We start from the raw sequence: 57,671 nt of genomic DNA, 5'->3' as shown, positions 1-57,671 counted from the left end.
CAATCGTTTTGCAGTCCCCGCCACCATTAGCATCTACGACTAGAGTCTGTTGGCTATATGTTCTGGGAACATCACTCCACTGAGCCATCACGGGCAATTCTAAAGTCTCATTCGCCGCTACCAATTTAATTGAACTCCAGAGGAGTCCACTTTTCAGAGGGCTGATTTCTAACCTGACTTTGGTGTTGCCACCGCTAAACTGCCTTGGGTCTACCCTAACCCGATCGCTCTCGACTACAATTTCACCAGGCCCGCCCTGCACCTCGAATTCAGCCTTAACAGGTTCGCCTGAACTTAGGGTGCCAAAGTCCAACCGAGACTTACTAGCGCTCAAGGGCCCTGGTTTGGACGCTCCTGTTGACACCATAGAGACTGCCAGCATTGCGTGAGCTTCGGGAATCCCAAACTTCATCAAAGCGTCTTGCCCAAGCTGTAGCTTGCTAGAGTCTTCGTGTACTGCTTTTAATATTTTTGCCCACCGTTTGAGTTGCTCTTCGCCCCATTCCGGGTCAACGCCACTCGCCGAGAGCAGCATTGGAATATCATTTCGGTTGAAGGCCCCACGCTGTTTAACCATTTTAGCTATGTATTCCAGTGCTTCGAGCAGTGGTTCGACTTGCTCGCGCTTAGAGGGCTGAGTTGTCATATTTCCAGAGCAGGGCAATTGCTAGTCGGTTTTGCTTGGATAAGGGGGTTCATCCTTAACCGTATTTATTGTAGAGCTTTTTTGGCGCGATGTGTGAGGTAATTAACAAAACCGCCACAAGGAACCCAGGACTCTTGCAGTCGCGGGTGTCTGACAATATGCTATGTAAGGCATAATCGATCCAAATTTCCCATGGCAGAATTATTAAAGTTGTTTGCGGCGTGCAAAATTTTGGATTAGCTGAGAGTATTTAGGCAAGTAGCTTGGGTTAGGTTGGCATCTACGGTGGCGAGGGTTAGTCCATAATGAACGGCGGTGGCGGCAATGAATCGATCTGCGGGGTCTTGGTGTATTAGCTCTAGTTGACGGCTCAGAATGGCAATTTCATTGGTGAGAATTGCTTCTTTTGTGTCCAGTTCTTGTAGGCTTTTTTGAATCCATTTTTCTGGTGTAGGTTCTAGGGTTAATCTTGCTTTTTCAGCGAGTAGTAGGGTTTCCCAAATGCTAATGGGACTTAACCAAAGTTCATTTTCTTCGTTAGCGATCGCCATTTGTAAAGTAGTTGATAGGCGAGGATTCCCAAGACGATACCACAGCCAAATGTGGGTATCTAGCAAGAGTTTCATGACAAGACATCCCAAGTTACGAGGTTCGAGGTTGGCTCGATGATATCTCCGATAATTTTGCCGCTATCTTTGGCAGATCCGAAAGCCGATCTTTTACTTTTTTTGATGGGGGAGATAATGGCAACAGGTCGATCGTTTTGGGCGATGGTGAGGGGTTGGCCTGTTTGTATGGCTTGGGTGAGTAGGGCTTGGATGGTTTCGGGAAGGTCGGAAAGGGCGATCTGTGTCATGGTGTTAGTAGGGTGAGGGTATAGGGACTTACCTTACATCTATTTTAAGCTGTTGTGCATATTGTTACTCGATCGACTATTGCCTATAATATGCTATGTAAGGCATAATCTACCCAAATGACATGGAACATTGAGTTTCACTCTGATTTTCACTCTGAGTTTACCGAATTCCCCACTGATGTCAGATTAGAGCTTTTAGCAAAACTGACACTGTTACAAGAATTTGGTCCCAACCTCAAGCGTCCTCACGTCGATACCCTCAATGGTTCTACCTACACGAATAGGTCAGAACTTAGGTTTCAGGCGGCTGATGGAGTTTGGCGAGTCGCTTTTGCATTTGACCCCCACCGATTTGCGATTTTGTTGGTAGCTGGGGACAAATCTGGTGGAAGTGAAAAGCGATTTTACAAGCAACTAATTAAAATAGCAGATAGTAGATTTGCCGACCATTTGACTAAGTTAATGGAGCAAGAAAGAGATGACAATTAGCCTGAAGACTGTTATGGATAATTTACCTCCCGACCAACGAGCAATAGTCGAAAAGCGATCGGTTGAATTAATGGCTGAAGAAATGACCTTGCAAGACTTACGAAAAGCCAGGAAATTCACTCAGATTCGCATGGCAGAATTATTAAATATGCGTCAAGAAAATGTCTCGCGACTCGAACGCCGTGCGGATTTGTTGGTATCTACTTTACAAAGTTATATCGCGGCAATGGGTGGGGAATTGTCATTTGTCGTAGAATTCAAAGATCGACCACCTGTAAAAATTACTGGATTAACATCAATGTTTGAAGAAAGCAGCTACACTAATGGAGAGGAAGAGTTTTAATTGACGAAACTAAAACCTAATTTTGCCAGATGTTTATTATTTCAATCTAAAATCTAAAATCGAATGACCGCACAAACTTCCGTACAATTCCAAGACAGTTTCGACATCATCGTAGTTGGTGCCGGACACTCGGGCTGCGAAGCCGCCCTCGCCACTTCTCGCCTCGGCTGTCGCACTCTTCTCCTCACTCTCAATCTCGATAAAATTGCGTGGCAACCTTGCAATCCGGCTGTGGGTGGCCCGGCTAAAACTCAACTGACTAACGAAGTGGATGCCTTGGGTGGGGAAATTGGCAAAATGGCCGATCGCACTTATTTGCAAAAGCGCGTCCTCAACGCTTCCAGAGGCCCCGCAGTTTGGGCGCTGCGAGCACAAACCGACAAGCGCGAATACGCCGCCGTGATGAACAATATTGTCGAAAATCAACTCAATTTGACCGTCCGCGAAGCGATGGTTACAGACTTAGTTTTGGGCAAAAATGAAGAAGTAATCGGAGTCGAAACTTACTTCGGTGTTGCCTTTGAATGCAAAGCCGTAATTCTCACCACAGGCACTTTTTTAGGTGGCACAATTTGGGTGGGAAATAAGTCGATGCCAGCCGGACGCGCTGGAGAATTTGCGGCAGTCGGTTTAACAGAAACTCTCAACCGTTTGGGCTTTGAAACTGGCAGGTTGAAAACTGGAACTCCGGCAAGAGTTGACAAGCGGACTCTCGATTATACCAACATGGAACCGCAGCCGGGAGATGCAGAAGTTCGTTGGTTTAGTTTCGATCCTGAAGTTTGGGTGGAACGGGAACAAATGCCTTGTTACCTAACTCGAACTACGCCGGAAACTCATCAGTTAATTAGAGATAATTTGCACCTTTCTCCAGTCTACGGCGGCTGGGTTGATGCGAAGGGGCCGCGCTATTGTCCGAGTATTGAAGATAAGATTGTCCGGTTTGCGGATAAGGAAAGTCACCAGATTTTTATTGAACCGGAAGGTAGGGATATTCCTGAACTTTATATCCAAGGTTTTTCGACTGGTTTACCGGAAAGTTTGCAGTTGCAAATGCTGCGGACTTTGCCTGGTTTGGAAAAGTGCGAGATGATGCGCCCTGCTTATGCTGTGGAGTACGATTATTTGCCGGCAACTCAGTGTTTTCCGACGCTGATGACTAAGAAGATTGAAGGGCTGTTTTGCGCGGGTCAGGTGAATGGTACGACTGGCTATGAGGAGGCGGCGGCACAGGGGATTGTGGCGGGGGTTAATGCGGCTAGATTCGCGAAAAATCAGGAGATGGTGGTGTTTCCCCGCGAGCAAAGTTATATCGGGACTTTGATTGATGATTTGTGTACGAAGGATTTGCGGGAACCTTACCGGATGTTGACTTCGCGATCGGAATACCGGCTGTTGTTGCGATCGGACAATGCTGACCAACGCTTGACTCCGCTCGGACGAGAAATCGGTTTAATTTGCGATCGGCGTTGGGAGTTATTTGAGCGCAAACAAGCTAATATTGTGGCGGAAAAAGCCCGTTTGTACTCGACTCGGGTGAAAGAACACGAACAGCTTGGGAAGGAAATTTTTGCCGACACCCAACAAGCGATTAAAGGTTCGATAACTCTGGCCGATTTGCTGCGCCGTCCTGGTTTTCATTATGTTGATTTGGAACGGTACAATTTAGGTAATTCCAGTCTTGAGTTGGCGGAAAAAGATGCTGCTGAAATTGACCTCAAATATTCCGGTTATTTGCAAAGACAGCAAAATCAAATTGATGATATTGCCAAACACGAACGCCGCCAATTGCCTGCAGATTTGGATTATATGGCAATTGGAACTCTCTCGAAGGAGTCGCGGGAAAAGTTGACAAAAATCAGGCCGTTGACTATTGGACAAGCATCGAGGATTGGTGGGGTGAATCCGGCGGATGTTAATGCTTTGTTGATTTTTTTGGAAGTTCGCAACCGCCAGCAGCCTGTTGGTTTGGGAAAGTAGGGAGAATAATTAATAAGCTGTTGCCGCATTTACATTGAATGCTTAGAAAAAATCCCCTTGTTGTGGGGAGTAGGGGTTGGGCTTATAGCCCGCCATGAACATACAATGTTTATTTGTCGGACAGCCGATCGCAATACCGTTGGGTTATGGCTAAAACTCAACAAATCTATGTAGGTTGGCTTCTGGGAATGAACATACAATCATGCTTAGCAATCGCGTATTGATATATTGCTTTTGGAGCGAAAAGTGAGGTACAATCATAGCAGTGAGTTAACCAATTTTAAAGATTTTATGATGTAAGTCGATCGCTTTTCCTAATTCTCGATCGCCAGTAGCGGTTGAAACCACCTACCTACTTAAAATGGTGGCAAACCCGCCCTATGTATGATAAACATTGATCGGATGCACCTAAAAGTTTGGGTTTCCTCAAAATAGGAAAATTCGCGGGAGTGGCCAATGAATCTTTATTTGGGAATAGATTTCGGCACCACGGGCGCGCGATCGACAATCATCGACTCCCAGGGTACAATCCATTGCGAGACTGAATATACTTTTGCTAACAACGGCCAACAACAGTCGGAATTGCCCTCGGTGTGGGAAAATGCACTCTCGGCTGTAATTGACCAAATCCCCCCAAAAATCCGCAATCAGGTAAGGGCGATCGCCCTTGACGGCACATCTTCCACTGTCATGCTGTGCGATACTGACGGTATACCCGTATGCGAACCCATTTTATACAACGATGCGCGCGGTGCAGCCGTTACAGAGACGTTGCGGGCGATCGCCCCAGCCAACCACACAGTATTAAGCGCTACATCCAGTCTGGCAAAACTCCTGTGGTGGTTGGAGGGCGGGCACGCACCATCCACCGCCCCTACGGTTTTCCTGCATCAAGCTGACTGGCTGGCTTTTTTATTGCACGGAAAATTAGGAATTAGCGACTATCACAATGCTTTGAAACTCGGTTTCGATGTTGATACTTTGGGCTATCCGAATTGGCTGATTCAGGGAATTGCGGGCGCCGCAACGCCTAAATTGCCGCAAGTTGTCGCACCGGGCACGCCTGTAGGGGAAGTTACAGATCAAGTGAGGAGTCGCTTCGGATTTCCCGGCGATTGTACAGTTTGTGCCGGCACAACCGATAGCATTGCAGCATTTTTAGCAAGCGGTGTCAATTCTCCGGGGGAAGCAGTAACTTCTCTCGGTTCCACTTTAGCCGTCAAACTGTTAAGTCATACCCGCGTAGATGATTCTAGATACGGAATTTACAGTCACAAATTAGGCGATTTGTGGTTGGTTGGAGGCGCGTCTAATACGGGAGGTGCGGTGCTACGACACTTTTTTACAGATGCGGAGTTAACAACTTATAGCACACAAATCGATCCAGAGCAAGAGAGTTTACTGGATTATTACCCACTGTTGAAAAATGGCGATCGTTTTCCGATTAATGACCCGAATTTGCCGCCAAAACTCGAACCGCGTCCGACTGATTCAGTGGAATTTCTGCACGGTTTGCTAGAAAGTATCGCGCGGATTGAAGCGCGCGGATATCAATTATTGCAGGAGTTGGGTGCAACGCCTTTGACAAAGGTTTATACTGCTGGCGGCGGTGCTAAAAATGCGGTTTGGAGTGCGATTAGAAAGCGTTATTTAAAAGTGCCTGTTGAAACGCCGGTTCAGACTGCTGCTGCTTATGGAGTTGCGCTTTTGGCGATGCGAAGTGCGCTCGATTTGAGATTTTAGGATTGAAGAAAGCGACCTCACGGATCGATATGGATGCTGGTAATCTGGATGCTTTTAGTTAGGCTTAAATGTGGTAAATTAGGATTGCGATCGCTCTTGATTAAAACTCAAATGAGAGGAAGCAAACATTCTGATATATTGTGTTAAGTTGTGATCCCTAAAAATTAAGGACAATGGCAAAGCTACCTGATGACATCCTGAACACAATTTTCAGATTGCAGCGACGGCTAGTGGAAATCCTCAACGAAACAACCGCCACAGAATATATTTTAATGCAGCAGTTTGGCGAGACAGAAGCAACACTCCCCGAACTAGAATCCCAGGATAATGTTAAGGAAAGGTTGAGAAACCCTTACAATCGTTTGTACAGGCTTTTGCAGCAGGTGGCAGAATCTCAACTCGCTGCCACTGCGGATACGTTAAAGTTTCTGTATAGAACGATAGAACAAACAGAGGCGGCTGTCGATGCCTCAGAAGCAACTATCCGAGAAATCAAAATGGATTGGAATTTGCCATGAATCAACAACCTAGAATCCCCGACGCTGAAACCAGAAAGCGACACGTTGAAAAGGTGCGTGAAGTCTGCCGACAGTTGGACGCTTTCAATTTGAAGTTAGATGAAGCGATTGCCATATTTGAAGCTGACAACCGCCGCCAGCGTCGAGAACGTTTGGCGGGTAAATACAGGCGTGTGGAATCTCAGGTAATCGAATAATAGCTTCAGAACGGGCTTTTTCTGTGCTGGTAGGGTTTGCAAAACTGTCGCGGGTGCGATCGGCTCAATTTCCGGCAGAAATCTGATTCCTTCCACTGCTGTGAATTGAAGGCTTCTTTAACTTTGCCGATCGTTGTAAATTGACTGTAAGGCATAAAAGCTGATGTTTTGATTTCTGCTTTTCTATGAGATGCAGATGGCGGTTGAAACCGCGTCTACACAAACGATGTCCGCCTCCGCGGTGTAAAGAAAACAATGTAATTTTTACCGCCAATTTAACCGCCCATTCTTCAACCGGCAAAGGTTTGTAGTGAGGACTTTAGTCCTTTGATAGATGAGGACTAAAGTCCTTACTACAAACCAAGCTATTAAACTCAAAGGTTTGTAGTGAAGACTTTAGTCCTTTGATAGATGAGGACTAAAGTCCTTACTACAAACCAAGCTATTAAACTCGCTGCAACTTCGCCGTTCTCGGATCGATGATTTTGCGGCCCAAACCTGTAAACTTAATTGCCAGATTAGTTTTATCGCCTTCTCCCAAAACGTGGGTAATTTCTCCGACTCCAAAAGCATGATGAAAAACTCGTTCCCCAGCTTTCCACTCTGATGGAGAACTCCCAGAATGGGCTGCTGAATTATTAGTCTTTCCCTGAGATGCAGCCGTTTTAGCTGTCTTACTTTTCTTCGCACTTCCCGCCAGCAAATGTGTGGGCAATTCTCCCAAGAATAGCGAAGGGGTGCAGTGTTCCCGGAAGCCTCCCCAGAGGCGGCGTTCGCGAGTGTGGGTGAGAAATAGCAATTCCTGGGCGCGAGTGATGCCGACGTAGCACAAACGGCGTTCTTCTTCAATTGCTTTCGGGTCGTCCAAACTGCGGAAATTGGGAAATAAACCCTGTTCCATTCCGACTAGAAACACTACGGGAAATTCTAACCCTTTTGCTGAGTGCAGCGTCATCAGCGAGACGCGGGAATCGTCTTCTTTTAAGTCATCTAAATCGGAGGCTAAGGATGCTTTTGCTAAAAATGATGTTAGGGTCGGTTCTTCGTTTTGTTCTTCAAATTGTAACACCGCGTTGTACAATTCTCGAACGTTTTCGATCCGGTTTTCTGCTTCTTCGGTTCCTTGGTTTTTTAAATCGTCAATGTAACCAGAATCTTCGATAATTCCTTGGACAATTTGCGACGCTGGCGTGGTTTCAAGTTTTTGTTGCCAATGACCGATCATGGCGGCAAACTTAATTATAGCTTTTGCCGATCGCCCTGCTAGAGTATTGACAGAAGATTCATCGCTAAGAATTTCCCACAGCGGAATACCTAATTGAGTTGCAGCGTCTTCGATTTTACCAAATGTGGTGTCGCCAATGCCGCGGCGGGGAGTATTGATGATGCGTTTGAGGCTGACGCTATCGTCGAGATTTGCGATCGTCCGCAGGTATGCTAGGATATCTTTGATTTCTTTGCGATCGTAAAACTTCAGACCGCCGACAATATTGTAGGGAATGTCCAAGTGCATTAACGCTTCTTCAAAGGAGCGAGATTGAGCGTTGGTGCGGTAGAGAATCGCAAAGTTACTCCCGTGTTCGTATTCCGAGTTTTGGCGCTTCAACGAATGAATTTGGCCCGCTACAAATTGCCCTTCTTCTAGTTCATTGTCGGCGCGCCACACCACAATCGGAGCTCCCGGTTCGCGAGTAGGGCGCAGAATTTTATCGATGCGTTCGGTATTGTGTTCGATCAAGTGGTTGGCGACTTGCAGGATGTTTTCGCGCGATCGATAATTTTCCTCTAATTTTACCATTGTCTGAGTCTTCTCGTCCGACAAACCATCGCCAAAATCCTCTTGAAATTCCAGCAAGATGGTATAATCTGCCATCCGAAAACTGTAAATAGATTGATCGACATCGCCCACTACAAAAATCGATCGATTTTGCCATTTGTCGAAGTTTTTGGGGTCAACGTTATTCGTGACTAACATCCGAATCAAATCGTATTGAGTGCGGTTAGTATCTTGGTACTCATCAACTAAAATATGGCAAAACTTTTGATGCCAATAATTTAAGACTTGCTCGTTTTGGCGCAAAAGTTTAACAGGAACGAGAATTAAATCGTCAAAATCCAAGCCGTTGTTAGCTGCTAAAGCATCTTGGTAGCGGCTGTAAACATCGGCGATCACGCGCCCTCTGTAATCCGGTTCGGCGGCGAGGAATTCTTGAGGCGACAAGCCTTGATTTTTAGCGTTGCTGATGACGTAGCGGACTTTGCGCGGGTCAAATTTCTTATCGTCGAGGTTGAGGACTTTGGTAACGATTTGTTTGACGATACTTTGAGCATCTGACTCGTCAAAAATCGAAAAATTTTTCTTCCATTGGCGACCTTTTTCGTCTTGATATTTCTCAATGTCGTAGCGGAGAATGCGGCCGCACAAAGAGTGGAAAGTCCCCATCCAAATATGTTTGGTAATTCTGTGGTAAATTTGCGATCGCAATCTGGTTTGCACCTCCGGCGCTAACTCCGTCAAAGGTTTCCCATATTCAGCTTCGGCTTGCTGAGTCGCCAGCAATTTCTCAATTCTTTCTTTCATTTCCCTAGCGGCTTTATTCGTAAAAGTCACCGCCAGAATATTTTCTGGATCGACTCGGTGGGTGCGAACTAAGTTAGCTACGCGGTAAGTTAGAGCTCGGGTTTTCCCGGAACCAGCGCCTGCTACTACTAACAGCGGCCCGTTGTAATGGACGACTGCTTGGCGCTGGGATGGGTTGAGGTGGCTGAGGTGATCGGTAGTTTGAGTCATAGCTAGATAGTTAGTTGTTGGATTTTTTTAAGGGATAAATAATACTTAGTGTTTGATACAGGGAGTTTTTTTAAGGTTGGGTGCGATCGCCATCCAATATAATATCATGAATATCGGACGGCGGTTGAAACCGCGTCTACACAAACGATGTCCGCCTCCGCGGACGAACATAGAATAACGTAAAACATAATTTTACCGCTTATTATTCAACCCGCTCCCGTCGCGTGAGTGTCTGTATAGCCGCGGTTGCAACCGCCGGGTATTCTAACGTTTCAATATTTGTTTCATCAAAATTGCAGCTAATATTCCCAAGCCGATCCAGATGGCAATAATTACAGCAGCGGCTGTCCGATTTATCGGTTTTCCTCGCTCTATTTCTGCCGCTGCTTTTTCCCGACACTCGGCTAAAACTTGTGGCGGAATCATCTTGATTACCAGCCAAATTCCTAATGGTACAATTATTAAATCGTCCAAGTAACCGAGAATTGGGATGAAGTCTGGAATTAAGTCGATCGGGCTAAAGGCGTAGGCAACTGTCACACCTGCTAAAACTCTCGCAGACCAAGGTACTCTCTCGTCTGTACTGGCTAAATAAACAGCGTAAGTTTCTTTTTTGAGTTGGCGGGCAGCTTGTTTTAAGGATTGCATATAAAAACTAATGACTAATGATTAATGACTAATGACTAATGACGCTTGAGGGCGGGGACTCTTGGCACCGCCCCTACTGACTAATGACCAATGACTAAAATTTTTAGTTGCTAAAAATGTAACGGGCTGGAGATTTAGCAATTCCTAGGCGAAGGTCAAGTATATCATCTGTTGTATGTGAGGAGAATGAAGTTTATGAATTCAAATTTGCAACGCAATACTAGAATCAATTTCCGCAACCTGATAACAGCTTTATGTTTAACCTTAACTCTCGTGAGTTTCGCAGGATTAGATCCGGTACAGGCTCAAGAACAGCGGATCAGAACGCTAACAGTTACTGGGCGAGGTGTGGAAGCGATTCAGACAACTCAAACTGAAGTGCGGCTGGGGGTTGAGGTGCAGGGGAAAACGGCGACCGAGGTGCAGCAGGAAGCGGCGAGACGATCGTCCGCTGTGGTAGAGTTGCTGCGATCGCGCCAAGTAGAAAAACTCGAAACTGCCGGCATTACCCTCAGCCCGAATTACAGCTACGAAAACAACCAGCAGCGGCTGACAGGCTATACTGCTACGAATACCGTCAGTTTTCGCATCAATACTCAATCTGCCGGCACTTTGCTCGACGATGCGGTGAGCGCCGGAGCAACCCGCATTCAAGGTGTGAGTTTTGTCGCCGCCGAAAGTGCGATCGAACAAGCTCAAAAACAAGCACTCAAAAAAGCCACTCAAGACGCTCAAGCGCAAGCGGATGCAGTCTTGAGCGCGCTCAACCTCAAGCGCGGAGAAATTCAGGGAATTCAAGTCAACGGTGCGATCGCGCCAAATCCTGTGTACCGCCAATTTGCTGCTAGGGCTGTTGCTGCTGAGGCTGCAACGCCTGTGGTGGGAGGGGAACAGCAGATTGAAGCTTCTGTGACTTTGCAAATTAGCTATTAATTTACGGTTCGATCGTTCGGAATGCGAGTCCGCATCCATCCGAGGACTCGCATTCCGAACGATCGAACCAAGGGTAATTGACGGCAAATAATATTAAAATTAAATAGGAAGTTCGATCGCAAATTCAGTACCTTTCCCGGCTATCGACTTGCAGAACAATTGACCGCCGTGCTTATCCGTCACAATCTGCTTAGCAATCGACAATCCCAGCCCGGTGCCCTTACCCACCGCTTTTGTCGTAAACAGAGGTTCAAACAAATGTTGTTGAATCTCATCCGCCATTCCCAACCCGTTATCAGCAATTCGGACGATCGCACTTTCGCGCAAAACTTCCGTGCTAATCGTAATATTCAGAGGACGCTGGTCTTTTTCCCAAGCCTCTTCCACAGCATCGATCGCATTTGCTAGCAAATTCATAAACACTTGGTTCATCGGGCCGGGATAGCATTTAATTAAGGGCAATTCACCGTAGTTTTGGATAACTTCAATGGCCGGGCGACATCCTTGATCCTTGAGTCGGTGTTTTAACAGCAACAGCGTACTATCTACAGTTTGGTGCAGCTCAATCGCACTAGCAATATCTCCATCCGAACGAGCAAAATTACGCAGCGACAGCGAAATATCTTTAATCCGTTCAGTGCCTACTTCCATAGAATCCAACAAGTGAGAAAAATCCTCAATCACAAACTCCAAATCAATATCTTCAATCTTGCTAACGATATCTGATGCAGGCTCAGGGTAGTGTTTTTGATATAAGCTAAGAACTTCTGTAATCTCAGCCAGATATTCCTTTGCAGGCGCAATGTTGCTGACCATAAAACTCAGCGGGTTGTTAATTTCATGGGCGACTCCCGCCACGAGTTGACCCAGGGCGGACAGTTTTTCTTGCTGCACTACCTTGACTTGAGCTTGTTGCAAAGCGGAGGTGCGTTGCGTAACTTGCTCTTCCAGATTGTCGGTTAACTGTTTGAGCCGCCAGTGAATGTTAACTCTGGCAATTACTTCGTCTTGTTCAAAGGGTTTGGTGATATAATCCACTGCACCTAATGACAATCCTTTTATCTTGCTTTCGGCATCTGCTAAAGCCGTCATAAAAATGACTGGAATTGTCTTTGTTTCCTGGTCATCTTTAATTCTGCGACAAGTTTCAAAGCCGTCGATTCCAGGCATTTGCACGTCCAGCAATATTAGTTCGGGGAAAGGGTTTTTTGTGGAATCTATTGCACATTTTCGCAGCATCGCCAGCGCCGATTCTCCGTCCACGGCTACCCGCACTTTGTAACCTGCTGTTTTTAAGGCTTGCGACAGAACTGCTAAATTTGTGGCACTGTCATCTACTATCAAAATAAATTTTTTTTCTGACTCAAACATGATATTTTCCTTATGCTTGTGATAAATATTCCTGAATCAATGCCAGCAGCTCTTTGACTTGGAATTTTTCGGCTAAAACGAGTATTTTTTGGGCAAAAATCGCGTGTTCTGGATTCGCTGTTTGAATTTGCTCGGCAATCTCGATTACTGTGTCCAAATCGCCTGCTTCAGCTTGTTCGTTTAACAACTGCAAAATCTCGATCGCCGGAATCTGCATTTCATTTGGCATCGGATTTTGCGCTTTTTTACCCAGAGTTATTGTGTCGTCATATACCCACTCCAGTTGCAAATATTTTTGAAGTAAGCCGAGCAATACATCTGCTTGCACTGGTTTTGGCAAAAAATCATTTCCGCCTGCATCCAAGCTCTTTTGGCGATCGATCTCAAACACGCTTGCAGACGACACTAACACGATCGCATCTCGCAGTTGAGGATGAGCGCGGATTTGGTGTAAAAACTCGAATCCGTCCATCACCGGCATGGCTAAATCCGTGAGAATTAAATCCGGTGCGGTGGTTAAAGCGATCTCGAGTCCTTCCTTACCATCAGCCGCTTCAATCATCTTAAAGCCGATCGGTTCTAGCAAGTTCACCAACACCCCCCGATTTTCCCACCTGTCATCCACCACCAAAATTTTGCGTTTTTCACCTTCGTAACCCAAAACAGCCCCCTGTTCGACGATTCTCGAACTCTCGGCCCAATTTTGCGCCTCCGGGAGCGACACTTCAAAGGAAAAAATACTGCCCACTCCTGCACGGCTGTCGATCGCAATTTCACTCTGCATCAAACCCACAATCTTTTGACTGATCGCGAGTCCCAATCCGGTGCCTTCCGATTGTTTTTTCAGCTCACCTACTTGCTCAAAAGGTAGAAATATTTTATCAACTTGTACTGGTGTCATTCCCGGGCCTGTATCTTCAACTCTGAACCTAATTTTGTATATTTTTTCAATTCCATCTAACGGAGAACTTGAATCTGGAAACTCAGCATCTTTAATTACATTAACCTGAAATATCACTCCGCCTGTTTCCGTGAACTTAACCGCATTTCCCAGCAAATTCAACAGCACTTGCCGCAAACGTTTCTCGTCAGCGCAAACCCCCGTCGGGAGTTGCGAATCAATCTGCAAATCAAAGCTAATTTCCTTTTCCTGGGCGCGAATCATGCAGATTTCGGCAACACCTTGGATGAATGAAGGTAGGTGAAAGGCAGTGGAATGCAATTCGAGTTTCCGGGCTTCAATTTTCGACAAATCCAACACATCATTAATCAGCGTTAGCAGGTGCGAACCGCACTGATAAATAATATCAACGCCGCCGCGTCCTTTTTGCGTCATCGGTTCGCTGCGCTGGAGAATTTGCGCGTAGCCTAAAATGCCGTTGAGGGGAGTTCGCAATTCGTGGCTCATGTTAGCCAAAAATTCGCTTTTGGCGCGGTTAGCACCGTCTGCCATTTCTTTGGCAATTTTGAGTTCGACGGTGCGTTCTTCGACGCGCTGTTCGAGCTCCGCGTTGGTGTTTTCGAGGGTTGTAAAAGAGTCGCGCAGTTGCTGCGCCATATCGTTGAAAGATTCCGAAAGCACACCCAGTTCATTCTTACCGGAGAATTCCACAGTGCGATCCTCTTCGAGGGCTTCGCTAACGAACTTTCCGGAGGCGAGATCCTGTGATGCTTTGCTCAATTTTGCGATCGGCTCAGCAATCACGCGGGAAGTATAAAAACCCACAATCGTCGCCACAATTAAAGCGCCGATACAGAATAGAATCGTGGTGCGAGTATTAGCATTAATTTGCCCCATAAAATCGGATTCAGGAACCGCCACAACTACCAACCAATCCAATCCCCACTCGTCTTTCCAGGGTGAAATTTGGACAAACTGACGCTGACCTTTCCACATAAATTCAATCTGCTGACCTTGTTTGATTTGAGAAAAATTCTCAAAGCGATTCTTCAGGTACTGAGCAGTATTAGCAATTAACAAATCGCTGCTGTTAATTGCCGCTAGTCGCTGCGCTTTTTCGCTGACAATTGTGAAAGGTTTCTCTAAACTGGAGGAGGCAACAATCAGCCCGCTCCGTTCGATAATGAAGATTCTACCGGAACGACTAACATTTAAATTACGCAAAAAATCGCTAATTTGTGTAAGGCGTTGGTCAACTCCAATTACGCCAATTAATTGCCTATTTTTATTGTATACCGGTCGGTTTGCCGCAACAGAAAGCGTGTAAGGTGGAGACTGCCACTGATAAAGGCTCCATGTGGGTTTTCCTGCTAGAGCTGTCTGCACGTACCACCCTTCTTGTTTGGCAATATATACTCCATTATTAATAGCAAGATTTGTACGATTTCCGTTTGTGTCGGTGTTGAAAATATACCAATTACGGTTGGCATTGCGTGACAGAGAAACTTCATCAACAGTGACGCGATTGTCTTCAAAAAAACGCCCAGCGCCTGCAAAATCACCAGAGGTAAAAGCAAAGCCAATATAGCCGAAATTGTAATTTTGCAACTGCTGCCAGAAAAACTGTCCTAGCTGTTTTGAATTCTGGTAGTCTAGCAATCCGAGATCGACAGCATCGCCGTTGATTTCTGCAAGATGACGCGCTGTATTGAGTTGGCTGTCTAGATGCTGGTTAATGCGGCTGCTGACTTCTGTCCGCAGTTGAGATGCCAAATCGTTGACTGCTTTCTGTCCGTTGCGAAAAGACAAGTAACCAACAATGCCGACCGCCCCGATGATTTGTAGTACGAAAGGGACAATTAACACGGTTCGCAGCGGTACATTACTAATCAGTTTATTGAGGATTGAAGGCTGGGGTGATGACATAGGGCAACTCGTTATCGCAGTGAGGCGGATATTATTTTTGTTCGACTACACTTAGGCGAGCTGTTTTTTTATAGACATCGATCGGGCGATCGCTCTTATTTTAGTATCACCTAATTTGTGGTTATGGATCGATATTAACCCAAAAATGGTTTAAGCCAATATTTTTTGCAATTAATTTAATACCTCGCCCGCACAGCAGGACTTCTCTAAGCTTCTCTAAGTTCATCGGAGAAACGAGGTTGATGAGGTAAGCGCGTCCTCTAAGTCTTGTTCGCGATTTCCTGCTAAATAAATATCAGGAGATTCTCGTAGGATTTTTGCCCAATTGATACTTGAGTGTTAGTGACGAATACTTAAGTACATAGACTCAGATAAGTGCGATCGAGAGTTGTTTGGGGCGATCGCATATTTAAAGTAAAATAAAAGAGAGAGTGCGTGCAAAGTGCCTCTTCTTGTTGATCGCCACACCTAGGGATTAGGACATCTGAGTTTCAAAAAGTCTGCTTTGATCCAACCTTTGTACTCACTTGCTCTCAATCTTGTCGTCAAATACCAGACATTTCCTTCACTATCTTTGCGACTGAGTGGAGATACGACAGCACTTTTATTTTGGTCGTCATTGGCGACAATGACTAGATTTCCTACCGAGACAGTGCCTACAACGCTAAAAATGCTTCCCGCACCCGATCTGATATTAACTTGTGAGCCAATATCTTCACCTACAATATCGGCGACGCAGCTTTTGTCTGTGATGGATTGAGCGCTTGCACTCTTGGGAGTGAAGATAGCAAGAGTGGCGATTTCTATAAGCATGAGAACGCAAATTTGTACGGGTTTCATCTTTGATACCAAAACTGATTTGTGAGATTAATACGAGCGAATTAGGTTAGATGGTGAGATGGAATTGCACAATGTTTGCGATCGCAAACTCTGTATATTGCCGTAAATGCGGTGGATGAAACGCCAAAACAATCTCTTCCCGCGAAACCCCAGCCTGCAACAAATCTGTCACCACCCCATCTTCTGTCCAATCCTCCTCAATCCAAATTTTGCCATCCCGCAATCGCACGTGAATAGTATTGACCTTAATCCGTTCTTGTCCCTCCCAACCCATTACCATCAATAAATAATGGTCGTGCCTTTCGTCAAAAATCAGCGCACTTTCTAGCGTTAAATCGGTAGATTTTGCGTCCAACTCATAATAATCAGTTAAAACTTTCCGAATCAAATGACGATAATAATCTAATTTTTCCATCGCTCAACTACCTCCCCTTCCGGGTCAAAAACTAGCAATTTTACTCGATTAGTTTCAACAATTAATTTGGCAATTTTCTTCTGAAAGCCACCGTTATAAACTGTGTTGGCTATGGCCAAATACAACTCATACTCGGATTGCTAGGCTTGTAAGATATTGCGGTAAATGATATACTGCCCTACAGCGCCTTCTAGATCGTTCATGAAAGATCGCCCTAAAAAACTCTTCACCTCAACAATAATTTTTCGTCCCTGCAATTCTGCTGCGATCGACTTTTCGGCCGCAATATCTGGATAGAGTTTATCCCCGCCATATTCCAGCACATAGTTTTCAGTAACTATCAGCCAGCCATCTTTAATCAGTGCTTGCTTGACTGCATCATGGTAGATATCTTTAGCTGGCATCGCGAGACGAGGTAATTTGATATTCTACATTTTAACTCAAGGGATCTCGCCCGGGAGGTGCATCCCAAAGTGCGATCGCACACCCCATCCCCACAGCCCGCCACAGACGCAAGAATCGCCGCCAGCCAAGCCTGCAAATCCAATTACTGCCGGATCGGATCTCGAAGTACCCGAGATCGACTAAAGTAAACACAAAATATTATTGGCGGTGATTTGAGTGATTGAGACTTTAGCAACAGGAATCGCAGCAGCCGGTTCGCTGCTAGCATTGGGCGGATTGGGCCTAGAGTTGAACTATCGCCGGACTGGGAGTCCAAATAAACTAGAACTTACAGCCGGAGAATGGCACTTAGCCATAAACGAACCCAACCGATATCTTTTGGTGGGAGAAATGGAGTTCCGCAACCTGACACAGCGGTTTGAGGTGATGTTGCCAGATGTGCGCGCACAGGTGAAACTGCTGTCAGATGCAAGTTTGGATGGCGTCACTTCCCAGACAAAAGTGATTCCTTGTCACGAAGACGCAAAAGCAAGAGCAGACGATTACTGGTTCGGCTATATTGTTAAAGCCAAAAAAACCACGAAAATTAAAGTTTCTGTAGAAATTCAAGGGCAAGATTTAAGCAAATTGCAGTCAGCTTGGGTGCAAATACATTTCATCACCTACGGCCCGGGCGGGCGCATCCCCAAAGTCCGCAACGTAGTAGTCCCGCTGCAATTTCCCAACTCCGACACCGTACCCACCGCCCGCAATGTCGGAGTTGCCGAAGTCTTGCCAATTCGCACCCACATACTGGCCGAACTAGACGATCCGGTCGAAATTGTCAAGCGTTACGTGGTGCCGCGCGCCCAGAAAGGCGATATTGTTGCTCTGGCAGAAACTCCCCTAGCTTTGATGCAGGGGCGCTACCGCCATCCCAGCGAAGTCAAACCCGGATGGGCAGCCAAGCGAGTTTGCTTGTTTTTCTTGCCCACGTCGAGTTTGGCCACAGCTTGCGGAATGCAGACATTGGTTGATGTAGTCGGCCCAGGGCGCGTAGTCGCGGCATTTGCGATCGGCGCTGTGGCTAAAATATTGGGTAAACCGGGAGTCTTTTACCAACTAGCAGGAGAACAAGCCAGGCTGATTGACGACGTTACGGGAACTTTGCCTCCCTTCGACCAATTTATTGTCCTAGGCCCGGACAATCCCCAGCAAGTTGTAGAAGAAATCCAACGAGAAACCGGACTTGCCGCAGCGATCGTAGACGCTAACGACTTGAAAGCAGTTAAGATATTAGCAGCGACCTCCGATTTATCGGTAACATTTTTAGAGCAAGCCTTGCACAGCAACCCAGCCGGGAATGCTGACGAGCGAACACCGGTCGTATTGATTCGACCTCTGCCGAGCGAAATCTTGAGTTGAAAACTGAAAATTAAAAATTCAAACAAATGATTTGAAATTTTTAATTTTAGATCGACCGAGAAAGGGTGAAGAATTAAAAGTTCTAAGTTTTGAACTCAAAAATCAAAACTTCCCTAACTCTTCCCCTTTCTTAAATATCTTTGATTTTTTAATTTTTGTTGTCCTGTTTCGTGCTATTACGGTTCTCAACTTTCGTGAGGGACTCGCCAACCAATAACCAATAACCAATAACCAATAACCAATAACCAATAACCAATAACCAATAACCAATAACCAATTTATACCTTACTTGAGAATTTCTATATGACTTCATTTAGCTCTCAAAACCAAAACCAGGTTGTGATTCGCCAGTTTCAGTACCGCGACATCGAGGCGATGGAACAACTGTGCACGGAAACAGCCGAAAATCCAGAAAACCGCAAGGGCGCAAGCTGTGACTTGGTACTGGGTAGAAAATTGCAGCAGATTCGTCGGTGGTACGGACTGCTGAAAATTTTTAGCTTGTTTCCAAACACTGGCCAGTCGGTATTTCGCGCCCACGTTGCTGAAGAAGAGGGTAAAGTTAAAGGCATAATTCAGATTTCTCCTTTCAACCGCACCCGCAGCACTTGGCGGATCGATCGCATCGGAGTAGACCCAGAAGCCCGGAGCAAAGGCATTGGTTCAATGCTGCTGCGGTACTGCTTTGAGGCAGTCTGGGAAGCACGGACTTGGCTGCTGGAGGTGAATGTCGGCGACAAAACCTCCCTGGCTTTGTATCGGCAGAACGGGTTTCAGCCGTTGGCCCAGATGACTTACTGGACGATCGCCCCGGAACGCCTGCAATTGATGGCAAACTCAACGCCAGATTTGCCCAACCTGCTGCCGGTGAGCAACGCCGACGCTCAATTGCTGTACCAACTCGATACCGCGTCAATGCCGCCCTTGGTGCGCCAAGTATTCGATCGGCACATTCAAGACTTCAAAACCAGTTTTTTCGGCGCTTTAGTCGAAGGTGTCAAACAGTGGCTGGGAAAAACAGAGGTAGTCAGTGGCTACGTATTTGAACCGCAGCGCAAAGCAGCGATCGGCTATTTTCAGGTGCAGCTATCCCGCAACGGCCACCAACCGCACGTCGCCCAGTTGACCGTACACCCGGCATACACTTGGCTGTACCCAGAACTGCTATCCCAGATGGCGCGCCTGGTTCAAGACTTCCCAGTTCAAAGCCTGCAAGTAGCTTCGGCTGACTATCAACCCGAACGCGAAGCTTATTTAGAGCAATTTGGAGCCGTGCGCGTGGAACACAGTTTGCTGATGTCTCGATCGGTGTGGCACAAATTGCGCGAGTCCAAATTAGTCTCTCTCGAAGGACTCCAACTCTCAGAAGTGTTGCAGAGCTTCCAGCCAACTCGCAAACCAGTACCGGGCAGAATGTCCTGGCTCGGCCCGATCGCCCCTGAAGCAACAGCAAGACCCGTTTCGTCTGAAATCAAACCATTTTTGGCGGAGTCTGGAAACGGTAAAGCCGATCGAATTAACCCCTTGAACGACCAAAATTCCGAATCAGCAGCAACAGAGGCCAACAGCATTTTGCCTCTGAAGTTGCCGGAATTGCCTCAAGACGGCGCGCCAGAATAGAAATTAATTCCCGATCGAATGTCCGCTAGATGAATCGCATCAAAACGGTTTGTAGTGAGGACGACCGTCCGCAAAAAACAGAGGACTAAAGTCCTTACTACAAACTGAAAAAACTCAACTTTTGTGCTTCTTCCTTCGCGCTTTTGACGATGCTTAATTTTTTGTTTGTAAGTAAATCTAAAATCTAAAATCTAAAATCTAAAATCTAAAATTGATTGATGTCCAACCAAAAATTATGGATTTCAGCCCTCGGATTAGATATCGGCAGCAAACGAGTCGGCATCGCCGGGTGTGACGGAACAGGTTTAATCGCTACGGGGATTACTACTCTAGTGCGATCGTCCTTCGATCGCGATGTAGCTTGTCTGCGAGAGCTCGTCCGAGCGCGCGGAGTGAAAATTTTGGTTGCAGGCTTGCCCTACTCCATGAACGGAGAATTGGGCAATCAAGCGCGACAAGTGCAGAAATATGCTGGCCGCATCGCCGAGGCCTTAGAACTCCCCCTAGAATACGTAGATGAGCGCCTGACTTCGGTTGAGGCAGAGGAATTGATCAAAGCACAAGGGATTCCGCTGTCACAAAATAAGGGATCGATCGACCGCAAAGCAGCGGCCCTGATTTTGCAGCGGTGGTTGGACAGCAGAAGACAAAATATCGCCTCCGTTCCCAATCTTGATACTCCCCAGGGCTGAAGCCACGGGGATTCTTGAATGAATCCGAAAACTCTCAAAGGCGTTATCAAAGCACATCTATACGCTCAAAACAACTACCAGTATAAAGGGTATTGCAATTGCGCTTACTTTTAAATTGTGTTTGCTTTCATAATCCATCACAATGCCAGATAGGTACGCTTCACACTCTGCCATTACTTGTCAGTTATACAGGCTTACTACTCCTCAAGGAGTGTGGTGGCTCACTGTGCCGGGATTTCTCCGATACTAGAGTGTTTCAACACATAGATGGTTGTTTTACTTGCAATCTAATTCTAATCCAACCTTTCAATCAGTTGTGTAAAGAAATATTGAAGGCGGTTGAAACCGCAGCCGACTTCCTCCCCGTGTCTAAAGCCAGGGGCACGCCGGGCTCGTTTTTCGGTGATAGCTTTTAACGAAGGCGTGATATCCTAAGTTGTGCAAGTTTGCTACGCACACCTGTAACCGTTGACATACTTGAGAAAATTTCGCTGTACCCTCGGTACTGAAGCAGCACAAAATTGTGATTTGTCTTCAGTATCGCTCTGGACTCGACTGAAATTTAAACGCTGCACTCTCCGCGTGGAAAATGCCGCGAGTCTCGCGGTTTAAGCTTGTGGACTGGCGATCGCCCGCGCCACCAGAAGATCGAAGATGAAAACTCCCAATTGTCAAGCAAACATTACTGAAATATTGACGGAAAATTAAGATAGACGCGATGTCCTCATCCCCAAACCGCAAAGAGAATGGCAGTTCCAACGAAGAGTCCGTCACCCTGACGGATGAATTAGGGCGCTCGCTCACTTGCAACATAGAGCATTCGATGAACCTAGAAGGTCAAGAATACGCTTTGCTGATTCCGATCGACTCTCCGGTAGAAATTTTTACTTGGCACGGAGACGAAACTGACGAATCAGCAATTCCTGTAGAAGACGAGACCGAAATTGACAAAATTTTTGATATTGCTAAAGTTGTTCTGCAAGAGCAGAACTTGACACTCCGGCGCACGGCGGTGACACTGACTGTGGTTGGCGAATTGCCGGAATTTCCCGAGGAGGATTTGGCGCCGGAGGCCGATGCTGATGAGGAGTCGGACTTTGAGGAACTGATGTGGCTGACCAGCTTCTATCACGAAGAACAGGAATATGCCATTTATACGCCTCTGGACCCGTTCTTTATCTTGGCTCGAATCAATGATGACGGCAAGCCAGAATTGCTCTCGGAAGAAGAATTCCAAAGGCTGGAACCGATGTTGCCCATGCTAGAAGACCAGTTTTTTGACGAGCTTGATTAGCTCTAAATAGCAGGCTGAAGACCAGAGGGCAAAAAGCAGCATTTTTTACGATTTTATTAAAAGTAAACTGCTCGCCCGAGCGAACTTTTTCTCTTATGGCCGCTTCTGCCTTCGCGATCGGGCTTTTGAATTGGGCCACATGAATAGAGTCTTTTAAAGGGCTTGTATTCGTAACTTTTCGGTCATCAATCGCAGGTCATCAGTCATTAGTCGCTAGTTAACCCTCGATTATCCAGGACAACGGACTATGAGCAAACAACAACTGACAAAAAGCAGCCCGCGAGAGAGCCGAAAAGCTACTCCGCAATTTTCTAAATGGTTGTTTTATCTGGCCTTGCTGCCAGTAATTTGGGGAATTTGCGCTTGGCAGGGCTGGGCTTGGTGGAGCTGGGCTTCTGCCCCTCCTAAAATCGCTGAAACGTCAACTACACCAGGAGATGAGGCTGCTGTGACAGTCCAAATCCCCCCCGGTACTTCCAGTCAAAAAATCGGGCAGGATTTGGAAGCTGCGGGCTTAATTCGATCGGCAGGAGCATGGAATATGTGGGCCCGCTGGCTGACGATGCAAAACCGCGACGGAGATTTTAAAGCCGGAACTTACCAACTGTCGCCGACTCAACCTCTGAGTGCGGTAGCTGAGAAAATTTGGAAAGGTGAAGTCGCACAGCAGAGTTTCACGATTCCAGAAGGGTGGTCAATGCAACAAATGAGCGCTTATTTTGAAGCCCAAGGTTTTTTCCCGGCTCGGGATTTTTTGGCGGCGGCGAGTCAAGTTCCCTACGCTAAGTACCCTTGGCTACCGAGCGGCTTGCCTCATTTGGAAGGGTTTTTGTACCCGGATACTTATCAGCTAGACGGCGATGCCGTTAGCCCGGAAGCTGCGATCGAACAAATGCTCGATCGTTTCGAGCGCTTGGCTTTACCGGTATATCAAAAAAATCAGAACAATACTAAGCTTTCTTTAAAAGAGTGGGTAACGCTGGCTAGTATTGTGGAAAAAGAAGCTGTGGTGGCGAGCGAGCGCAATCTCATTTCAGGGGTGTTCAACAACCGTCTGAAAAATAATATGCCCTTGGGATCCGATCCTACAGTTGAATATGCCCTCGGCATCAGGCAAACTAAGGAGAAGCCTTTGACTTTTAAGCAGGTGGAAACGCCTTCTCCTTACAATACTTATCTCAACGTAGGGCTGCCACCAACTCCGATCGCGTCTCCGGGAATCGCCAGTTTGTCAGCGACTCTGGTTCCTGAAAATACGGAATATCTGTATTTTATGGCTCGGTACGATGGCACTCACATTTTCAGCCGCACTCTGGCGGAACACAATGCTGCTGTGGCTCAAGTTGACCAAAAAGTGCGATCGGGTCAATAGATTGGCAATCACTAACACATAAGTAAAAAGTAACAAAGCAAAAGCAATAACGCTCGCTTTTGATTTTTTACTTTTTAAATCTTTAACTTCCAATTTCTTATTTCTCGATTCTTTAATCTAAAATCTAAAATCATTATGACTTGGGGTAAACTATTACAGCCTGACTTAGTTTTAGGCAATTCGATTGTGAATTTAACGGCAGATATTCTGCAGGAATATCAGATTAAAGGATTAGTTTTGGATGTAGACGAAACTCTCGTTCCGATTACATCAATGAATGCTTCTCCCGAACTCAGCCTGTGGGTGGAAGAAATTAAACCGATAGTATCGCTGTGGTTGGCGAGCAATAATTTAAGTGAAACTCGGATCGGTAGAATTGCTGAGTCTTTGAATCTACCTTACATCACGGGTGCTGCTAAACCGTCGCGCCGCAAGTTGCGAAAAGCTGTGACGGCGATGAATTTGCAGGTGGAACAGGTGGCGATGGTGGGCGATCGGCTGTTTACTGATGTTTTGGCCGGCAATCGTTTGGGTATGTTTACTATTTTAGTCGAGCCAATGGTTGATGCTGGCTATGCGCTTCGCAAGTATCCGGTGCGCTCTTTTGAAGTATGGGTTTCTCAAGCTTTGGGGGCATCTCTGAAAATTAAAGATTAGTCATTAGTCAGTAGTCAGTAGTCAGTAGTCAGTAGTCAGTAGTTAGTTGTCATTAGTCATTGGTAACTGGTTAGTAGTTAGCAGTCATACCAAATTCGGGTTTTGGATACCCTTTATGAACCAGTCGGCGCAGGCCGACATCGTTTGTGTAGACGCGGTTTCAACCGCCGAATCATATATTACCCGGATTTGGTATCATCAGTGATTAGACATATCATAAAAAGCCTGTTTGGAACAGGCAGGATGCCTGTTCCACAATAGTTATTGGAGAGGTATATTAGTAATTAATTTGAAATATTGTTTATGAATAGGCCGTTTGGAACTCGATCGCAATTAAATAAAAAAGCTCTGATTGTCATAACAAATAACAAATAACAAATAACAAACAACAAATAACAAATAACAAATGACTAAAACTATTGTTGTTAAAATAGGAACTTCGACCCTGACTCGATCGACTACCGGAAACTTAGCTCTCTCAACTATTGCTGCATTAGTCGAAATTTTAGCAGGTCTGCGGCAGATCGGCCATCGAGTAGTTTTGGTTTCTTCTGGTGCGGTTGGAGTGGGCTGCGCGCGCTTGGGTTTGACGGAACGCCCGCGAAATATTGCTCTGAAACAAGCTGTGGCTGCCGTGGGCCAAGGGCGGCTGATGCGCGTGTACGATGACTTGTTTACTACTCTACAACAGCCGATCGCCCAAGTATTGCTCACCAGAGGCGATTTAGTGCAGCGCAACGGTTATGTTAATGCTTGCAATACGTTTGGGCAACTGCTACGGTTGGGCGTGATTCCGATCGTCAACGAGAACGATACTGTAGCGGTAGACGAACTCAAATTTGGCGATAACGACACGCTTTCGGCGCTAGTAGCGAGTTTGGTAGAAGCAGATTGGCTGTTCGTGCTCACAGATGTCGATCGGCTGTATTCGGCAGATCCGCGCAGCAATCCCGACGCGCAGCCGATCGCCCTAGTCCAAAATATGGCACAGCTCACAGAATTTCAGGTAAAAACAGGAGATTCCCGCAGCGGTTGGGGAACCGGCGGAATGGTGACCAAAATTGAAGCCGCCAGAATAGCCACAGCATCGGGAGTGCGGACTGTCATCACAAACGGCTGCTTTCCTGGTAATATCGAGAAAATACTTAACGGAGAGTCGATCGGCACTCAATTCGAGCCGCAACCTCGCCCTGTAAACGCTCGCAAACACTGGATAGCCAACGTGCTAATTCCAGCAGGAAAACTGTATTTAGATGCCGGTGCTGTCAAGGCAATTTCCCACAGCGGAAAATCCCTGTTAGCGGCCGGTATTGCGCGAGTAGAAGGAGAATTTCAAGCTGATGATTCCGTGCAGTTGTGCGACACAGAAGGCAAGGAAATTGCCAGAGGACTTGTGAATTATAGCAGTTTAGAATTAACACAAATCCAGGGCTGCAAGTCAGATAAAATTGCTAAAATTTTAGGCTATGCAGGCGTAGAAACAGCGGTACACCGAGATAATTTAGTAATTGTTTGAGCGTTATGGCATTTCGATATCTCATTTGAGGTGGTGTCGGGCATCGGGAATCGGGAATCGGGAATCGGGCATACCTCACGACGCGATCGAACCGCTATAGACATCTCCAATAATGATTGTAGAACAGGTCGGACAGCCTGTTTTGAACAGGTTTATGTGCAGATGACTATTGACAAACATCCAAACAGTCGAAAGCGCGATCGATCGCAGAAATTGACGACACTTGCAGCACAGTATTACAAGAATTTGTTTTGCTGTGTCCGAACAGCTCTTTCATCGCTTCTGTAAATAATTCAAATACATTTTCTACTAATTCTAAAGCTGCTTGCTGTTCCGACTCAGTAAGTTCTATCTCCGCCAAAACCTGCAACATTTCAGGTGTATTTAAAATGCGCTCATTTTCCAAACCCACATAACCTCCTCCAAAATAAACATATTCTTTATTGGTAACTTGTTGTAATTCCATTACCACTGCTAGCGCCGCCTCAAAAAAAACTGTGGCGGTTCCTTGCAAAACTTCGACTAACACCAGTTTCTGAACCGGAGAGGCTTTCCAAGCGTAGCGTTCGAGCACCGAACACAGCGATCGAGTTTTTTGAGTTTCTTCACCCCAAAGCAATCTGAAGTCCCCGCAACTCATTAATTGGTTAAATCCCAATGTCTCTAAATGTTGCAGATACCCGTGCCAATAGTAGTTTTCTTTATAAGTATACTTGTTAATCAATTCCTGAACCTTGTTGTTGCTAGAAGATTCTCGGAGGACGTACTTATTCAAGTCGCTCAACCCCACAGCAAAAGGAGCGAGTAAAGGTGCAAAAATTAGTCGTTGATTCGGGTGAATGTGTTTATTAGCTAAAAATTCAAATAAAGGCAATTTTGTGAATAGTTGCTTTTTTTTGTCGATGAATGCTACAATCTCTTTCATAGTTTCGTGCCACAGTAAGAGTTTTCAATACAATGTTAGTACCTCCCTTAATTATCTATCTGGTCAATCCCAAATATTTGTGTTTTAGATCGTAGATATTTGTAATTAAAATCGCACCTAAGCGTGTTTTTAGTCACCAAATATTGTGATTTGGATCCTAGCAAGTTTCAAAATAGGAGTAAGTTGCAGCTATCATCACCCAACAGATAAAGGTTCTGCGTAAATTTTAAAATAACTATTTTATATTTTCAGAATTGCCTTTAGGTGCATTCTGAGCTACTCTGTCTTTTGGATCGGTTAAGAAAATAATAGGAGTTAATCTTGGAACGGACTTTTTTAGCGATTAAGCCCGACGGCGTACAGCGCGGACTCGTCGGCGAAATTATCGGTCGTTTTGAAGCCAAAGGCTTCACGCTAGTTGGGATGAAGCTAATCACGGCGAGTCGCGAACTAGCCGAACAGCATTACGCCGTACACAAAGAAAGACCATTTTTTGCGGGACTGGTAGACTTCATCACTTCCGGGCCGATGGTGGCGATGGTGTGGGAAGGATCCGGCGTTGTGGCCTCGGCGAGAAAAATGATTGGCGCTACAAATCCTCTGAATTCTGAACCGGGAACAATTCGTGGCGATTTGGCTGTGAATGTCGGCCGCAATATCATTCACGGTTCTGATGCTGTGGAAACTGCGAACCAGGAAATTAGCCTGTGGTTCAAAGCTGAAGAATTGAGTAGTTGGACTCCTTGTTTAACTCCTTGGATTGTGGAGTAGTTTTGATATTCTCCAAAAAATCGCACCTCAATCCCAGAAACCGGGTTTCTTTCTAGATTTGTGGTACTAAACCGAGATTTGTCGCAGAAACCCGGTTTCTGGCCGCCTCCCAGAAACCGGGTTTCTTTCTAGATTTGTGGTACTAAACCGAGATTTGTTGCAAAAACCCGGTTTCTCGGCGGCGAGAAATCAACCCGCCCCGGATATTAACAAAGTTAATTCTTCAATAACTTCATCCCCATTTTCACCTTGTCGAAAATCGTCTTTTGCGAGACGCAAGTAATCAGACAAAGCTTGCCGCAATTCAAAGTATCGCGGCGGACTTCCTGGGCTTTTTCGCCATACCAAATCGCACGGGCGCTTTCCTCTTTCACGTTTCCAATCACCGGAAACTCATCGCACAATTTCACGTCGCCGCGCGTATCAATCCAGTAATTACGCAGTCCAACGCGACAAGGACGAGTTGAATCGGGAGCTTTTTCTTCTGCAAAGTGAGGCACCATCAAACGCAATACTTCATCGCTGTTCATAATTGGCGCGCCATTTTTCTTCATCTCAATTAAGCGCTCAATGACTTGTGAAAATTCCTCCACGTCTTCTTTTTCAATCCACAATTCCGAGTAGGTTTCTGGTGTCCAGCGGTTGACTGGTTGGAAGTTCACCGTCGTCGCTCCAATTCCCTGAGCCCAGGTTACAATTTCCTCTAGGTGGCGGAAGTTGAGCCGATTGATAGTGGGTTTGACGTTGATGGGAAACAGGACGTTTTGTTTTTCTTGTTCAGCTCGCAGATAACCGATTCCTTTGGAAAGCCGATCGAACAATCCGGGTTGACCGCGCAAATAATCGTGCAATTCTGCATTCGGCCCGTCAACGGACATATTCACATTAAAAGGACGCGCCGCCACAGTTTTAGCAGCATTTTCCTTGGTCATGCAATAACCGTTGGTGGTTACGCCGGCGTGAATGCCATTTTTGTTGGCAAAAGCTAGCAAGTCTAGAAAACCTTTTTTAATATAAGGTTCGCCCCCGCTAAAGTTGATGGAAAATTCGCCGACAAATTCTTTGACGCTCAATAAGGCTTTTTCCCAATCTTCGATCGTCATTTCGTCTTTATATTCTTTGAGCCGCCAATACTCGCACTGGCGGCATTTAACATTGCAGTGTTCGTTAACAATTCCGTAAAAAGTGACTGGGGTTGTCACGTCGAATCCTGTATTAATCCTGAGCGATTAGGCTACTGCACTCTTGGTGTGCTTGACGCCCAGTCTGGATAATGTTAAAGCATCCATGTCTTGTTTTCCTTACGTGTTCTTACTTAAGTTGATTTATTGAAGTGATTTCTCAGTGATTTTTATACGTATGATTACGTATTGCTCGTTACGTATTCCTTGCGAGTACGTATGCACCATCCTAAGTGTTGGTTCTGGGTATGGCTAGATGGTTTTCAAAATTTTATAATATGAAGAGTTGTAACATATCAGTATTTCTAATCTGTTTAGCCATACTTGTTGTTAAAACATCAAATATGCTTAATACTTGCCGAAATATATGAGTTTGAAATGCACTTAAATAGATAAGTGTAGTTTTTGTGTAACTTTGTTGTAAACAAACTTAATACTGCGTGTCAGTAAAAATACTTAACTAAGCGACATCAATAATTTATTGTTATAGTGAAACGATCGACCGCACAGCACTTGGCTTTATACAAGCTTTACAATCAGAGAAAATTTAAGTATTTCAACCGCAAAAAATGGCGACAAACATGGGACGATATTTGCAGGTACTGAAATTGTTTTGGGGTGCGGCGATCTCTGCGGAGCTCGAATACCGGATCAACTTTGTCCTCGCAGCCCTCAGCAGCCTCGGAAACCTGGCTGGTAGTTGGTTCGGACTGTTTTTGTTTTACCGTACAGGCTACAGGTTTTCGGGCTATTCATGGGAAGAAGCTTTAGTTGTACTCGGGATTTTTACGATTTTGCAGGGGTTTTCCTCAACTTTTTTGGCACCGAACCTCAGCCGTATTGTCGATCGAGTGCAGCAAGGTACTCTGGATTTCGTACTTCTCAAACCCATCAATTCCCAATTCTGGCTGTCTGCAAACACAGTTTCTCCTTGGGGAATCCCAGATTTAATCTTCGGCGCGGCACTGCTGCTGTATGCTGCTAATAAGTTGGAAGTCGGAATTGGCAACTATTTTTTAACAGCAATACCGCTGTTATTCGGAACTGTTACTCTTTACAGTATCTGGTTTATGTTAGGTGCAACCAGCATTTGGTTTGTCAAGATTTACAACGTTACTGAAGTGCTCAGAGGATTGTTGGAAGCGGGTAGATTTCCAATGGCAGCTTATCCCGCAGCTTATCGATTTTTCTTCACTTTTGTAGTTCCCGTTGCTTTCTTGACTACTGTGCCGGCAGAAGCCATGCTGGGCAGAGGTGAAATTGTTTGGATCGCAGGGGCGGGTGTTTTGGCGATCGGGCTGTTATTTTTCTCCCGCTACTTCTGGCAATTTGCACTCCGCTTTTACACCAGCGCTTCGAGTTGAGTAAGCAGCTAAGGTTGGCAGCGCAGCAAGAGATTGTCTGTGATGTTTGAGGGGGAGAGGGGGAGAAGGTTTGAGGAGTGGGGAATAGTCGATCTGTAAATTCAAATACGGTACAGCTTACATAAAAAATATAGAAAAAAATCTGCCTCTACTTATATTCGGAAAAAAAAATGTAAAATTTCAAGATATCCTTGAAATCTAAACTCTCAAGAAACTACGGAAACGAGGGCTAACGAATGAAAACAAAAAAACTGGGAAACACTAATTTTAACATCGGCGCGATCGGTCTGGGAGGTATGCCGATGTCGTTAAGCGGCCGGCCGCCTGAATCGCAAGCAATTGCGGTAATTCATCGCGCCCTGGATTTGGGTGTCACGCTGATTGATACGGCAGATTCTTACTGCGAAGATGAATCCGACAAACACCACAACGAGCACCTGATTGCTAAAGCTTTGCAAGAGTACACCGGAGATATTCGGGCTGTTACTGTCGCCACTAAAGGCGGCTTAATGCGGCCTCAAGGTGCTTGGACGCGCAACGGCAATCCCCACCATTTGCGCCAGACAATTCGGGAAAGTTTTGAAGCGCTTGGCGGCGAGAAGCCGATCGACCTTTGGCAGTATCACTCGCCCGATCCGGGCTATACAATCGAAGCAGCCCTAGCACCGGCAAAAGAAGCAGTAGAAGCAGGAATGATTCGATTTGTTGGAGTTTCCAATTTTTCTGTAGAGCAGATCAAACGCGCCCGCGATACAGTAGAAATTGTCTCGGTGCAGAATCAGTACAATCCGTGGCACAGACAGCCGGAATCCGACGGCGTACTGGAATATTGCGAAGCAGAAAAACTGACATTTTTTCCCTGGAGTCCTTTGGGGGGAAGCCGCCGCGTCACCAGCTTGCAAGATATACCTGCGATCGCCAAATTAGCGGCAGAAAAAGAGGTTTCAGTTTACTGTATAGTATTAGCTTGGTTGATGGCAAAATCTCCTTGCGTCGTGCCGATTCCGGCTGCGACAAAAATATCGAGTATCGAAGACTCCGTGCGGGCGATCGAAGTTAAATTAACTGACGCGGAAATCCAACAAATAGCCGTAAGTTAAGTAGATAAGGGCAAAAAAACAAGAGAACAGGCTTTCGGGCCTGTTCCACAAAGAGAATTTTATAGTGGGGAGTAGGGCTCGGCCCCCGCTCCCGCCCCTGAAAGCGGGATTTAATTCGTAAACTTACAGTTTTTGAGGAAGTTGGTTTTATGGAAGTCAATCCAGTAAATGTCAGTCAAGATGTACCAATCGAACATCAAAACGTACCTGTAGCCCATGAAGGACTGCACAATTTTTTATACAGTTCCGACTCAGAACACAGCGCAGTCGCGGCAATTCCGGCATTAGAAAATGACGGAACGCAAATAATGGCGATCGATACGTGGCGAGATTTGGCAACTAACGCCAAAGTCGCCGGTGTTTATGCCGTAATCGACAATTCCCATCAAACTCAGTATATAGGTTATTCGCGAAATATCCTGCTTTCTCTCAACGGTCACATCGCCCAAAATGGCAGCGAAAATTGTGCATTTCTGCGCGTGCAAACTTTCAAATTTCCCAAGCGGGAAGAAATGGAAAACTTGCGCGATTCTTGGATAGCAGAACTCGGCAGCATTCCCCCTGGAAACGGCGCAGACAGCGAAATGTGGGCGAGTACGGTAGGTGCAGCAGCCCGCGCTGCTATGTCTGCTGACGAACAAAAAGCTTATGAAGAAAAGAAGCTAAAATTGCGTAAAGCAATGGCTGATTCCACTCTTACCAAAGAGTTAGAAACAGCAACAAAAAGTGATGCAGAACGCGGTAAGGATTTAGAATCTGCGGTTGACAATGATGATTGGAGTGCTGTGATTCAGTCGCAAACCCAAGAAACAAAATCTGCTTCCTAAAAAGGTTTGTAGTGAAGACTTTAGTCCTCAATTATAGTAAATAAGGACTAAAGTCCTTACTACAAACTTTTTCAAAAGCAATCGACTAGGCATGATATCATGACCGCGGACTAATGCTAAGGTGCGTCGCTGCTCGAAAAGTCGATTTTTTTAGGGATTAGAGGTGGCGACGCAACCTACGACTACTGACGCTTGAGGGCGGGCACTCTTGGCACCGCCCCTAGTGACTAATGACTAATTTTCCGTTCTTTAATTAAAGTCAAACTGATCCATTCACCCCGATCGTTATAACTTCGCATCATCCGAAATCGCAAATTCGGTTCAACCAACCAACCAGCCTCAAAAAAAGTAGGCTTTCTGAATTCAACTTTCACGGGTATTGTACAAGAACCGCCGTCAGGAAGCAACACCACTTGCATCGGCGCAGAACCTTCGTTAAAATAGAGAACCGAACCGTCAATCCTGGCGCTAGAAGCGATAATCTGAGGATTGAGACTATCGCCAAAAGTGATTTTTTGCATGAGGCGATCGGCTGCATCCAAATGCAATTGTAAATTTGTAGAATAGGAATCAGGATTTCGCGAGTCTGGATACATTGTCACGGCTTCGCCCTCCCATTCTCCCAGCAAAGCATCAACAGTTAAAGGGGGACGTTCGGGGATATTTTTATCAAGCTGTTTTTCGCGAATTAAGGTGAGTTTGGATAAATGACCGTCGGTATTGTAGAGTTGAACGAAGCGCAACCGCCGATAGTTGTAGATAAAACCAAACTCGGCACCAAACTCAGAATAAGGCGCTAATTGAATACTACCCTGACAAAAATCTCCATCCTCAAAAAACAGGATATCCCGTCCCAAATTCTGATATTCTCGAACAAGTTCGCTAACTTCCGGTTCGCCGCCACTAGGATTTGGGGAAAAGCGCTGGAGTTTTAAACGCACTGTTTTGTTGTCATTGAGTCCTTCGAGAGAAATAATGCTGGGAGTATCTTGAATTACCTCTCCTCGCGCTGATAGCTGAGTGAAGGAACCGTGCCATTCTCCCATATTTTGCAGAAAGTTTTCCCATTGCGATCCCATATTTTTACCTTTTGATATATGTCTAAAAATAGAATTATAACTCTACTGACGGATTTTGGATTGAGTGATGTTTATGTGGGAGTGATGAAAGGTACGATCGCCCAAATCAACCCTGAACTCAAAGTGATTGACATTACGCACCAAATACCATCTCAAAATATTGCGGCGGCCAGGTTTTGTTTGATGACTGCTTTTGCTTATTTTCCAGCGGAAACGGTGCACGTTGCTGTCGTCGATCCGGGGGTAGGAAGTAGCAGAAGGGCGATCGCCATTAAATGTGCTAATTGCTTCCTTGTCGGGCCGGATAACGGCTTGTTTAGCGGAGTGTTGAATCGGGAAAGGGCGTTAGCGTTAGCGAAGCGATCCGAAGGAAAGCCCGCCCCTACGGGGGCTGCGCCAACGAAGAGGATCGCCGCCGTCGAACTGACTAATTCTAAATACTGGCGCACACCTGAACCCAGCAGCACTTTTCACGGCCGCGATATTTTCGCTGCTGCGGGCGCTCATTTGGCGAATGGGGTGCGGTTGGAGGAGTTGGGAGAGCAGATAGACCCTGCAAGTTTAGTGCAGCTACAGATACCAAATTGTACCGTTACAGCCACAGGTATCGAAGGTTGCGTTCAATATTGCGATCGCTTCGGTAATCTAATTACAAATATCCCGACTAATTGCATTACAGGGAACAATTGGTCAGTCACAATTAGCAATAATTTTGATGCAATTTGCATCCCCAGCGGTAAAACCTACAGCGACAGCAAGCCAGGGGATTTAATTGCCATAACTGGTTCTGACGGTTGGGTAGAAATTGCCGTTTGCGGCGGCAGCGCTCAATCTGTCTTGCAGCTAGAATTGGGAGATAAAGTACAAATAATTTACAGATAGGTAGCGCAATCTGGATTCATCTCATTGTAGATGTATCTGCTGCGAAATTAACAATTGTTTGGCGGTATTCCCTGCTGTTGAAAAAAGCATCTCCATTATTGTGCTTAGCATTAGGAACCAGCAAAATTTGCTTGGGTTCGGGAGAACCAGCATACAACTTTTTACTCATCGCAGCAGGAATCAAAGGATCGGCAGTTCCGTGTACAAACAAAACCGGAATTTGCAGCAATTTAATCTTAGTCAAAGAATCAAACTTTTGCCGCAGCAGCAGCCGCACCGGAAACAGCCGCATCATACTGTAGCGTTCTACCATATCCAGCATTGAAGTGAACGAACTTTGAACAATTAATCCCGCAGCTTCTGGATGGGCGATCGCTAATTCCACAGCAACAGCACCTCCCATTGAATGACCGTACAAAAAGATTTCGCTGGGCGACAATTGCCGCTGTTTCACTAAATAATTATAAGCTATTTCTGCGTCTTCGTATATCCGAGCTTCACTGGGAAAACTGCCTTGACTACGGCCGTAACCCCGGTAATCTATCAGCAATACCGAAAAACCCAATTGCCGAAAGCGGTAAGACTGATTGATATTCGCGCCGATGTTAAAACCCCTACCGTGCAGGTACAATAGGGTTCCTAGTGGCTGTGGAGTCGCCGCCGGCAGCCACCAACCGTTAAGTTTCTCTATTTTGGGCGATCGAGCTTTAACTGGTAGCCAAACTTCCTCGTAAGCAATGTTAAAGGCATCCGGTGTTTTGGCGATCGTAGGTGTTGGCCCAAATATCAAACGAGTTTGCAGAATAAACAAGAGTATACAAGAAGCAATGTAGGCGATCGCCAAAATCTTTCCTATAAAAAATAGCAACTTAAAACACTGTCTGGAGATATTTTCTATTTCGAGCATTGTGGAAACTCTCATCAAAAATCGACGACTTAGCCCACTAAAAACAATAATTATTAAGTTCAAAAAGTAGCCTATTTTGAGGTAAAATCAATCCTGATGATTCCTCAGTTAACAATTGGTGGTATATTGTCTCCGCTTGCCCAAAAGATTCTTGAGGCAAAAATCTAAATATTGATGCAGCAATATATTGTTTTTCCTTTTCAAAACTTATCCATTTTCTTGATAATTCTTCTGCTGCATGACCAGTAGTATTAGAACCCGAAAAAATATCTACTACCAAGTTTCCTGGTTCAGTCAGAAAATTTATAAAAAATGACGGCAATCTTTGAGGAAAGCGTGCTGGATGCACCTTAACATTAAACTCTTTGCACCAACGCAAGTATTGAGAATTACTTTCTGAATTAGCAATTTCTAGCAAATTAGATGGAATTGCACCTCCATTATCTTTGGCAAATCGCTCGCTAATATTGTGGCCGGAAGGACGTTCTTTGGGCGTGTAAAATTCATCAGCCTTTTTTAAAAGTTTTTTCATTCTATCAGAATACTCTACTTTAACTTTAGTAACATTCGCTTGAGGCTGATTAGTTTTAGAAAGCCACCAAACAGTATTCACAGAATCTTTAGCTCTAATTTTCTTTTTATTCACCCACTCTATAGGAGATGGAAGTTTTGAAGGATTAAACCAGAAAAATTCTTGAGCAAGTTTAAATTCATATTCGTCACATAACCTAATCAGGACGCGATAATTGTACAGCGAGCGTACAGGTATTCCTTTTTGATAAGCACCTCCAAGGTCTATAACAAAACTTCCAGTATCCTTGAGAACTCTTTTAATTTCAGAAGCAAAGCCCAGCAGCCAATCAACATATAAATCTTGATCTTCATTTCCATAACTCTTTTTGCGTTGCAATGCAAAAGGAGGGGATGTAATCACCAAATCTACAGAATTGCTAGCAAGACTATTCAGGAGATGAAGAGAATCTCCCAAATAAGATTGACCGTATTTCGTGGTATAAACTGGGGCGGGCCAAATGTTACTCATGTGTAATTTAGATTAGTTTAAGGTACAACAGACACAGCCTGCTCTCATTATATGACAATCCGTACTGTCAGTCTGAATAAATCCGTACTTTCCGTACGTTGTCTCGTGTAAAAATTCTTCGTACCATTCAAAAAGCGAACTTTCAGTTCGTTTTTACGAATTGTGAGGGGTATGAATTACAAAGAAGCCAGACAACAATTTGCGGCAAAGGTAAGTCAGTTACGCCGAGAAAAAAGGATGACACAGGAGGAGCTAGCAGAACTCATAGACAAGACTACTGACTATATCAGCTTATTGGAACGCGGCCAAAGATCGCCATCCTTTGAAGTTATTTTCGCTTTAGCTGAAGCCCTCGATGTACCCGCTACTTATTTAATCAGTTTTAGCCAAAGCGGCGAGAGTACAGATATTATTGGCACCCTAATAGCTGAACCAGTTTCTCCGTCAGTTGTGGAGCCTGTTGAAGAGGCTGTTACCACGGATGCAGAACGCATTTCAGATGCTAAACGGCTAGAAAATGCTATGAAAAGCATTCAAGAATTGCAAAATCTGGCTAGTGAATATGGTATTGCGGATATTTTTCAAGATAACGGGGGAAAGACTTTACAGTTATTAATCCTTTTAGGGCTGCGGATATCGCCTGGACGTGAAGGAAACGATGCTATTGATGCTGAAGGAAAAGAATACGAACTTAAAACAATAAATATTGCTCTCAATAGAAGCGGTGGGGTCACTACTCACCATCATTTGAATGAAATTATACTTGAAAAATATCGTAAACTTGGAGCTTGGTATATTGGATTATATGAAGGGATAACTCTCAAACAAATTTACAAACTCACACCTGAACTTCTAGAACCTAAATTTCAAGAATGGGAAGAAAAGCTGAGAGTCAGAAATGACGCACTTAATAATCCTAAAATCCCCTTAAAGTTAGTTAGACGGGGGCAACTTGTCTACTCAGATAGTCAACAATAGCCCTCCGCCAACAATTTTGATTTTGAAAATTAGCTTATGCTTGTATAGAGCCTATAAGTGTACGACACCTATCAGCAGTTACAATCAAGCTACCACGAAATTTACCAACTTTCCAGGAACTACTATCACCTTTTTAATCTCCTTACCTTCCAGGTGACGCTTCGCCAATTCCGACTCGCGAGCGAACTTTTCCAAACCAGCTTTATCAGCACCAGAAGGCACTTGAATTGTGCCGCGAGTCTTGCCCATCACCTGAATTACCAGCGTAATTTCATCGGTAACTAATGCTGAAACATCCACAATCGGCCAAGTTTGCGTGTGCACCGATTCGCTGTTACCAATCAAATGCCACAACTCATCAGCAATATGCGGTGAAAAAGGCGCTAACAGCAAAATTAAAGTGTTAATTCCTTCTGCATAAACAGGCGAATCTTTACATTTAGAATCAGCCAGGGCATTGTTCAATTTCATCATTTCAGAAACAGCAGTGTTGAACTGATACTCGCCCTCCAAATCTTCTCGCACTTCCTTAATTGCAGTGTGAATCGCCCGTCGCAAATCTTTCTCAGCTTTGCTCAGCACATCTTTTTCTCCCTCTTGAGCGGGGGGGACTGGGGGGAGTGAAGCAAACTCTGTCACCAAGCGCCAAACGCGATTTAAAAAGCGGAATTGTCCTTCTACATCAGCGTCGTCCCACTCCAAATCTTTCTCAGGCGGCGCTTTGAATAAAATAAACATTCGCGCCGTATCTACCCCATATTTCTCCATAACTTCCAAGGGGTCAACACCGTTGTATTTTGATTTTGACATTTTCTCATAAAAGACTTCTAAAGCTTCGCCTGTTTGCGGATCTTTGGGATTTGCAGGGTCTACATCTGCTGGGGGAACATATTTGCCAGTAACGGGATTTTTGTAGGCCATTGCTTGCACCATGCCTTGAGTTAACAGGCGTTTAAATGGTTCGTCGCAGTCGATTAAACCCCGATCGCGCAAAACCTTCGTAAAGAACCGCGAATACAGCAAATGCAGGATTGCGTGCTCGATTCCGCCGACATATTGGTCAACAGGCATCCAATCATTCGTCTTCGCCGAATCGAAAACTTGCTCTTGATTTTTCGCATCGGGATAGCGCAAGAAATACCACGAAGAATCGATAAAAGTATCCATCGTATCCGTTTCTCGCTTCGCCGGAGTGCCGCAACTCGGACAAGGAACATTTACCCAATCTTCCATCTTCGCCAACGGCGAACCCTTGCCCGTAAATTCCACATTTTCCGGCAACAATACGGGTAAATCCGATTGCGGGACGGGGACAGTTCCGCATTTAGGACAGTGAATTACCGGAATCGGAGCGCCCCAATAACGCTGTCTAGAAATCAACCAATCTCTCAAGCGATATTGCACTCGCGCTTCGCCACAACCTGAATTTACGGCAGCTTGAATAATTGCGGCTTTGCCTTTAATTGAATCCATGCCGTTGAAGCTTTCGGAATTAATCATAATTCCTGGTTCCGTGTAAGCTTCCGTGAGCGGAACTTCATCATCATCGACAATTACTACTTTAATAGGTAGTTCATATTGATTGGCAAACTTGAAATCTCGGGTGTCGTGGGCGGGTACTCCCATGACTGCGCCGGTGCCGTATTCGTACAGCACGTAATCGGCGATCCAAATCGGGATTTCTTCATTGTTAAAAGGGTTGATTACTTTGCCACCTGTGGGGATACCGCGCTTCGGTTTGTCATCAGCCGTGCGATCCATTTCGCTTTGCAATGCAACTTCTTTGATGAAGGTGTCAACAGCGGCTTTTTGGTCGGCGGTGGTCACGCGCTGAGTTAACGGATGTTCCGGTGCTAAAACAAGGTAACTCACGCCATAAACTGTGTCTGGTCGAGTGGTAAAAACAGCGATTTTTTCATCGATTCCCACAATCGGAAATTCCAAGTAAGCGCCGACAGATTTACCGATCCAATTTGCTTGCATTAGTTTGACTCTTTCGGGCCAATCTGGCAATTTGTCTAAGTCATTTAATAACTGTTCGGCGTAATCGGTAATTTTGAGAAACCACTGCCGCAATAATTTGCGCTCGACTTTGGCACCGGAACGCCAGGAACGACCTTCGTTGTCTACTTGTTCGTTTGCTAAGACTGTTTGGTCGATGGGGTCCCAATTAACTGCGGCTTCTTTTTGATACGCTAATCCTGCTTCTAAAAATTGCAAAAACAGCCACTGAGTCCACCGATAATAATCGGGAGAACAGGTTGTAACTTCTTTTGTCCAGTCGAAAGAAATACCCAGGCGCTGAAATAAGCCTTTCATTTGGGCAATATTTTGATAAGTCCATTTTGCGGGGGGAATTCCGCGTTCGATGGCCGCATTTTCTGCCGGCAAACCAAAAGCGTCCCATCCCATCGGATTGAGTACGCGATAGCCTTGCATTCGCTTGAGTCTGGCAATTACATCGATAATTGTGTAGTTGCGGACGTGGCCCATGTGCAGGTTTCCCGACGGGTAGGGGAACATGGATAAGGCATAAAATTTAGGCTTTTGGGTATCTTCTGGCATTTGGTCTAAGTTTTGCTGTGCCCATGTCTCCTGCCATTTTTCTTCTATGGATTGGGGGTTGTATTTGGACTCCACAACAATTTCTCCATGTATGATTTAATAATGTTTGCTTGAATATTCTTGCACATTCAAGGGGCTGCGATTAGGATTTTTTTGAGTCCCGAGGATTTTGGCTCAAATATCTGTATTATATATTGTAGTATATGTAATTGGAGTTGGGGGGCGATCGACCAAATTTCCGATTGGCCGTTACAAGAATCAGACTTATATCATGTCCGCTCAATTGACCCGGATCAAAGCCGGGGCGGGTTTATGAGATTGGAGATTGTTGGCAGATATTTTTGGTTAGGGGAGCCCCTACGGGAATAATGGTCGATCGAACAAACATAATATTACGCAGGGGCGGTCAGAAACCTGGTTTTTGCCCAGAAGACGTGTTACAGTTGGCAAAACCGCAAAAACTTGGTTTCGATGAGTCTTGATGCGTAAGTCTTATAAGCAGAAATAACCGCAATCCCCAGAAACCCGATTTCTGAATAAACCGGGTTTATTAGCATTTATTCCGGCTTAGATGCTATCTGGATCGATGTTCAATTCGCGCAGTCTGGCGGCTAAACGTTCGGCTTTTTGAGCTTCTTGTTCGGCACGCTGCGATGCTTGTTCGGCACGCTGCGATGCTTGTTCGGCACGCTGCGATGCTTGTTCGGCACGCTGCCGCTCTAATTCTCGCTGTTCATCTAATTCGGAATAGGAAAGAAACTTTTGTCCATCAGGTCGATAAATTTCTAACCCATCTTCTCCTAATTCAAATCGCACTCCCAATCTCGGACTAATCCATCCCTCCATCGGCTCAATAACTTCTAAATTTCCCTCAATTCTTTGCCAACCTTCCAACTCATTTCTTTCTGGATCGTAAAGGTAATATTCCTCAACTCCATGACGCTGGTAAAATGCCAGTTTTTTATTCATTTTAGTTTGGCGGTCGTTGTGGGAGCGAATCTCAAAGACGACTTGAGGAGTGACATTATCCTCTCGATATTGTATGTAGGAAAGTCGATCGCCCTTGGGTCTCCCAAATATGACCATCGTATCAGGTGCTTGAGAAATATCTATTCTCCCCTCAACGGGATACCAGAGTAAATCGGCGGCTACAAACACGTTGGGGTCATCTTTAAACAGCAGCTCGCAACCTTCTTTGACGGTGACAATGAATTTGTATTGAATTGTGCTTTCTGCCATTGGTTGACCGTCGCTGGAGGGATAAATGATTTCTTTGGTTGTGACTTGCATAGTAGTTGTCTCCGAGAAGTATCTCTGTTTAATTGTACTATTTTATTTTTAGCTATTATAGCGCGTATGAACATTTTAGCTAAGGCTAAGGACACGCTTTGTATATTTTTATGACTGACAGGCTACCACTCCTAGAAACAGGTTTTTTTGCCTGTTAAATGCGCGGCTGCAATATTGTCGTAGAAAGCTTTCTTGTGCGGGTCTCATTCGTCAATTTTATGTTGTCAAAACAATGAACATTTGCGTTTTAAAGCTGCTTGCAAAAGAGTGTTATATTGTTTCTGTTTCACAGTATAAGCTCCGAATCTTTCGAGGTGCGGATTGTTCATTTGAGCGTCGAACATCAGATAAGATCGATCGCGCAATCTCTCTACCAACTTTACCATCGCCACCTTAGAACCTTCGGGAATTCGGTAAAACATCGATTCCCCAATAAACGCACCGCCTATAGACAATCCGAGAATACCGCCCGCCAATTCGTCGCCGCACCAAGTCTCGAAGCTGTAAGCCCAACCGGCCTGATACAAACCCCAGTAAATCTGCTTGAGTTCCTTAGAAATCCAAGTAGTTTCGCGATCGGCACAACCCTCAACCACCGCCCCAAAATCGCGGTTGACAGCCACCGAAAACCGATTTTGATTGAGTTGGCGGCGCAGCGATGTGGGGTAGGTAAATCTTTCATCCAGCGGAATCAGCGCCCGCTGGCGGCTCGAATACCACCCCAAACTTTCCTCGCCGTCATTTGCCATCAAGAAGTAGCCTTGGGCGTATCCTTGTATAATTGACGGTATATCATATTGCATATATTTATCAGTTGTCCTTCGTCCGCTAACTTTTCAAAGTCAACATTAGCAATTAGGAATAATTATGTCTGAAACTATCGAACCTATTACCTTACCGCCGGCAAAAAACCCCGAGCAAGAAGGTCAATGGCTCCAACAAACGCTGCTTGCATGGCTAGACTCCGAGTTTATCCCAGAACCTGCCAACCAGCAAATAGCTAAAAGAGCTGCCCAAATCTATGTCCGCCAGCGTATGGAAGGCGAAAATGATGTGGGCAGCCTCGTAATTGCGATCGTCACCGAAATGCAGGCCTATGATTTTTCTAAAAGCTTTTACGGCGAATTTGCGATCGCCAATGCCGTCAGCGACTTGTTACTCGAAAGTCTCGGTATCGATAAATGCTGCGGCCAATGAAGCTAAAAGGAGGAAGATTTAACTTAGAATTACCAAACAAGAATCAACCCAAAACATAATCCTGCCAATTAATTGCGAGTTTTTTCTTCCTTCTTCCTTCAGACTAATGACAACTGACAACTGCTAACTAACACCGCTCCCAAATCCGATTTATAAATTCTCCATAATTGCCACAGTTTGTGCGATTGCTTTGCTGGCGATTGCAATGACAAGAATGGGGTATAAAGCCAGAATTTGGCATGACAACTAACAACTGTCAACTGTCAACTGTCAACTGACTGCTACCAGCTAGACTTCACTACACCGGGCAAAAGACCTTCGTGAGCCATTTCTCGCATCACGTTGCGAGAAAGTCCGAAGTCGCGATAGTAACCTCTTGGCCGTCCTGTTGCCCAGCAGCGGTTCCGCAAGCGAGTCCGAGAACTGCTGCGGGGTAGCTGTTGCAGTTGGCGGTGAATCGCCATTTTGTCCATCTGATTCGCAGCTTGGTCGAACTGGTCTTTCAGGTCGGCGCGCTTGTCAGCGTACTTGTCTACGAGTGCTTGGCGCTTTTTCTCGCGCTGGATCATGCTCTTTTTAGCCATAACTCAGTTTATATCCTTAGATAAATCACAATCTACAATTTTACTATATTTTGGTCATTTCGGATCATTTTTATTTTAATTACTTTTTTTGTTGACAAGATTTTTGCAACAGGCAAGATGTCTGTTCCACAATTATTTAAGCTTTTTTGGCAACAGGCAAGATGCCTGTTCCACAATTATTTAAGCTTTTTTTGCAACAGGCAAGATGTCTGTTCCACAATTATTTAAGCTTTTTTGGCAACAGGCAAGATGCCTGTTCCACAATTATTTAAGCTTTTTTGTGGGAAAGGCATCTTGCCTATTTCTGAAACTGGTGGAAAATCTAACTATTAGCAGAAGGGCACAAATCTGCAAGTTGGCAAATATTGCAAATCGGCTTTCTCGCATTACAAACTGCCCGACCGTGATACACTAACCGAATTGACCAATTTTCCCAATCCGGCTGCGGCAACAATAGCATCAAATCCCGCTCGATCCTTGGAGGATCGGCGTGTTCAGTCAATCCCAACCGCTGACTCAAACGCTTGACGTGAGTGTCTACCGTCACGCCTTGATGAATATCAAAAGCGTGGGCGAGGACGACATTAGCCGTTTTGCGGGCAACTCCGGGCAATTCTAGCAGCAGTTCCATTTGCTGCGGCACTTGATTGTTGAATTTGTTGACGATCGCCCAACAAGCAGCTTTAATATTTTTAGACTTATTGCGGTAAAAGCCAGTCGATCGCACCAGACGCTCCAATTCATCTAAATCAGCATTTGCCAAAGCCACCGCATCGGGGAAACGCTCAAACAACGCCGGCGTTACCAGATTTACTCGATCGTCCGTACACTGAGCCGAGAGAATCGTAGCCACCAGCAACTGCACGGGAGTTTCATAGTTGAGAGTGCAGGGAGCTTCTGGATACAGGCGTTTGAGGCGAATCAGAATTTCGAGCGATTTTTGTTTTAAACTTAACTTTTTGGTCATTTGTTATTTGTTGTTTGTTATTTGTTGTTTGTTGTTTGTTGTTTGTTATTTGTTATTTGTTATTTGTTATTTGTTATTTGTTGTTTGTTGTTTGTTGTTTGTTATTTGTTGTTTGTTGTTTGTTATTTGTTATTTGTTATCTCAAAAACGGTTCGTAGTGCGGACACCAGGACGTACTACGAACCTTACTGATTGCGGTCAATCGATCGAAGTTGATATTAGTCATTTACAACTGATTGAGGTCGATTCCCATGTCTCGGAGTCTCGCTTCTAAAGCTTGCGAGCGCGATCGTTCTTGTTCCAGCATAGTTTCTGCCTGTTCGGCCCTTTGCCGTTCTTGTTCGGCCCTTTGCCGTTCTTGTTCGGCCCTTTGCCGTTCTTGTTCAGCCCTTGATTCTGCTTGTTCTCGAAGTTGAGCGAGCTCCACAAAACTCACAAAAGGTGTGCCATCAGGCCTGAATATTTCCAGTTCAGTTTCTGATACTTGAAACCGCACTCCCATTCTGGGACTTACCCAGCCGTTCACTTCTTCGATTGGTTCTAATCGTTGCTCTCGGCGCTCCCATATAGTCAAATCCACATTTGCTGGATCGTATAGATAATATTCTTCTACGCCGTATTGTTCGTAAAATCTCAATTTTTGCAGCATCGGAGTCAGGCGATTTCCCGGCGACCAAATTTCAAACGCCACTTGCGGCACAATGTTCTCTTCATTCCACTGCTGGTAGGAGCCTCGATAACCTTTCGGTCTTCCGAAGACTACCATCGCATCTGGCGCTTGAGAAATCTTGTTATTTCCTTCTACTGGATACCACAGTAAGTTTCCCGCTACAAAAACATCAGCCATGCTGGCAAATAACAGTTCTAAATTTTCTTTGATCCACACGATCAATCTAAACTGTTCGGTATTGTCAGACATTGGTTCGCCGTTATCATCTGGATAGATAATCTTTGCTTTTTCGGGAGATTGCAGTTGTGTGACCATTGCTATTTCTCCATTTTTAGTGGTTAATTTATATTAGTCAGCAGTCATCAGCTATGTAATGACTAATGGCTGCTGACTACTGCCAACTGACTACTGACTACTGCCAAGTGCCAACTATCAACTGACTACTGCTGTCGAAGATTGTGCATCAAATCGATGCCTGCCAAATTAGCAGTATCGCGAACAATCAAGAAAATTCCCAAACCCAGCAACAGCATCAAACCAGTCTGCATCACATTTTCCTGAAGGCGGTTTGGCAGAGGTTTGCCCCGGAGTCCTTCTATTAACAAAAAAGCTAGCTGACCGCCATCCAAAGCAGGTAAAGGCAAGATATTAATCACAGCCAAATTGATGCTAATTAGCACAGCAAACTGAAACAAATTTGCTGCATCCGATCGCGCAATCCCTGCACCAGCAGCCACAATCGCCACAGGCCCGGACAACTTTTCAGCAGTCTGGCTGAAATTGCTAACTAACTGCCCGAAACCTTGAACAGTCAGCACTACAATCCGCTCAAATTCAGTCGCAGCCAGGGTAAACGCCTCTAGAATTCCCGCCCGCTGGCGCACGACAGTCCCGTTAGAAGTTAGCTGCACCCCAATGCGACCTTTACCGTCGGGCGACAGTTCGGGAGTGACTGTCACCACAAATTTTTGTTCTTGGCGCTGAATTTCCAATGCCAAAGGTTGGTTGGGACGATCTTGGATGGCTGCGACTAGAGATTTGATTGCTTCGCTGTTGGCACCCAATTCTTTGCCGTCAACAGACAGAACAATGTCGCCCGATCGAATTCCGGCTTTTTGAGCTGCCGAACTAACTTCTGCTGCGACTTCCGGTACTTTAACTCCCGGTAGGTAGTTCATGGATGCAGCGCCGACAGTGGTCAACTGCACCACCAGGAGGAAGTAAGCAAAAATCAAGTTGGCAATCACCCCGGCGCTAATGACGATCGCCCGATCGAGCACGGGGCGATTTTTGAGCAAATTCGGGTCATTTGGGGGAATAGTGCTTTCTGGATCGTCATCCGGGAAACCGACGAAACCTCCCAGGGGAAAGGCGCGGAGGGCGTATTCAGTTTCCGGGCCTTGATACTTCCAGAGGATGGGGCCAAAACCGATGGAGAAGCGGTTGACGTGAATGTGTTGAAGTCTCGCCGCCAAGAAGTGGCCGAGTTCGTGAACGACAATCAAGATACCTAAAACTGCGATCGCTGCCAAAACTGACATGAAGGATTCCACTAACACTTTTACTTGACTTTAATTTATTTTAAGATCTTTTTAATATAGGTGGCTTCCGATCGGCAATTTTCAGTCAAACTGGAAGATGGCATTTTCAGCTAAAGTCCGGGTCCTCGCGCACCGGCCCGCGCGATCTGGCTTGTGTAGATTTTGGTCAAATGTGCGATATACACTACGAAACTCAACATTAGTCCGTAGTCAGTTGTTAGTTGCTAGTTGTTGGTCTAATCACAAATAACCAATAACAAATAACAAATAACCAATAACCAATAACCAATAACCAATTCCTAATAATGAAAGACACATCTTTGAATCTTATCGCTATTTCTATCTTCGCCATCACCGTTTCAATATTGTTAGGGCCCCTATTCAACTTACCAGAGGCCGTACCTGCGATCGCCACTTTTTGTCTGTTGGGTCTAGCCACCCTCGACAGTTTCCAGTGGCAAGGTCAAGGCGGCGCAATTTTAGTAGATTGGCTGGGGGGAAGTTCCAAGCAAAATCGCGATCGCATCATCCACCACGAAGCCGGACACTTCCTAGTCGCCCACCTGTTAGGAATTCCCGTAACCAGCTACGCCCTCAGCGCACTTGAAGCATTCAAACAAGGTCAAACAGCCCAAGGCGGCGTCCGATTTGAAGACGAAAAACTAGCATTGCAACTCCAAAGCGGCACTCTTTCCACCCAACTTTTAGACCAATATTGTACCGTGTGGATGGCCGGAATAGTTGCCGAAAAATTTGTTTACGGCAATGCACGAGGAGGCGCAGAAGACCGCACAAAAATCAGCGCCATCTTCACACAACTGCGCCGTCCCAACTCAGAAATTCAACTCAAACAAAACTGGGCTTCCCTGCGAGCCAAAAACCTAATCGAAAACCACAAATCAGCTTACGAAGCCTTGGTAGTAGCAATGGAACAAAGAGCAACAGTTGCTGAGTGCTGCGACACGATCAAACAAAATTTGTAGCACAAAAATTGCGCCCTCTTGCCCGCTCAAACCCGGTTTTTTTGTAGATCGCTAAAACTATAATTCTGCCTACAAACCCGGTTGAGAATTTAATCCAAAATCCAAGTTTGCCATCCCCTCGAGCTTCTGACTCTTCTTTTTTCTCTTCTCTTTCCTCTTCTCTTCGCGTGCTTTGCGTCTTCGCGGTTCCATTATCCAGGGAGTATGTTACCCAAATTTGGTAGTAACAGCATAAATATTATCGGATTAACAACTCATGTAACAACCAAAATATTTCGCAATAAAACGGCAAACAGCGAACAAAAAATCAAAAAAAATGCTGTAGCTGTTTTGTTTCCGCATCTGCCTCCAAGGGTGCGATGTCGGTGTCAGCGAACTGGGAACACCGCCAATACAAATAAACGCTATTTGCAACAGAGCAAAAATGCTGTACTTGCTCGATGCACAAGATCTTGACGAATCAGCGATTATGCTTGGGAAGCATTTGTCTATCGACTACGAATTACCGATTATTCAAAATCATCCCGATCGCCCAAAAAAACTTAGTATTGCGGCCTAGCGTGAGTTATACTCCTACTGCAAAGACTGCGACTGCCCAAAAATCCCGCAACAAAAGTTTATGAGCAATACTTCCCCACCTCAACCAGCAGCCAACAACCCCGAAACCAAAAAACTCAGTTTCTCAACAAAATTAGCATACGGCGCCGGAGACCTCGGCCCCGCAATTACTGCGAATGTTCTGGTATTTTTCCTGCTGTTTTTCTTTACCAACGTCGCCGGTTTGGCTGCGGGTACTGCTAGTAACATTTTGTTAATTGGCAAGGTTTGGGATGCCATAAATGACCCGATTGTGGGGGTTTTGAGCGATCGCACATCTCATCGGTGGGGCCGCCGCTATCCTTGGATGGTTTACGGCGCAATTCCTTTCGGCATCTTCTTCTTTTTGCAGTGGATTGTTCCCAGCAAAGATCCGACGATACTGTTTTGGTACTATGTGGCGATCGGCATTTTGTTTAACACCGCCTACACCGCCGTCAACCTGCCTTACACCGCCCTCACCCCAGAATTAACCCAAGACTACAACGAACGCACTAGCCTTAACAGTTTCCGGTTTTCTTTCTCCATCGGCGGCAGCATTTTGTCACTAATTATAGCGCAAATTATCTTTGCAATAGTTAAAGATGACATCCAAAAATACTTAGTATTAGGCGCACTTTGTGCAGTGATTTCTGTGTTGCCTTTGTACTGGTGCTTTTTGGGAACCCGCAAACAGGTTTTATCTCAATTGCAAGAACATCCAGTAGAGGACAGTTCAACTTCCTTGCCGTTGAAAGAACAGTTGCGGATTGCATTTAACAATCGTCCTTTTTTATACGTAATAGGAATTTATCTCTGTTCTTGGCTGGGAGTCCAATTAACTGCTTCTATTTTACCCTATTTTGTCATCAACTGGATGAAACTGCCACCAGCAACTTTTACCCAAACTGCGATCGCCGTTCAAGGCACTGCACTCGCCATGTTATTTGTTTGGAGTAAAGTCAGCGAGCGATACGGCAAAAAAGCTGTTTATTTTATGGGCATGAGTTTGTGGATTATCGCCCAAGCCGGACTGTTTTTCCTGCAACCGGGACAAGTAGTCCAGATGTACCTGTTAGCAGTCATGGCCGGGGTGGGAGTTTCCACTGCTTATCTCATACCTTGGTCGATGATACCGGATGTGATTGAACTCGACGAACTCCAAACAGGTGAAAGACGTGAAGGCGTGTTCTATTCATTTATGGTTTTGCTGCAAAAAATTGGTTTGGCAGTGGGCTTGTGGTTTGTAGGACAAGCATTAGAACAAGCTGGATTTCTTGCCACAGTTCAGGGACAGCCTGCGCCCGTACAGCCGGATTCTGCGCTGTTGGCGATTCGATTTGCGATCGGTCCTGGGCCCACAATTGCTTTAATTTGCGGCATGATTCTGACATATTTTTATCCGATTACCCGCGAAGTTCATGCAGCAATCTTGTTGCAACTTCGAGAAAAAAAAGCACAAAAACAGTAAAGGGCGATCGGCAATGTGGAATTAGTAAACTCAAAAACTAACAACTACAAAGAGCTAATCCGGGCGATATCTATAGCAATCGTTCCATTATGTGATAACTCTTTTTCTTCCCTTAATAATGTGTCGTCAGCAACTCGCTCCGCCCCGGTATAAACACTCATAAAGTTTGAGTGTTTCACAAGGTCGATCGACTTTCAACTCACCAATCATTAAAAAATATGTCGGTTTCGCTCTCTTGAGAGTAGTTTATGATATGATAGTAGCGGTAAATCGGGTATATAAAAAAAGTAACTATAACGGTTCGATCGCGTTGTGAGGTATGCGCTATGCCCTAGGCCCTATGCCTGGTTTTGCCGCTAGGGCACCTCCTATGAGAGTTCGAAATGCTATAGATGGACTTAAGCAGTCATCCAACTCGTCAAAAAGTTGATAATTATCAAGAAAAGACAGATTTTTGTCGGAAATTGATTCGATTAGTTGCCGTTCCAAAAATCTGCTGAATGCTGCTAATTATATCTAGAGGGAAAATGCCAAACTTTGTAGTCGGTCAATTAGCAGGTAAGTTAACAGGTGCTACAGTTGACGTTCAACAGGAAAGTGGCATAATAGACGACAAGGCAATAGCAGCGCGATCGGCTGCTGAGGTGTAAGGGCAAATTGTAAAACTTTGGTAAAGTTATCGCGCGAGCGGTCACCGAACTCAGCGTTACCTAAAAAAATTGGGACAGCCCCCCAGAAACCCAGAAGAGCAGCACAACACAGCAGACAAAAATACAGACAGTCGGATACAACTCTCCAGCAATTAGTAAAAAAACTTTTGCAGCAGGCAAAACATAAAGATTTAGTTATATTTGTATATTATGTGAAAGTAGTGAGAACTATCAGCAGGAACAAGAACCGACTAACCAAGAATCTCCTGTGATATCCTGAAGTCAAGGATGAAAGTATCAATCACAAGGGACACACAACAAAGCTGATTTCACCAAAAAAATATGAAAGAGGTCAACATGGAAAAAGAACAGGACGCTCATATCGTACCCATTAGCAACCAGAGCAGACAGGTGCAGCAATTTTCCGTTGACGAGGGAGAAGAGTTAAGCGCGCAGCCTCAGAAAGGATTGAATCTCAAGCCGTTGTTTAGGACTTTTGCGCGAAAAGCCCTAGTCATCATCGGGATTGTAGGTCTAGCAGGCGGTGGAGTTTATTTTCAGATCAAGCAAAGCAAGAAAACATATCAAGGCGATTTTCGGCTGCTAGTGGAACCCGTGACAACGGAGGCCAGAATTGCTGACCCCTCCGCACTCGCCAATCGCAGCGAGGGGGGGGGAGTGCCTAATCGAGATTTTTTTAGTTTGGACTACGCAACTCAACTTCAAATTCTTCAGAGTCCTGAGATGCTATCGGCTATTACGAAACAAGTCCAAAAAAAATATCCAGAAATGACTGAGGAACTTCTTAAAAAAGGATTGGTCGTTTTGCGCCTCGGAGAGAATGAAATGACGCTAACTAAAATTTTGGAAGTTCGTTTCCTGGGGCAGAACCCTGAATTAATTCAGTTTGTTTTAGAAGAAACTAAAAAGAAATATTTAAAGTACAGCCTTGACGAACGCAAGAGTCGCATTGGTGAAGGTGTTAAGTTTATAGAAAACCAGCTTCCGGGACTAAGCAAGCGCGTCAATGACCTGAAGTCAGAGTTGCAGGTGATACAGCAGCAGCAAAAGATTACAGATCCTAAAGAACAAGGCGCGCAATTGATCGAGCAAGTTCGTACCATAGAAACTTTAGAGTTAGAAACTCAAAGGCTGCTGCAGGAACAGAAAATGCTGTATGCAAACTTGCAAAAACAATTAGATTTTACACCGAATGAAGCTATTGCTGCTTCAGCTTTAAGCGAAGAACCTCAATATAAAGAGTTGCTGACTAAGGTTAAGGAAGTAGAAGGTCAGATTGCTGTAGAAACAGCTCGTTTTAAATCCGCTAACCCAATAGTGGAAGCTTTAGAGCGCAAGCGGGCAAATTTAGTAGCTTTGCTCAACCAGCAAACAGATCGAATTTTGGGGCAAAATTTAGTAGGAACGCAAGCGAATGCTAAAGTTCAGAATTTTCAAAATTCGATTCGCATAGGCTTGATTAAACAATTGGTTGATACTGCTAACCAAGTTCAAGTTTTAGAAGCTCGCAGTCAGGCGATCGCCCAAACTAAAAACAATTTGAACCGACAAGCCAGAGAATTCCCCAGCATAGCCCGCCGCTACAACGAACTGCAACAGCAATTAGACATAGCAGCCCGCACCCGCGATCAACTTTTAGCTCAGCGAGAAACTCTGCGCGTCCAAGCTGCTCAAAGCCAAGTACCTTGGGAAATAATTTCCGAGCCCCGGATACCACGAGATCCAAAGGGTAACTTGATTCCAGTTGCCTCGAAAAATGCCAACAAATTTTTCATGGCAATTGTTGGGGGGATCGTGTTGGGTTTGGGAGTCGCTATCCTGATTGAAAAGTTCCGCAATATTTTGTACTCTGCTGATGATGTTAAAGATGCGTTTGATGCACCTTTATTGGGAGTGATTCCTAGGGACAAAAATGCTAAAAAATTTCCCCCTTCTATTGCTAATTCCTATGCTTATCTTGAAGGAAAAGAGGGGAATAAAAAAATTGCTTCGGAATTTATAGAAGCTTTTGACTCTCTTTATACTAATATTCGCTTTCTTTCTTCCAATCGAACCATTCGATCTTTGGCTGTTGGTTCGGCTACAGTTGACGAAGGCAAATCTACTGTTGCTTTAAATTTAGCTCACGTGGCAGCGCTGGCGGGCCAGCGAGTGTTGTTAGTAGATGCCGATTTGCATTCGCCCAGCCTGCACTTGCTGTTGGAACTGCCTAATCTCAATGGATTGAGCAACTTGCTCGACAATAAATACCAACCCAGCGAAATTATCCAGCGATCGCATTTAGAAGATAATCTTTTTGTATTAACTGCCGGTCTTCCTGTTCCCGGTGCTGCGAGACGGCTTGCCTCATCCGGGATGCAGTATTTAATGGAAGAACTTCACGCAACATTTGACTTAGTTATCTACGATACGCCGCCGCTGGTTGACAGTAAAGATGCGAATTTTTTAGCGGCGCGCACAGATGGCATACTGATGGTTGTAGCAATTCGCCAGACCAAGTTTTCTGTAGTCCAAAAAGTTTTCAGCCAATTAGAAAATTTTGGCATACCCTGCTTGGGTACAGTTGCCAATCATTCCATTAAAGGCAAGAAGTATCAACCATCTCAATCATTAGCTTTGGAAGATAAAAATGAATATTTAAATTTTGTACCAGTAGAGTCGGGTATCCGCAAGCTAGCTCCGAAAAAAGAGTGATATCAATTCCGGTTGCACTCCTGGGGAATTGTTGACTGTTGACTGTTGACTGTTTACTGTTGACTGTTGATTGTTGACTCGGGTCAGAAAAGGACGATCGCAACAATACTAATTCTCAAAAATTTTGCAACAGTTTTTGTGGGGCTGGTTCACCCAGATCCGTGCTATAAGCCAAAATATTCAACAACCCGCCCTTGATACTGTTGCAAATTTTTAGAAAAATGATATAAGATTGGTTCGATCGTTCCGAGTGCAAGTTTTTTGCTCGATCGGGATTTGGCTTAGAAACGATCGCACTTTTACAGATTTCCGACTCTTGTTCAATCTCCCAGATTAATTGGTGGAGTGAATATCAAAGCTCAAATCAACTGATGGCCGATTCATTCTCATCCAGGTTGGTAGGAAATGTTACGGTAAAATTAGTCCAGCCATTGCTGCTTTCAACCTCAATTTTTCCTTGCAACTGTTCGACAAGTTTTTGAACCAAAGCTAAACCCAAACCTGTACCTCCTTGTTTCCAGGGGTCAGCATTGGGAACTCGATAAAACTTATCAAAAATTCGAGGCAATTCCTCTATCGAAATCGACGATTGATTGCTGAGTATAAATTGGATAGAGGAAGTAAAATCAGTTGCTTGGATCGGATTTTCCCCGCTTCCTCCATCTTCCAAGTGTTGGTTGTTGCACTCTATCCTGAGAGATATTTCGCCGTTACTGGCAGTATATTTGCAGGCATTGTTGAGGATTTCTGCTAAAATTCGTCCCAAACTAGCGCGGTTGGAACTGATTGTGGGGAGGTGGCGATCGCACTCTATTCGCAAATGCTGGTGGCGGTTCTGGGCGCGGGCGTAAAATGGCTCGATTATAGTAGGCAGCCAGAGTTCTAAGTTTACTGGTTCGAGGTCGATCGGGCAAGCTGCTGCTTCGAGCCGCTGCAAATCGAGCAAAGCATTAATCAAATCGGTTTCTCTAGTACATTCTGTTTCTAAAATTTCTAAATAAATTTGTCTCCTGTCCGGTGTGGGAGAAACTTTCAGCATATGAATAGCCATTTTCATATTAGCTAAAGGCGTTCGCAGTTCGTGAGACACAGTGCTGAGGAATTCATCTTTGAGGACGTTTAAATGCTGGAGTTCCTGAACTTTTTGTTGTAATTGGGCAGTGCGTTCTTGGACTTGGCATTCGAGATCGGTGTTGAGATTTTGTACTTGCTGGTAGAGCTGGGCTTGCTGAATGGCGATCGCGATTTGAGTTGCCAGTTGCAGCAGCAAATCCACTTCCGGAGGCTGCCACTGCCGCGATTTGGAACATTGATGGACGCACATCACCCCCCACAAATTGCTGTCTTGCAAAATTGGTACAATCAAATAAGCTTTGATTTGCGCTTGCAGCAAGCGCGCAGATGTTTCGGCACTCAAATTAGCTTGGTCGATGTCGGGGACGGCATATATTTCCTGTTCCATTGCCAAGGCAGATTGATTCCACATTTGATCTGGCATGATTTCTCCCAAGATAGAAGACCATTTGGAGGCAACGGATTCTGCCACGACAATGCCAAAATCCCTTGACTCCAAACGCACGATGGCTACTCTGTCGGCCTGCAGAACTTGCCGGACTTCATCGACGCTGGCGTGGAGAATTTCTTCGAGGTTTAAGGATTGGTGAATCCGCAAGGAAATTTGAGTTAACAGCTGATCGCGCTGTACCTGTTCGTGGAGTTTGGCAGTCCGTTCGCGCACCTGCTGTTCCAATTTGGCATTGCGGCTTTGCAGCAGTTCCAATTTTTCCGCTTGCAGTTGATAAACCGACTGCTGCAACTGTTTGACTACTCGGTACATTTCTGTCGGATCGAGGACTCGGAGCAAGCTGGTTTGGGTAATAATTCCCAACAGTTCTCCGCGCCCCCCGCACACGACCAACCGCTGCACTTGTTGCTGCTGCATTTGTTTGTGCGCCGTCCACAGAGAATCGGAAGGTTGCAGAAAATGCAGGGGAGTTCTCATGACTTTTTGAACTGGGGTTTGCTCGAAATTTAGTTCGAGAAACAGTGCCTGCAGGATGTCGTATTCGGTAATAATTCCCAAAGGTTGGTGAAAGGAATAGTGAAAAATGGAGGTATAGTCATCTTTGGGCTTCTCCATTGTTAGTTCTTTGTTTTTTGTAATGACTACGCAACTGACTTGATGCTCTGACATCAATTCGGTTATGCTTTTGAGCGAGCTGGTGTGGGGCGCTGTAATTGGCGTAGTCATCAATTCTGCTACCCGCCGCAATTTAAGAATGTTTGAAGGCTGCAATACTTGGCGAATTCTTTCCCGGGTGAGCACTCCTACCAAGTGGCGAAATTGATTGACGATCGGCAAATAGCGAATTTTGTGCTGGCGAAATAAGGATAAAGCGCCGAATACGTCTTGGTCGTCGGATGCTGTGAGGAAAACCGACACCGGAGACATTACTTCGGAAATTGGTATTTTGTGCAGGGCTACTTTTTTCTGAGTGTCGATTTTGGCAGAAGCGATCAGCGTCACTAAGTCGGCGGGAGTTAATATGCCCAGCAACAGCCCGCGGCTGGGGTTGTCGGATAAGTTGCTTGTGCTAATAGTCTGCTGGTTTTGCACCACTAGGACGCAGCGGGCCCGCACCTTGTCGGGCGCTGAGATTTCGGTCATCGCCCCCCGGTCAGAGGGTAAAGGTGTTTTGATTAGGGGACAACTATTGTGTAACTGACTCATCAGGGCGATCGCCGCTGCTAAGGAAGTATCAGGCTCCACGGTTAGGGGGTAGCGGTCGATCGCTTGTTCTAATGCTGAGGAGTAAAAGGGTGGGTGGTACAAGGACATAGTTGATGGCAGGTTGTCAGAGAGCGGCTAATACCATTTTCGATTGGGAATTGCGAACGATCGCACAGCGGGTTTGGAGCGCGGGCTAGTTGCATTTTTTGGAAAACCGATCTAACTCTCGGGCAAATAAAGCCTTAGAGAGCGGCAGAAACACCAGAAACACCTCGCCTGTGCTTGGGATTTTAATAATAGACTTTGTGATTGATTATTTCTCTTAATGTGAGCTTCTGATCCATCGTCTCATCAGTTTGAAAAGGTAAGATAGGCGGGGCGGTTTTTACTGCCTGCTTTTAACCGGAGACTCACTTATAATCAAAATAACCAGAATGTAAAGTTTTACTACAAGATTTACCGATAATGACAACTTTAAGCTTAGAGCAAATTGCAGCCAAGTTAGAAAGCGAAAATTCAGCCGATCGGATGGTGGCTTTGGCTAACTTGCGGAACGTGTCGGCAGCAGAGGCTGTACCTTTGATTAAAAAGGTGTTGAATGATGAAAGTTTGCAAGTGCGATCGATGGCTGTGTTTGCTCTCGGAGTCAAACCTACTGCTGAGTCCTATCCTATTCTAGTCAAATTGCTAGAAACTGAACCTGATTACGGCATTCGCGCTGACGCTGCCGGTGCTTTGGGCTATCTGGAAGATATCCGAGCTTTTGAGGCTTTGGTGCGGGCTTTTTACGAAGATACTGAATGGCTGGTGCGCTTCAGTGCTGCTGTTTCTCTGGGGAATCTCAAAGATCCCCGGGCTCGCGACGTGCTGCTGAAAGCTCTCGAATGCGAGCAAGTGGTGATTCAGCAGGCGGCGATTTCGGCTTTGGGGGAAATTAAGGACCTTAGCGCGATCGATCGCATCCTCGATTTTACTCAATCGGAAGATTGGCTGATCCGGCAGAGGCTGGCTGAAGCTTTGGGGAATTTGCCCAGTACCAAGAGCGTTTCGGCTTTGAAATACTTAGAAAAAGACAGCAATCGGCAAGTATCTCAAGCGGCAACAATTTCTCTCGATCGTTTGTCGAAAGCAGAAGCATAACAGATACCGATACTTTTGTTGTAAGTGTTTCATTTGGACGCTTTTAAGGCGGCGATGAAACACCTATCGCCTAATTTATTCAGCCCTCTGCTAGGTCAAACCGATTTCTCAGTTCTTGAGGCGACAAAACGGAAATCGGCGACCCTGCGAATCCATTCACATCCCGAGTAACGATCGCCTCTAACTCTAACTCGATCGCACGCTATCTGCACCGCATCTTCAAAATCAGGCAATCCCAGCCCGATCGCTTGCTCCAGAATCTCTCGATCCACCGCACAAATTTCCATTAATGCCAACAGTCGAGTTACAGCAGCTATCGCAGCTTCAGAACTCTTGGTTTGTCGTCCCACCAAATAATGCACATCCGTAACCGTTGTCGCCGACATAAACCCTTCAACTCGCCCCGATTCAACTGCATTCAGTAAAAAAGCAGCATCCGCTACAAAAGGTTCGCGGGCCAGCATTGCATCCAGTAAAACATTGGTATCAAATAAAACTTTCATCAGAGATACTTTTGCACTAACCGCTCATCTAACATTGCCTTTACTTCGGCATCTGTAGGTGGTGGCGCGTCCGTTTTCGCAATGCCAATTAAACTCGCGGCTAAACCCTTCGGCTTCACCTTCGATCGGGCTTTCGGTTGGAGCGATCGCATCAAAGCATTAATTAACTGCCATCGCTCCTCGGCAGACAACCTCAGTGCTCGGTCTTGAAGTTCGCGTAAGGTCATAGTAATTATCTTTAACACAAAGCATTGGACAAGCAGCCAAGTATATAAATACCCCCGCTTCAAAATTTTAGCGCCTCAAGTGATATAATGTTAGCTTCTTAAAAACACTTAATTTTTCGGGAGAGGGATTGAAATGCCCTACAGTCAATTTAGCGTCGAACAAATTAAGACCAATTTTGGCATAACCTTGAATAGAACGGTTGGCTTGTTTGCCCACATTCCCGAAATAGAACCGAGCAGTTTTTTGCAAGAAACTTTGCAATTCAATCTGCCTTTAGCGCTAGAAATTAATTCCGAGAAAGCTCGCTCAGAGCTAATTGTCGCGCCAATATTAGTTGAAATCAAAAAAAGGCTACCGCAACGGATGAGTTTATTTTCAGGTCGAGAATTCAATGTAGACGCTGCTAGGGGTTTGAGCGGTTATTGCGATTTCCTAATTAGCCGATCGCCCGAACAGCTAGTCATTGAATCCCCAGTTATCGCCTTGGTTGAAGCCAAAAATGACAACATTCAATCCGGATTGGGGCAGTGCATGGCAGAAACGATCGCAGCACAAATATTTAACCAGCGTCAAGAAAATGACATTCAGACAATTTATGGAGTTATCACAACTGGGAGTATCTGGAAATTTATCAAACTAGAAGGAAGTGCGATCGAGATTGACACCAGCGAATATTTTATTAATAATGTTGCTAAAATTCTAGGTATCTTAATAAATTTTATCGAGTCTTGAGTAAAACCAGAATGTATTATTGAAGCTGCTGCCTGCAAATCGCAAGTTAAAATAGTTGTCAATCTCCTTTAACCAAAACTAGCCATGAATCAAGCACCCAATCCTTTTAACTCAAATCCCTCCGATCCGCTAGACCCCTTGGAGCAAGAAGTTGACGAGCAAGGTGAACCATTGCCGAGACAGTACCACCCGGCTACTAAAAAAACTCTGCAAAAAGTTTTTCTCATCCTGATAGTTGTCGGGGTAGTTATTGGGGGAATTCTATCTGTAGGGGTGATTTCGCTGATGCAGAAGGCCGGATTGACTGATGTACCGGCGCGGGTACAGAATCCGAAGTAATATTCCGTCGGCAGGATATGTTGATGCTGAATGCACTGATTTTCTGGGATGAAGCTGGAGAAACTATTATGTTTTGTATGGATGTTTTTACAATAGACTTGAATTGTAAAAATACTTAGGACGGGCTAGAAGCCCATCCCACAAACTTTTTCTTCTTGTGGGATGGGCTTCTAGCC

The 57,671-nt window shown here is 45.2% G+C and carries 54 protein-coding genes and 1 pseudogene (1 of these 55 running past the window's edge); 29 read left to right on the top strand and 26 right to left on the bottom strand.

Translation table 11 applies throughout. The features are described from left to right. The 3 genes from IQ270_RS00720 to IQ270_RS00710 all read right to left on the bottom strand — a co-directional run. Window positions 1-646 carry the 5' end (the start) of a right-handed parallel beta-helix repeat-containing protein gene (locus IQ270_RS00720; RefSeq protein WP_193971005.1) on the bottom strand. The gene continues 1,445 nt to the left of window position 1, outside the view, so the window shows 646 of its 2,091 coding nt (coding positions 1-646); the start codon lies at window positions 644-646; its stop codon lies beyond the left edge, outside the window. 236 nt (window positions 647-882) lie between these two features. Continuing rightward, the gene (locus IQ270_RS00715; RefSeq protein WP_193971003.1) at window positions 883-1,272 is read right to left on the bottom strand and encodes a type II toxin-antitoxin system VapC family toxin; all 390 of its coding nucleotides are present in this window, start codon (window positions 1,270-1,272) and stop codon (window positions 883-885) included. Continuing rightward, window positions 1,269-1,502: a prevent-host-death family protein gene (locus IQ270_RS00710; protein ID WP_193971001.1), complete on the bottom strand. Its 234-nt coding sequence runs from the start codon at window positions 1,500-1,502 to the stop codon at window positions 1,269-1,271. Before IQ270_RS00710 ends, IQ270_RS00715 begins: the two co-directional genes overlap by 4 nt. 117 nt (window positions 1,503-1,619) lie before the next feature. Here IQ270_RS00710 and IQ270_RS00705 point away from each other — a divergent pair, with 117 nt between their 5' ends. The 6 genes from IQ270_RS00705 (at window position 1,620) to IQ270_RS00680 (ending at window position 6,772) form a co-directional block, all read left to right on the top strand. Further along, on the top strand, window positions 1,620-1,991 hold the full coding sequence (locus tag IQ270_RS00705) for a type II toxin-antitoxin system RelE/ParE family toxin (RefSeq protein WP_193970999.1): 372 nt from the start codon (window positions 1,620-1,622) through the stop codon (window positions 1,989-1,991). Then, on the top strand, window positions 1,981-2,334 hold the full coding sequence (locus IQ270_RS00700) for an XRE family transcriptional regulator (RefSeq protein WP_193970997.1): 354 nt from the start codon (window positions 1,981-1,983) through the stop codon (window positions 2,332-2,334). Before IQ270_RS00705 ends, IQ270_RS00700 begins: the two co-directional genes overlap by 11 nt. Window positions 2,335-2,397: 63 nt before the next feature. After that, on the top strand, window positions 2,398-4,314 hold the full coding sequence (gene mnmG / locus IQ270_RS00695) for a tRNA uridine-5-carboxymethylaminomethyl(34) synthesis enzyme MnmG (RefSeq protein ID WP_193970995.1): 1,917 nt from the start codon (window positions 2,398-2,400) through the stop codon (window positions 4,312-4,314). Between the two features lie 456 nt (window positions 4,315-4,770). Further along, the gene (locus IQ270_RS00690) at window positions 4,771-6,057 is read left to right on the top strand and encodes an FGGY-family carbohydrate kinase (RefSeq protein ID WP_193970993.1); all 1,287 of its coding nucleotides are present in this window, start codon (window positions 4,771-4,773) and stop codon (window positions 6,055-6,057) included. Window positions 6,058-6,230: 173 nt separating this feature from the next. Further along, window positions 6,231-6,575: a hypothetical protein gene (locus IQ270_RS00685; RefSeq protein WP_193970991.1), complete on the top strand. Its 345-nt coding sequence runs from the start codon at window positions 6,231-6,233 to the stop codon at window positions 6,573-6,575. Further along, entirely contained in the window at window positions 6,572-6,772 is a 201-nt protein-coding gene (locus IQ270_RS00680) for a hypothetical protein (RefSeq protein ID WP_193970989.1), read from the top strand. Before IQ270_RS00685 ends, IQ270_RS00680 begins: the two co-directional genes overlap by 4 nt. 5 nt (window positions 6,773-6,777) lie before the next feature. Here the strand turns inward: IQ270_RS00680 and IQ270_RS00675 are convergent, their stop codons facing one another. The 3 genes from IQ270_RS00675 to IQ270_RS00665 all read right to left on the bottom strand — a co-directional run bounded on the left by IQ270_RS00675 (window position 6,778) and on the right by IQ270_RS00665 (window position 10,211). Continuing rightward, a complete protein-coding gene (locus tag IQ270_RS00675; RefSeq protein WP_193971044.1) occupies window positions 6,778-6,927 on the bottom strand; it encodes a hypothetical protein in 150 nt (49 codons plus the stop codon). 290 nt (window positions 6,928-7,217) lie between these two features. Further along, window positions 7,218-9,563: a DNA helicase PcrA gene (gene pcrA / locus IQ270_RS00670; RefSeq protein WP_193970987.1), complete on the bottom strand. Its 2,346-nt coding sequence runs from the start codon at window positions 9,561-9,563 to the stop codon at window positions 7,218-7,220. A gap of 264 nt (window positions 9,564-9,827) precedes the next feature. Then, window positions 9,828-10,211, bottom strand: a complete 384-nt coding sequence (locus IQ270_RS00665) for a YkvA family protein (protein WP_193970985.1) — start codon at window positions 10,209-10,211, stop codon at window positions 9,828-9,830. Between the two features lie 195 nt (window positions 10,212-10,406). Here IQ270_RS00665 and IQ270_RS00660 point away from each other — a divergent pair, with 195 nt between their 5' ends. After that, window positions 10,407-11,144 carry an SIMPL domain-containing protein gene (locus tag IQ270_RS00660; protein WP_193970983.1) on the top strand — a complete coding sequence of 246 codons (738 nt, stop codon included), beginning with the start codon at window positions 10,407-10,409 and terminating at the stop codon, window positions 11,142-11,144. A 99-nt stretch (window positions 11,145-11,243) separates the two neighbouring features. Here IQ270_RS00660 and IQ270_RS00655 read toward each other — a convergent pair whose 3' ends face one another. The 5 genes and pseudogenes from IQ270_RS00655 to IQ270_RS00635 all read right to left on the bottom strand — a co-directional run bounded on the left by IQ270_RS00655 (window position 11,244) and on the right by IQ270_RS00635 (window position 17,001). After that, entirely contained in the window at window positions 11,244-12,515 is a 1,272-nt protein-coding gene (locus IQ270_RS00655; protein WP_193970981.1) for a response regulator, read from the bottom strand. A gap of 10 nt (window positions 12,516-12,525) precedes the next feature. Next, on the bottom strand, window positions 12,526-15,342 hold the full coding sequence (locus IQ270_RS00650; RefSeq protein WP_193970979.1) for an ATP-binding protein: 2,817 nt from the start codon (window positions 15,340-15,342) through the stop codon (window positions 12,526-12,528). 468 nt (window positions 15,343-15,810) lie between these two features. Beyond that, window positions 15,811-16,182 (bottom strand): SH3 domain-containing protein, encoded by a 372-nt coding sequence (locus tag IQ270_RS00645; protein WP_193970977.1) that lies wholly within the window; start codon window positions 16,180-16,182, stop codon window positions 15,811-15,813. A 46-nt stretch (window positions 16,183-16,228) separates the two neighbouring features. Further along, window positions 16,229-16,597 (bottom strand): XisI protein, encoded by a 369-nt coding sequence (locus tag IQ270_RS00640; protein ID WP_193970975.1) that lies wholly within the window; start codon window positions 16,595-16,597, stop codon window positions 16,229-16,231. After that, a pseudogene (locus tag IQ270_RS00635) lies at window positions 16,585-17,001 on the bottom strand (XisH family protein). Before IQ270_RS00635 ends, IQ270_RS00640 begins: the two are co-directional and overlap by 13 nt. A 217-nt stretch (window positions 17,002-17,218) precedes the next feature. Here IQ270_RS00635 and IQ270_RS00630 point away from each other — a divergent pair. From IQ270_RS00630 to proB, 7 genes are all read left to right on the top strand, one after another. Then, entirely contained in the window at window positions 17,219-18,406 is a 1,188-nt protein-coding gene (locus tag IQ270_RS00630) for a F420-0:Gamma-glutamyl ligase (RefSeq protein WP_193970973.1), read from the top strand. 303 nt (window positions 18,407-18,709) lie between these two features. After that, on the top strand, window positions 18,710-20,026 hold the full coding sequence (locus IQ270_RS00625; RefSeq protein WP_193970971.1) for a GNAT family N-acetyltransferase: 1,317 nt from the start codon (window positions 18,710-18,712) through the stop codon (window positions 20,024-20,026). A gap of 218 nt (window positions 20,027-20,244) precedes the next feature. Continuing rightward, entirely contained in the window at window positions 20,245-20,718 is a 474-nt protein-coding gene (ruvX, locus tag IQ270_RS00620) for a Holliday junction resolvase RuvX (protein ID WP_193970969.1), read from the top strand. A gap of 718 nt (window positions 20,719-21,436) precedes the next feature. Continuing rightward, the gene (locus tag IQ270_RS00615) at window positions 21,437-22,012 is read left to right on the top strand and encodes a DUF3727 domain-containing protein (RefSeq protein WP_193970967.1); all 576 of its coding nucleotides are present in this window, start codon (window positions 21,437-21,439) and stop codon (window positions 22,010-22,012) included. A 247-nt stretch (window positions 22,013-22,259) separates the two neighbouring features. Next, window positions 22,260-23,384: an endolytic transglycosylase MltG gene (gene mltG / locus IQ270_RS00610; RefSeq protein ID WP_193970965.1), complete on the top strand. Its 1,125-nt coding sequence runs from the start codon at window positions 22,260-22,262 to the stop codon at window positions 23,382-23,384. Between the two features lie 135 nt (window positions 23,385-23,519). Continuing rightward, window positions 23,520-24,041 carry a YqeG family HAD IIIA-type phosphatase gene (locus IQ270_RS00605; protein WP_193970964.1) on the top strand — a complete coding sequence of 174 codons (522 nt, stop codon included), beginning with the start codon at window positions 23,520-23,522 and terminating at the stop codon, window positions 24,039-24,041. Window positions 24,042-24,447: 406 nt separating this feature from the next. Then, window positions 24,448-25,557 carry a glutamate 5-kinase gene (proB, locus tag IQ270_RS00600; RefSeq protein ID WP_193970962.1) on the top strand — a complete coding sequence of 370 codons (1,110 nt, stop codon included), beginning with the start codon at window positions 24,448-24,450 and terminating at the stop codon, window positions 25,555-25,557. Window positions 25,558-25,723: 166 nt separating this feature from the next. Here proB and IQ270_RS00595 read toward each other — a convergent pair whose 3' ends face one another. Further along, window positions 25,724-26,482, bottom strand: a complete 759-nt coding sequence (locus tag IQ270_RS00595) for a hypothetical protein (RefSeq protein ID WP_193970960.1) — start codon at window positions 26,480-26,482, stop codon at window positions 25,724-25,726. 321 nt (window positions 26,483-26,803) lie between these two features. Here IQ270_RS00595 and ndk point away from each other — a divergent pair, with 321 nt between their 5' ends. Then, a complete protein-coding gene (gene ndk, locus IQ270_RS00590) occupies window positions 26,804-27,253 on the top strand; it encodes a nucleoside-diphosphate kinase (protein ID WP_193970958.1) in 450 nt (149 codons plus the stop codon). A 215-nt stretch (window positions 27,254-27,468) separates the two neighbouring features. On the opposite strand, the gene IQ270_RS32165 is transcribed toward ndk, so the two are convergent. After that, window positions 27,469-28,455, bottom strand: a complete 987-nt coding sequence (locus IQ270_RS32165; RefSeq protein WP_339384134.1) for a radical SAM protein — start codon at window positions 28,453-28,455, stop codon at window positions 27,469-27,471. Window positions 28,456-29,003: 548 nt separating this feature from the next. Here IQ270_RS32165 and IQ270_RS00580 point away from each other — a divergent pair. The 3 genes from IQ270_RS00580 (at window position 29,004) to IQ270_RS00570 (ending at window position 31,725) form a co-directional block, all read left to right on the top strand. Then, window positions 29,004-29,798: an ABC transporter permease gene (locus IQ270_RS00580; RefSeq protein ID WP_339384133.1), complete on the top strand. Its 795-nt coding sequence runs from the start codon at window positions 29,004-29,006 to the stop codon at window positions 29,796-29,798. Between the two features lie 236 nt (window positions 29,799-30,034). After that, window positions 30,035-30,898 carry an aldo/keto reductase gene (locus IQ270_RS00575; protein ID WP_193970956.1) on the top strand — a complete coding sequence of 288 codons (864 nt, stop codon included), beginning with the start codon at window positions 30,035-30,037 and terminating at the stop codon, window positions 30,896-30,898. A gap of 149 nt (window positions 30,899-31,047) precedes the next feature. Continuing rightward, entirely contained in the window at window positions 31,048-31,725 is a 678-nt protein-coding gene (locus IQ270_RS00570; RefSeq protein ID WP_193970954.1) for a GIY-YIG nuclease family protein, read from the top strand. A 227-nt stretch (window positions 31,726-31,952) separates the two neighbouring features. Here the strand turns inward: IQ270_RS00570 and IQ270_RS00565 are convergent, their stop codons facing one another. Continuing rightward, complete coding sequence (locus IQ270_RS00565) at window positions 31,953-32,804, bottom strand: DUF3598 family protein (RefSeq protein WP_193970952.1); 852 nt, start codon at window positions 32,802-32,804, stop codon at window positions 31,953-31,955. Between the two features lie 18 nt (window positions 32,805-32,822). Here IQ270_RS00565 and IQ270_RS00560 point away from each other — a divergent pair, with 18 nt between their 5' ends. After that, on the top strand, window positions 32,823-33,686 hold the full coding sequence (locus IQ270_RS00560; protein WP_193970950.1) for an S-adenosyl-l-methionine hydroxide adenosyltransferase family protein: 864 nt from the start codon (window positions 32,823-32,825) through the stop codon (window positions 33,684-33,686). 16 nt (window positions 33,687-33,702) lie between these two features. Here the strand turns inward: IQ270_RS00560 and IQ270_RS00555 are convergent, their stop codons facing one another. Together IQ270_RS00555 and IQ270_RS00550 are read right to left on the bottom strand one after the other, a co-directional pair. Next, window positions 33,703-34,593, bottom strand: coding sequence for an alpha/beta hydrolase (locus IQ270_RS00555; protein WP_193970948.1), 891 nt, complete (start codon window positions 34,591-34,593; stop codon window positions 33,703-33,705). A gap of 37 nt (window positions 34,594-34,630) precedes the next feature. Continuing rightward, window positions 34,631-35,635 carry a site-specific DNA-methyltransferase gene (locus IQ270_RS00550; protein WP_193970946.1) on the bottom strand — a complete coding sequence of 335 codons (1,005 nt, stop codon included), beginning with the start codon at window positions 35,633-35,635 and terminating at the stop codon, window positions 34,631-34,633. A 171-nt stretch (window positions 35,636-35,806) separates the two neighbouring features. Between IQ270_RS00550 and IQ270_RS00545 the strand changes: the two genes are divergently transcribed. After that, window positions 35,807-36,613, top strand: a complete 807-nt coding sequence (locus tag IQ270_RS00545; RefSeq protein WP_193970944.1) for a helix-turn-helix domain-containing protein — start codon at window positions 35,807-35,809, stop codon at window positions 36,611-36,613. Window positions 36,614-36,697: 84 nt separating this feature from the next. On the opposite strand, the gene leuS is transcribed toward IQ270_RS00545, so the two are convergent. From leuS to aat, 3 genes are all read right to left on the bottom strand, one after another. Then, window positions 36,698-39,253: a leucine--tRNA ligase gene (gene leuS / locus IQ270_RS00540; protein WP_193970942.1), complete on the bottom strand. Its 2,556-nt coding sequence runs from the start codon at window positions 39,251-39,253 to the stop codon at window positions 36,698-36,700. Window positions 39,254-39,745: 492 nt separating this feature from the next. Next, complete coding sequence (locus IQ270_RS00535; RefSeq protein WP_193970940.1) at window positions 39,746-40,468, bottom strand: Uma2 family endonuclease; 723 nt, start codon at window positions 40,466-40,468, stop codon at window positions 39,746-39,748. A gap of 224 nt (window positions 40,469-40,692) precedes the next feature. Beyond that, window positions 40,693-41,271 carry a leucyl/phenylalanyl-tRNA--protein transferase gene (gene aat / locus IQ270_RS00530; RefSeq protein ID WP_193970938.1) on the bottom strand — a complete coding sequence of 193 codons (579 nt, stop codon included), beginning with the start codon at window positions 41,269-41,271 and terminating at the stop codon, window positions 40,693-40,695. Between the two features lie 64 nt (window positions 41,272-41,335). Here aat and IQ270_RS00525 point away from each other — a divergent pair, with 64 nt between their 5' ends. Further along, a complete protein-coding gene (locus tag IQ270_RS00525) occupies window positions 41,336-41,665 on the top strand; it encodes a hypothetical protein (RefSeq protein ID WP_193970936.1) in 330 nt (109 codons plus the stop codon). 281 nt (window positions 41,666-41,946) lie between these two features. Here the strand turns inward: IQ270_RS00525 and rpsN are convergent, their stop codons facing one another. The 4 genes from rpsN to rseP form a co-directional block, all read right to left on the bottom strand. After that, window positions 41,947-42,249 (bottom strand): 30S ribosomal protein S14, encoded by a 303-nt coding sequence (gene rpsN / locus IQ270_RS00520; protein WP_193970934.1) that lies wholly within the window; start codon window positions 42,247-42,249, stop codon window positions 41,947-41,949. A 322-nt stretch (window positions 42,250-42,571) separates the two neighbouring features. After that, window positions 42,572-43,216, bottom strand: coding sequence for an endonuclease III (nth, locus tag IQ270_RS00515; protein ID WP_193970932.1), 645 nt, complete (start codon window positions 43,214-43,216; stop codon window positions 42,572-42,574). 226 nt (window positions 43,217-43,442) lie between these two features. Continuing rightward, a complete protein-coding gene (locus tag IQ270_RS00510) occupies window positions 43,443-44,201 on the bottom strand; it encodes a Uma2 family endonuclease (RefSeq protein ID WP_193970930.1) in 759 nt (252 codons plus the stop codon). Window positions 44,202-44,326: 125 nt separating this feature from the next. Then, a complete protein-coding gene (gene rseP, locus IQ270_RS00505) occupies window positions 44,327-45,427 on the bottom strand; it encodes an RIP metalloprotease RseP (RefSeq protein ID WP_193971038.1) in 1,101 nt (366 codons plus the stop codon). 305 nt (window positions 45,428-45,732) lie between these two features. Here rseP and IQ270_RS00500 point away from each other — a divergent pair, with 305 nt between their 5' ends. From IQ270_RS00500 to IQ270_RS00490, 5 genes are all read left to right on the top strand, one after another. Then, window positions 45,733-46,410, top strand: coding sequence for an ATP-dependent Zn protease (locus IQ270_RS00500; protein ID WP_193970928.1), 678 nt, complete (start codon window positions 45,733-45,735; stop codon window positions 46,408-46,410). Between the two features lie 424 nt (window positions 46,411-46,834). Beyond that, complete coding sequence (locus IQ270_RS31720; protein WP_255532337.1) at window positions 46,835-46,969, top strand: hypothetical protein; 135 nt, start codon at window positions 46,835-46,837, stop codon at window positions 46,967-46,969. Window positions 46,970-47,029: 60 nt separating this feature from the next. Beyond that, window positions 47,030-48,457, top strand: a complete 1,428-nt coding sequence (locus IQ270_RS00495) for an MFS transporter (RefSeq protein ID WP_193970926.1) — start codon at window positions 47,030-47,032, stop codon at window positions 48,455-48,457. A gap of 527 nt (window positions 48,458-48,984) precedes the next feature. After that, a complete protein-coding gene (locus tag IQ270_RS31715) occupies window positions 48,985-49,107 on the top strand; it encodes a hypothetical protein (protein ID WP_255532336.1) in 123 nt (40 codons plus the stop codon). A gap of 342 nt (window positions 49,108-49,449) precedes the next feature. Further along, window positions 49,450-51,822, top strand: coding sequence for a tyrosine-protein kinase domain-containing protein (locus IQ270_RS00490; RefSeq protein ID WP_228055971.1), 2,373 nt, complete (start codon window positions 49,450-49,452; stop codon window positions 51,820-51,822). 364 nt (window positions 51,823-52,186) lie between these two features. On the opposite strand, the gene IQ270_RS00485 is transcribed toward IQ270_RS00490, so the two are convergent. Beyond that, window positions 52,187-54,661, bottom strand: coding sequence for a CBS domain-containing protein (locus IQ270_RS00485; protein ID WP_193970924.1), 2,475 nt, complete (start codon window positions 54,659-54,661; stop codon window positions 52,187-52,189). 357 nt (window positions 54,662-55,018) lie between these two features. On the opposite strand from IQ270_RS00485, the gene IQ270_RS00480 reads away from it, so the two are divergent. Next, a complete protein-coding gene (locus IQ270_RS00480; protein ID WP_193970914.1) occupies window positions 55,019-55,693 on the top strand; it encodes a HEAT repeat domain-containing protein in 675 nt (224 codons plus the stop codon). A 95-nt stretch (window positions 55,694-55,788) separates the two neighbouring features. On the opposite strand, the gene IQ270_RS00475 is transcribed toward IQ270_RS00480, so the two are convergent. Both IQ270_RS00475 and IQ270_RS00470 read right to left on the bottom strand, forming a co-directional pair. Next, window positions 55,789-56,196, bottom strand: coding sequence for a PIN domain-containing protein (locus tag IQ270_RS00475; RefSeq protein WP_228055970.1), 408 nt, complete (start codon window positions 56,194-56,196; stop codon window positions 55,789-55,791). Beyond that, on the bottom strand, window positions 56,196-56,423 hold the full coding sequence (locus IQ270_RS00470; RefSeq protein WP_193970912.1) for a hypothetical protein: 228 nt from the start codon (window positions 56,421-56,423) through the stop codon (window positions 56,196-56,198). Before IQ270_RS00470 ends, IQ270_RS00475 begins: the two co-directional genes overlap by 1 nt. 133 nt (window positions 56,424-56,556) lie before the next feature. Between IQ270_RS00470 and IQ270_RS00465 the strand changes: the two genes are divergently transcribed. After that, a complete protein-coding gene (locus tag IQ270_RS00465; RefSeq protein ID WP_193970910.1) occupies window positions 56,557-57,156 on the top strand; it encodes a hypothetical protein in 600 nt (199 codons plus the stop codon). 84 nt (window positions 57,157-57,240) lie between these two features. Next, window positions 57,241-57,495 carry a hypothetical protein gene (locus IQ270_RS00460; protein ID WP_193970908.1) on the top strand — a complete coding sequence of 85 codons (255 nt, stop codon included), beginning with the start codon at window positions 57,241-57,243 and terminating at the stop codon, window positions 57,493-57,495. Window positions 57,496-57,671: the final 176 nt, after the last annotated feature.

It is taken from the genome of Microcoleus sp. LEGE 07076 (assembly GCF_015207455.1).
Taxonomy (GTDB): Bacteria; Cyanobacteriota; Cyanobacteriia; order Cyanobacteriales; family Microcoleaceae; genus Microcoleus.
Note: the sequence above shows the minus strand (reverse complement) of the source record. Positions and strands in the feature narration are given on the sequence as shown.

Bases quoted from the DNA above. Each gene is read 5' to 3' on its own strand.
- IQ270_RS00640 (WP_193970975.1), bottom strand. From the start codon at position 16,597: ATGGAAAAATTAGATTATTATCGTCATTTGATTCGGAAAGTTTTAACT.
- IQ270_RS00660 (WP_193970983.1), top strand. From the start codon at position 10,407: ATGAATTCAAATTTGCAACGCAATACTAGAATCAATTTCCGCAACCTG.
- IQ270_RS00680 (WP_193970989.1), top strand. From the start codon at position 6,572: ATGAATCAACAACCTAGAATCCCCGACGCTGAAACCAGAAAGCGACAC.
- IQ270_RS00465 (WP_193970910.1), top strand. From the start codon at position 56,557: ATGCCCTACAGTCAATTTAGCGTCGAACAAATTAAGACCAATTTTGGC.
- IQ270_RS00705 (WP_193970999.1), top strand. From the start codon at position 1,620: ATGACATGGAACATTGAGTTTCACTCTGATTTTCACTCTGAGTTTACC.
- rseP (WP_193971038.1), bottom strand. From the start codon at position 45,427: ATGTCAGTTTTGGCAGCGATCGCAGTTTTAGGTATCTTGATTGTCGTT.
- IQ270_RS00710 (WP_193971001.1), bottom strand. From the start codon at position 1,502: ATGACACAGATCGCCCTTTCCGACCTTCCCGAAACCATCCAAGCCCTA.
- IQ270_RS00715 (WP_193971003.1), bottom strand. From the start codon at position 1,272: ATGAAACTCTTGCTAGATACCCACATTTGGCTGTGGTATCGTCTTGGG.
- IQ270_RS00570 (WP_193970954.1), top strand. From the start codon at position 31,048: ATGGAAGTCAATCCAGTAAATGTCAGTCAAGATGTACCAATCGAACAT.
- IQ270_RS31720 (WP_255532337.1), top strand. From the start codon at position 46,835: ATGCTGTACTTGCTCGATGCACAAGATCTTGACGAATCAGCGATTATG.
- IQ270_RS00460 (WP_193970908.1), top strand. From the start codon at position 57,241: ATGAATCAAGCACCCAATCCTTTTAACTCAAATCCCTCCGATCCGCTA.
- IQ270_RS00575 (WP_193970956.1), top strand. From the start codon at position 30,035: ATGAAAACAAAAAAACTGGGAAACACTAATTTTAACATCGGCGCGATC.
- proB (WP_193970962.1), top strand. From the start codon at position 24,448: ATGACTAAAACTATTGTTGTTAAAATAGGAACTTCGACCCTGACTCGA.
- IQ270_RS00495 (WP_193970926.1), top strand. From the start codon at position 47,030: ATGAGCAATACTTCCCCACCTCAACCAGCAGCCAACAACCCCGAAACC.
- mltG (WP_193970965.1), top strand. From the start codon at position 22,260: ATGAGCAAACAACAACTGACAAAAAGCAGCCCGCGAGAGAGCCGAAAA.
- IQ270_RS00665 (WP_193970985.1), bottom strand. From the start codon at position 10,211: ATGCAATCCTTAAAACAAGCTGCCCGCCAACTCAAAAAAGAAACTTAC.
- nth (WP_193970932.1), bottom strand. From the start codon at position 43,216: ATGACCAAAAAGTTAAGTTTAAAACAAAAATCGCTCGAAATTCTGATT.
- IQ270_RS00485 (WP_193970924.1), bottom strand. From the start codon at position 54,661: ATGTCCTTGTACCACCCACCCTTTTACTCCTCAGCATTAGAACAAGCG.
- IQ270_RS00475 (WP_228055970.1), bottom strand. From the start codon at position 56,196: ATGAAAGTTTTATTTGATACCAATGTTTTACTGGATGCAATGCTGGCC.
- ruvX (WP_193970969.1), top strand. From the start codon at position 20,245: ATGTCCAACCAAAAATTATGGATTTCAGCCCTCGGATTAGATATCGGC.
- IQ270_RS00470 (WP_193970912.1), bottom strand. From the start codon at position 56,423: ATGACCTTACGCGAACTTCAAGACCGAGCACTGAGGTTGTCTGCCGAG.
- IQ270_RS00480 (WP_193970914.1), top strand. From the start codon at position 55,019: ATGACAACTTTAAGCTTAGAGCAAATTGCAGCCAAGTTAGAAAGCGAA.
- IQ270_RS00675 (WP_193971044.1), bottom strand. From the start codon at position 6,927: ATGCCTTACAGTCAATTTACAACGATCGGCAAAGTTAAAGAAGCCTTC.
- IQ270_RS31715 (WP_255532336.1), top strand. From the start codon at position 48,985: ATGCCAAACTTTGTAGTCGGTCAATTAGCAGGTAAGTTAACAGGTGCT.
- IQ270_RS00700 (WP_193970997.1), top strand. From the start codon at position 1,981: ATGACAATTAGCCTGAAGACTGTTATGGATAATTTACCTCCCGACCAA.
- IQ270_RS00595 (WP_193970960.1), bottom strand. From the start codon at position 26,482: ATGAAAGAGATTGTAGCATTCATCGACAAAAAAAAGCAACTATTCACA.
- IQ270_RS00615 (WP_193970967.1), top strand. From the start codon at position 21,437: ATGTCCTCATCCCCAAACCGCAAAGAGAATGGCAGTTCCAACGAAGAG.
- IQ270_RS00550 (WP_193970946.1), bottom strand. From the start codon at position 35,635: ATGAGTAACATTTGGCCCGCCCCAGTTTATACCACGAAATACGGTCAA.
- IQ270_RS00645 (WP_193970977.1), bottom strand. From the start codon at position 16,182: ATGAAACCCGTACAAATTTGCGTTCTCATGCTTATAGAAATCGCCACT.
- IQ270_RS00490 (WP_228055971.1), top strand. From the start codon at position 49,450: ATGAAAGAGGTCAACATGGAAAAAGAACAGGACGCTCATATCGTACCC.
- IQ270_RS00510 (WP_193970930.1), bottom strand. From the start codon at position 44,201: ATGGTCACACAACTGCAATCTCCCGAAAAAGCAAAGATTATCTATCCA.
- IQ270_RS00560 (WP_193970950.1), top strand. From the start codon at position 32,823: ATGTCTAAAAATAGAATTATAACTCTACTGACGGATTTTGGATTGAGT.
- mnmG (WP_193970995.1), top strand. From the start codon at position 2,398: ATGACCGCACAAACTTCCGTACAATTCCAAGACAGTTTCGACATCATC.
- IQ270_RS00580 (WP_339384133.1), top strand. From the start codon at position 29,004: ATGGCGACAAACATGGGACGATATTTGCAGGTACTGAAATTGTTTTGG.
- IQ270_RS00605 (WP_193970964.1), top strand. From the start codon at position 23,520: ATGACTTGGGGTAAACTATTACAGCCTGACTTAGTTTTAGGCAATTCG.
- IQ270_RS00500 (WP_193970928.1), top strand. From the start codon at position 45,733: ATGAAAGACACATCTTTGAATCTTATCGCTATTTCTATCTTCGCCATC.
- IQ270_RS00545 (WP_193970944.1), top strand. From the start codon at position 35,807: ATGAATTACAAAGAAGCCAGACAACAATTTGCGGCAAAGGTAAGTCAG.
- IQ270_RS00655 (WP_193970981.1), bottom strand. From the start codon at position 12,515: ATGTTTGAGTCAGAAAAAAAATTTATTTTGATAGTAGATGACAGTGCC.
- aat (WP_193970938.1), bottom strand. From the start codon at position 41,271: ATGCAATATGATATACCGTCAATTATACAAGGATACGCCCAAGGCTAC.
- IQ270_RS00650 (WP_193970979.1), bottom strand. From the start codon at position 15,342: ATGTCATCACCCCAGCCTTCAATCCTCAATAAACTGATTAGTAATGTA.
- rpsN (WP_193970934.1), bottom strand. From the start codon at position 42,249: ATGGCTAAAAAGAGCATGATCCAGCGCGAGAAAAAGCGCCAAGCACTC.
- IQ270_RS00690 (WP_193970993.1), top strand. From the start codon at position 4,771: ATGAATCTTTATTTGGGAATAGATTTCGGCACCACGGGCGCGCGATCG.
- IQ270_RS00685 (WP_193970991.1), top strand. From the start codon at position 6,231: ATGGCAAAGCTACCTGATGACATCCTGAACACAATTTTCAGATTGCAG.
- IQ270_RS00565 (WP_193970952.1), bottom strand. From the start codon at position 32,804: ATGGGATCGCAATGGGAAAACTTTCTGCAAAATATGGGAGAATGGCAC.
- IQ270_RS00525 (WP_193970936.1), top strand. From the start codon at position 41,336: ATGTCTGAAACTATCGAACCTATTACCTTACCGCCGGCAAAAAACCCC.
- IQ270_RS00535 (WP_193970940.1), bottom strand. From the start codon at position 40,468: ATGCAAGTCACAACCAAAGAAATCATTTATCCCTCCAGCGACGGTCAA.
- pcrA (WP_193970987.1), bottom strand. From the start codon at position 9,563: ATGACTCAAACTACCGATCACCTCAGCCACCTCAACCCATCCCAGCGC.
- IQ270_RS00555 (WP_193970948.1), bottom strand. From the start codon at position 34,593: ATGCTCGAAATAGAAAATATCTCCAGACAGTGTTTTAAGTTGCTATTT.
- IQ270_RS00625 (WP_193970971.1), top strand. From the start codon at position 18,710: ATGACTTCATTTAGCTCTCAAAACCAAAACCAGGTTGTGATTCGCCAG.